Here is a 55,498-nt window from a genome sequence, read left to right on the forward strand (position 1 = left end):
CTTTGGCTTCCTGCGCATCGACCCAGGACCGCAACCCTCCAAGACCCCTCAAAACCCCCAGCGTCTGCTCAACATCCAGGCCAGCCACCGCCGTCAAAACCACCCGACCCGCCAACCCCGCCAACCCACCACCAGAGCCCACCCGGGCACCAAAACCAGTTGGGCTCTCAGACGGAGCACCTACCGGATCGTCTACCGGGGCCGTCCATACCGCGTCAACACCCAACGGACCCCCCGGACCATACCCGCCGGAACCGTCCGTAGCAGTCCCCGTAGCAGTCCCAGCGGCAGTGTCCGCGGGCCCGTTCGTGGGGGCGGGATTCGCGCCAGAATCGGGAAAGAATCCCGTCCCGGTAGAAGAAGCTCTACTGCTTTTCATACCCCCATTCCATCACCCGCCACCGACATTATTAGGCGTCAACCAAGGTCCCCAGAAAAACCTTTTCAAAGTTTTTCCGGACCACAAAACCGGGCCCAGAAAGCCCGGCAACCACTCCTACCCAAGCCGGAGATCTGGTCGGCCGAAGGGGTGCAGATCGACCCATCTCACCTCACCGCCCCGCGCAGGGATAAGGAGAGGACCTGAGTCGAAGGAATCCGCTAGGCCAGTACCGTGTGCGACACGTTGTCCGGGTTGCCGAACCGGTGAGCCGTGATGCTCACCGCCTGCTCGTGCAGAAACGGCAGCATTTCCAGGCGGCCTGACTCGGTGACCGGCCCGGCGTAGATGGCGACATCCGGATCCCCGTCAGTGGCCGCGCACAGTTCCGAGTAGCCGCCACCGATCAGCCGAACCCGGCCAAGGGAAGCCGCGGGAGCGTGCTTCAGCCACGCGGCGTCGTCGTCCACTCCATGGTCCACATTGTGGGCCGACAGGACCGCAGTCAGCGCTGGCGGGAGGGGGTGAGCCGAAGAAACCCGCAGAGTTGCCCCAGTACGCAGCCCCGCGGCGAGTACGCGAACCAGCGGGGCCAGGGTTCCGGCCTCGTTGAGCCGGATGGTGACAGCACCGGGAACGTAACGGAACTCATTGCGTTCCACCCCGAGGCCCGACACATCACGATTGGCGCCGAAGGACTTCACCCAATGACGCTGATCGTCCGCGGTCGCCCTGGCCAGGAACCCCTGGTCGACGGCGGGGATATCGGCTGCGTGCAGCAGATCCCGCACCGACTCACTCAGCGGAGCATGAACGTTCCCGGGGTGCAACTCGACCGGCTTCCAGCTGCCGAGATGCACCAGGTAATTGGGGCCACCAGCCTTCGCGCCCGGACCAACGGCCGACCGCTTCCAGCCGCCAAACGGCTGACGCTGAACAATGGCACCGGTGATGCCGCGGTTGACATACAGATTCCCTGCCTGCACTGCGTCCAGCCACAACGCCAGCTCATCGCTATCCATGGTGTGGATACCCGCCGTCAGGCCGTAGGCGCTGGCGTTTTGCCATTCGATCGCCTGCTCCAGGGAATCCGCATGCATCACGCCCAGCACCGGACCGAAAAACTCGGTGAGATGGAAGTAGCTGCCTGGCTTCACACCCGCCCGCACGCCGGGGCTCCAGAGCCGACCGGTGTCGTCGAGCTGCTTGGGCTTGACCAGCCAGGTCTCGCCGTCGGCCAGGGTTGTCAGAGCGTCACGCAGTTTCCCTTCGGCAGGCTCGATCACAGGACCCATCTCGGTGGCTGCATCGTCCGGGTAACCGACCTTCAGCGACGCCACCGCGTCGACCAACTGGTTGCGGAACCGTGCCGACTTCCCGGTCGACCCCACCAGGATGACCAAGGATGCGGCCGAACACTTCTGGCCGGCATGACCGAATGCTGACTTCACGACGTCAGCGGCGGCCAGATCGAGGTCCGAACTGGGCGTCACGATCAAGGCGTTTTTGCCGCTGGTCTCGGCGAGCAGGGGCAGGTCATGCCGCCAGCTGCGGAACAGCTTCGCAGTGTCGTGTGCTCCAGTGAGAATCACCCGATCCACCGAAGGATGCGAAATGAGGTGCTGGCCCACGGGGCCTTCCTCGACGTCAGCAAAGTGCAGTACCTCGCGGGGGACGCCAGCGTCCCACAGCGCCTGGACCAGCACTGCCGCGCATCGTTTGGCCTGCGGTGCAGGCTTCACGACGACGGCGCTTCCGGCCGCGAGCGGGGCGAGAGCCGATCCGGCCGCGATGGCCACCGGGAAGTTCCACGGCGGCGTGACGACCGTCAGGCGTGCAGGCACGAACTCGGCGCCCTCCACCTGGTCCAGTTCCTCGGCGAGCAGTGCGTAATAGTTGGCGAAGTCGATCGCCTCGGAAATCTCCGGATCGGACTCGGCAACCGTCTTGCCGGTCTCACTGGCAGCAACTTCCACCAGGTCACCACGGATCGCTGCGAGCCGGGCCGCTGCGTTCCGCAGCACCTCGGCCCGTTCGGCTCCGGTCCGGGACGCCCATTCCTGCTGGCCGGCAAGGGCCGCAGCGATGGTGCGCTCGACGTCGTCGTTGGTGTCCAGCCACGAAGCTTCCACCAACTCGACCCCCAGGGTTGACTCCGCAACCCGCTGAAGAATCTCGGTGGCCCAGTCCCTGATGACGGGCAGCGACGGGTCGGAGTCGGACTGGTTAGCGAACTCGCCGGGTGCAGTTTCCACGAACCGGTCAACGCTCTGCGCCCGGTTGGGACCCGGCACCACGGCATCCACGGCCGCCAGCGAATCGAGGAAACGCTGCTTCTCCCGCTCGAACAATTGAGGGTTCTTGTTCAGCTCGAAAACGGCCGACATGAAGTTTTCCTGGCTGGCGTTCTCCTCCAGCCGGCGGATCAGGTAGCTGATGGCGACGTCGAACTGCGCCGGGTGCACCACCGGGGTGTACAGCAACAGCGAGCCTACGTCCTTCTTGATTTCCTCCGCCTGCTCCTCAGCCATGCCGAGAAGCATTTCGAATTCGATCCGGTCCTCCACGCCGCGGGCGAGGGCAAGCAGCCGCGCGAAAGCGATGTCGAACAGGTTGTGGCCAGCGACGCCGATCCTGACAGCTTCGGCATTCTCAGGCCGCAGCGCCCAGTCGAGGCAGCGCTTGTAGTTGGTATCGGTCGCCTCCTTCGACGGTAGGGTGGCGGGCTCCCAGCCGTGTACCTTCGCATCGACCAGTTCCATGGCCAGGTTGGCGCCCTTGACCAGCCGGACCTTGACTGCCGAGCCACCTTCGGCCCGGCGCTCGGTGGCCCAGGCGGTGATGTCCTGCAACGCCCCGAGCGCGTCGGGCAGGTAGGCCTGCAGCACGATTCCAGCCTCAAGCTGCTTGAGGTCCTCGGTGCCCAGGATGCGTTTGAACACCGCCACGGTCAGATCGAGGTCGTGGTACTCCTCCATGTCCAGGTTGATGAACTTCGGTGCGGGCGAGGAGGCGGCCAGTCGGTACAGGGGGAGGAGCCGCTCGGCGACCCGTTCCACCGTCTCGTGGAAGTCCCACAGGTTCATGGTGCTCACTACCGAGGACACCTTGATCGAGACGTAGTCGACGTCGTCGCGTGAGAGCAGGGCGGTGGTTCCGGCGAGGCGGGCGTCGGCTTCCTCGTTGCCGAGCACAGCTTCACCCAGCAGGTTAATGTTCAGCCGGACCGATTCGCCCCTGAGCCCGGCGATGGCCTTGCCCAGTTTGTGGGGCCGGGCGTCGACGATGAGGTGTCCCACCATCTCGCGGAGCACCCGCTGCGCCACCGGCACCACAATGCCCGGCAGAGTGGGGGCAAGCGCCCCACCAAGCTTCACGGCGCCGCGCATGTACCAGGGCAGGAACGACGGCGTCTGCCGCGCCAGCTTCGACAGATTGCGTGCAGCGACCGCGTTGTCTTCGGGTCGGATGACCCGGTCAACGAAGCCGAGAGTGAACTGCAGCCCGGCGTCGTCCTTCAGGACCTCGGCGAGCAGCTGCGCCGACCGCGACCCGCGGGTGACTGTCGGTTCGGGGCGCCGGACGTCGTCCAGATGCAGCCAGCGGCGAACCAGTGCGACGGCGTCGTCACCCAGGTCTGCGGGAGCGGGATCGGCGGCGGGAAAGAGCTGTGTCATGCGATCGTGCCTCACAATGCGACGGGCCACTGCAATCGGATCCTGGTATCAGGTGGTATTCCCCTTGCGGGGCCGGTGGCCGATCAGCCGGGGGCGCACTCCGCCTCGGCATGGCAGTGCGCGACCTGCGTGCGCGCACACCGGAATCATCGTAACCCGCGCCACAGGTCGCCGTCGCCAATCTGCGCTAGAGTGGTCCCATGTCTGTAGTACAACTCCTTAGCTAGCCGCACAGTCAACTGTGCGGCATGCCCCTCCCTGGCTGAGGGGCTTTTGTGTGTCTAGGGGCAATTGATCAAGAGGGCAGGGCAACAACAGTGAGCACGCAACCCGACGCCGGGCAACCGGACGAGAACACCTACAGTTTCGCTGACATCGAAGCCCGATGGCCCGCGGAGTGGGACCGGCTCCAGCCGTTCAAGCCTGCCGACGACGGCTCACGGGAGCGCCGGTATGTGCTGGACATGTTCCCGTACCCCTCAGGTGACCTGCACATGGGGCACGCCGAGGCGTTCGCGATGGGCGACGTCGTCGCCCGCTATTACCGGCAGCAGGGGTTCGACGTCCTGCACCCCATCGGCTGGGACTCGTTCGGGCTGCCCGCCGAAAACGCGGCCATCCAGCGCAACGCGCACCCGTCCGAGTGGACCTACACGAACATCGAGACGCAGGCGAATTCGTTCCGCCGCTACGCGATCAGCGTTGACTGGTCCCGTCGGCTGCACACGTCCGACCCCGGGTACTACCAGTGGACGCAGTGGCTGTTCCTGCGCTTCTTCGAAAAGGGTCTGGCGTACCGGAAAAACTCTCCGGTCAACTGGTGCCCCAAGGACCAGACGGTGCTGGCCAATGAGCAGGTAGTCAACGGCGCCTGCGAGCGCTGCGGCACCCCAGTCACCAAGAAGAGCCTCAACCAGTGGTACTTCAAGATCACCGACTATGCGGATCGTCTGCTGGACGATATGGACCAGCTGCGGGGTCACTGGCCCGAGCGGGTCCTGGCCATGCAGCGCAATTGGATTGGTCGCTCCGAGGGTGCCCGCGTCGACTTCGTCATCGAAGAGGCCGGCGGGCAGCCCGCCCGGAGCGTTCCCGTGTTCACCACCCGGCCGGACACGCTGCACGGCGCCACGTTCTTCGTGGTGGCAGCAGACGCCCCGTTGGCCCTGGACCTGGTCACCGAATCCCACCGGGCCGAGCTGGAAGAATACCGGGAGGGCATCAAGTCCCTGTCGGAGATCGAGCGCCAGTCCACTGAACGTGAAAAGACCGGCGTGTTTACCGGCCGCTGGGCCATTAACCCGTTGAACGGTGAAAAGCTGCCGGTCTGGGCCGCCGACTATGTGCTGGCCGACTACGGGACCGGTGCCATCATGGCCGTGCCCGCCCACGACCAGCGCGACCTGGACTTCGCCCGCGCCTTCGATCTGCCGGTCCGAATGGTCGTGGACACCGGCACCGAGAATCCGGCGGTGTCGGGGATCGCCACCACCGGCGACGGCACCCTGGTGAACTCCGGTGAGCTGGACGGGCTGGGAAAGGACGAAGCCATTGCCCGCGCCATCGACCTAGTCGCCGCGCAGGGCACCGGTGAGCACACCGTCAATTACCGGCTGCGCGACTGGCTGCTGTCCCGGCAGCGGTTCTGGGGCACCCCCATCCCGATCATCCACTGCGCCACCTGCGGCGAGGTACCGGTCCCCGACGACCAACTGCCCGTCACCCTGCCTGAGGACCTGCGCGGCGGCGATCTTTCCCCGAAGGGCACCTCACCGCTCGCCGCTGTCGAGGACTGGGTGAATGTGTCCTGCCCCCAGTGCGGGGGGCCTGCCAAGCGGGACACCGACACGATGGACACCTTCGTCGATTCCTCCTGGTACTTCCTGCGGTTCGCATCCCCGGACACCACAGACGGGCCGTTCGATACCGACGCCGTGAACCGCTGGCTGCCGGTCGGCCAGTACGTGGGCGGCGTGGAGCATGCCATTCTGCACCTGCTGTACAGCCGTTTCTTCACCAAGGTGCTGTTCGACCTGGGACTGATCGGGTTCACCGAACCGTTCTCGGCCCTCCTGAACCAGGGGCAGGTGCTCAACGGTGGCAAAGCTATGAGCAAATCCCTCGGCAACGGCGTCGATCTGAGCCAGCAGCTGGACAAGTTCGGCGTTGACGCCATCCGGCTGACCATGGTGTTCGCCTCCCCACCCGAGGACGACGTCGACTGGGCGGATGTCTCGCCGTCGGGTTCGTCGAAGTTCCTGGCCCGCGCCTGGCGGCTCGGTCTGGACGTGACCAGTGCGCCCGGCGTCGACGTCTCAGGTGGAGACCGCGCCCTGCGGTCGATCACCCACCGGACCGTAGCCGATAGTGCCGCGCTGCTGCAGGGCAACAAATTCAATGTGGTCATTGCCCGTGTGATGGAGCTAGTCAATGCCACCCGCAAGGCGATCGACTCGGGGGTCGGGGGCGCCGACCTGGCTGTCCGCGAAGCCACGGAGGCGGTGGCGATCATCCTTAGCCTGTTCGCTCCCTACACGGCCGAGGACCTGTGGAGCCGGCTGGGACATCCGGCGTCGGTGGCGACGGCGGGCTGGCCCACGGTCGACGAGTCGCTGCTGGTGCAGGATACCGTGGTCGCCGTGGTGCAAGTGCAGGGCAAGGTCCGGGACCGCTTTGAGGTCTCCCCGGACATCACCGGGGACGCACTGCGGGAACTGGCGCTGGCCAGTGCCTCCATCCAGAAGACCCTCGATGGCAGGGGAATCCGGACCATCATTGTGCGGGCTCCGAAGCTGGTCAATATCGTTCCGGAGTAACCATGCGGGCCGACAAAGCAGTCCAGTCTCACCCAGGGCAGCCTCACGCAGCGCAGCCTGGACCGGTTCACGTCGAACTGGCCCAGGGCCCTTCTGTGGCGCCAAGAACCGGCGCTGCAGCGTGGCACTCGATGCGGTGGCTGGAGCGCCTGTGGGTTCGACCCGCTGGTTCTCGAACCACTCCGGAAGCCGCTGCCCCGCCACGGATTGCCGTGGTCACCGATTCCGCTGCGGCGCTCCCACCCGACTGGTTAGCCGAAGGCGGAGCGGCCCACGGCGTCGTTGTGGTGCCGATGCCCGTGATGATTGCCGGGCGGATCTTCGGCGAAGGAAGCGACGACCTCACCGGACCGCTGTCCGTCGCGTTGGCCGAGGGGGCGGAGGTACGCACTTCGCGGCCCTCGCCCGGGCAGTTCGAGGGAGTCTACCGACGGCTGGAAGCCGAGGGCGCGACGGGGATTCTCTCGGTGCACCTCTCGGGTGACTTATCGGGTACCGCCGACGCAGCGCGGTTGGCGTCGGCTGCGGTGTCCATTCCGGTAAAGGTTGTCGATTGCCGGACGGTCGGTATGGCGATGGGGTTTGGTGTGGCTGCCGCCCAGGCCGGCGGGCGCGACGGTCTTGACCTGGCCAGCGCGGCCGCAGTGACCCAGGCCGTGTGCGATTCGTCGACGCTGCGGTTCCTCGTGCCGAGCCTTGAACAGCTGCGCAAGGGTGGGCGGATCGGCGCGGTCGCAAGCGTGTTGGGCACCCTCCTGGCGGTGAAACCCATCCTCAGTGTGCAGGAGGGCCGCATCCTTCCGCTCGAAAGGGTGAGGTCCACCGCCAAGGCGACGGCACGCTTGGTTGATCTGGTGGAGGCGGACATTGCCGGACGGCCCGGAGCGGTGGTGGCTTTCCACTACTTCGGCAATCATGCCCAGGTGGCGGAGCTCGCGGCGACTCTGCAGCACCGCCACCCCGAGGTTCGCACCGTCCTTGCCCAATTACCAGCAGTGCTGGCGGCCCATACCGGTCTCGGCGTCATCGCGATCGCCGTAGCAGGGCGGATTGGCGACGCCGACCAACCCTCCACAGCGCCCTGATCCCACTGGACTTGCCCACATAGTCTGACGCCGCACCCCCCGATCTGCCGGGGAATCCTAGGCTCAGGAGCATGGCACAACATCGCTGGGCGACCAGCCCTCCGTCCCGCGGCGGGTTCAGCACATGGCGGGATTCGCGCGATACCGTAAGGGAAAATGACGGCCCGCACGACCTTGAGCCCCTGGACGGCCCGGAGACCGTACAGGACCATGAGACCCTCGGAGACCATGAGACCCTGGCAGATCGTCAGTCGCCCGCTCGGGGAGGCCGCCGCTGGGCGGTCGGACGTGGCGCCTCCCTCGTGGTGCTTGGCCTGACGTTGTCTATTGCCTTCGGCCTGTTCGTCCTGCGCGGTGCCCCATCGTCGGAGGTGACCTCGGTGGCTCTCGGGGCGCCGGTCAGCAGCCAACCCAACACGGGTGGCGCCCCAGGATCTTCTAGGGCGACCCCGTCCGGTGTCCCGCCGCCGGGGGAGCGGGTCGGAAGCGTCTCAACTGCTGGACCGTCGCCGCCCGCACCGGTTCAGGGGACTTCCGATCCGGCCGGGGTCGAAGCCCCGCAACTCCTCCTGGTTCACGTTGCCGGGGCGGTAGCTCGCTCGGGTGTGGTGGAGCTCGTTTCGGGTTCTCGGGTGTTTGAAGCGTTGGAGCTGGCGGGCGGGGCGTTGCCCGAGGCCGACCTCGCCGCAATCAACCTCGCAGCACCCGTGCAGGATGGCCAGCAGATCAGGGTGCCGCTGCAGGGAGAGGCCCCGCCCGGTGGGTCGGTTCCCCTGGTCTCTGGCGGTTCCGGAAACGACGCTGCTGGTGCTGAAGCCCCAGCCCTCAAGGGCTCGACGGCTACATCGGGGATAGTGAACCTCAACACGGCCGATCTTGATGAGCTCGACACCCTTCCGCGGATTGGCCCAGTCCTCGCAGAGCGCATCGTCCAATGGCGGACGGACCACGGGGGCTTCACCAGGCCCGAAGACCTCGACGCCGTACCGGGTATCGGCGAGGCGATGCTCGCTGCCCTGATTCCCCTGGTGACCGTGTGACGGTCCCTGCCAGAGGGGGCAAGAGATGAGATCCCGACGGGCCTGGACGCGGTTTGTCCAGGCAGCGACCCAGCCGTCCGGATCCCGGCCTACCGCGGAGGATCGGATCTCTGGACATCGTTCAGGCCGGTTCCCGCGGCCCGGCCGCACGACCGCGCTCCGACGGTGGACAAAGTGGGCGAAGTGGAAGGAACGGGCCACACGGAGTGCCACGACGCCCGGCACCGAACCCGGAAACCGAGACCTTCGGCTCCTGCCAGCTACGGCAGCCGCCTGGGTTACCGCGGCGGGGGTGACCCGGCTCGACGCCGCCACAGCACTCCTTTGTGCTGGGGTCCTGGCGGTGCTGGCCACCTGTGCCGGCATCGGCTGTTTCCTTCCTGACGGATTGAGGCCGATCAGGCGGCTGGTGCTACCGTGCGTGGTGCCTTTGGCGGTTGCTGCCATGGTCGCTGTGCCGGCCGCAGCCGCGATCGAAGCCCGCACGGCGGGTCCTGTGCTCTCAGCGGTACAGGACCGGGCATCCATCACTGCAGTCCTCAAGGCAACCTCGGATGCAGTCCTGATCAGTGCTGACCGGTTTAAGGGCGCCGATCGGTTCCTCGTCGAGGCTGTCTTGACGGCCGGCACGGTCAATGGAACCCGGTTCGCAGCACATACTCCGGTGGTGGTGATCGGACCGGCATCCTGGCGCCAGGTCGCCTCCTCAGATTCGATTCGAGCCGCGGGGCGTCTCCTGCCGACCGAACCGGGAGACCGCGCAGGCGCCCTGCTCATGGCTGAGACCGGCCCGTTGGTGAGCAGGTCAGCAGATTGGACCACCTACCCAGCGCAGGTACGAAAGGATTTTGTGGAGCTGACGTCGCGGGTGGCGGGGGAGGGCAGCCTCTTGCCCGGAATGGTCATCGGTGACAGGAGCACCCTTGACGAGTCAGTTGAACAAAACATGCAGACCACCGGCATGACCCATCTCACTGCCGTGAGCGGCGCCAACTGCACCTATATGCTCGCGTTTGTCTTTCTCGGTGCCCGCGCACTTCGACTGCCCCGCCTGCTCGCGGCCGTCCTGGGGATCCTCGCCCTGATCGGCTTCGTGATCCTGGTCCAGCCCGAGCCAAGCGTGCTGCGCGCTGCAGTGATGGGTGGGCTCGGCGTGGCGGCGGTGCTCACTGGCCGTGGCAGGGTGCCCCTGGCGCTGCTGCTGCTGACCGTCGTCGTCCTACTCGTTGCCGATCCCTGGCTGACCGCCTCGTACGCGTTCATGCTTTCGGTGGCAGCAGCCTCCGGGCTGATGTTGTTTGGCCCGATACTGGCGACCAGGCTGTGCCGATTCATGCCGGCGCCGGCCGCCCAACTCCTCGCCGTTCCGATTGCTGCGCAGCTGTTCTGCACCCCCATCCTGATCCTCCTGCAGCCCGCGCTGCCCCTCTACTCAGTTCCCGCCAATCTGGTCGCCACCCCGGTAGTGCCAATGGTCACCATCGTGGGGATGGCAGCCGTGGCGTTGCTCGTTATTGCCGAGCCCCTTGCCATGCCGCTGGTCCTGGTGGCGGGCTGGGGAGCCGACTGGGTGGAAGTCGTCGCGGAATTTTTCGGTTCCGCGCCCGGGGCGGCCCTGCCGTGGATGGGTGGTCCGCTGGGAGCAGCAGTCACCGGTGCTCTGTCGTTGGCGATTGTCCTCGCTGTGGTGTTCGGCCCACGGCTGCGGGCGGTTTCCCGGAAACCGCAGCAGACAACCCGCCGCCGCGGACATCGACCGGCTGGCGGTCGGATCAGGGCCCCCGCTCTGCTGTGGCTGGCGGGCAGCTTTGCATTGGGTCTTGGCGCGGTGATTGCGTGGCCGGTAGGTCCTGACACCGACGGTGCCTGGCGGGTGGCCGCCTGCGATGTGGGCCAAGGCGACGCATTCGTGTTGCGCACCGGCGAGCGTGAGGTGATTCTGGTGGACACCGGGCCGGAACCGGATGACGTCGACGCCTGCCTGGACCGTCTCGCCGTCACCACGGTGCAACTTCTGGTCCTGACGCACTTACACGCCGACCACTATGCAGGAATTGAAGGAGTTTTCAGGGACAGGACGGTGCAGCGGATCCTGTACTCATCCTCCGAGCCGGCACTCCCCACGGTGGTCACTGAGGCCTCCCAGCAACGGGTTATGCCTGAGCGGCTGGTGGAGGGCATGCAAGGAGAGCACGGCGACGGCGGCAGCTATGGTCGCGTCAACTGGACGGTGCTCTGGCCAGGCGACAGTGCGCAGGCGGACTCGGAGAACAATTCAAGCGCCGTGCTGGAAATCATCATCGACTCGCCGGACGCCGCCGATGTCACAATCCTCATGACCGGTGATCTCGAGGAAGACGCTGCCCAGACGATGCTGCGTGCCAACCCGGCTTTGGTGGAGCGGGGAGTGCACATTCTGAAAGTCGCACACCATGGTGCACTCAATGGCGGACTGGAACTTGCCCACGCGGTCCGGCCCCAGCTCGCACTCATTTCCGCCGGACGGGACAACGACTATGGTCACCCTCATCCATCGATCATCACCGGACTGTCAGCAGCGGGGATTACGGTGGCCAGAACCGACGAGCTCGGAACGTTTCTCGTTTCAGTACAGGACAACCTGCTGCGCATACGCCGGTGATCACCTGGTCCGCTTTGCCGTGGGTCCTGCACATGGCACAGTTGACGCGTAGACCACCGATCCGCCCACCACCGAGCAGGAGCAACCTCGTGACGTCCAGGCCAGGTGCATCCCGTCGGGAATCGGCAGGCGGCTCGGAGATGCCGTGGCGGATCGTGGTACCTGCACCGGTGGTTTTGCTCAGCGGCCCAGAGGAATACGCAGCGGGTCAAGCGGTCGAACGCATTCGGCGCAGCCTGCGGGACGCCCGTCCCGATCTTGAGGATGTAAAGCTCGACGCCGGCAAATATGAGGCTGGCGATTTGACGATCCATGGCAGCCCCTCCCTCTTCGGCGAAGCCAAATTAATCCAGGTGAGTGGCCTCGCCCAGATGAATGACGACTTCCTGCAGGACGCTCTCGCCTACCTTTCGGATCCGGCGCCCGACGTCGTGCTGGTGATGCACCACAGCGGCGGAAACCGTGGCAAGAGGCTCCTGGACGCCGTCAAAGCGTCGGGGGCTACTGTTGTTGACTGCCAGCCGCTAAAGAAGGACTCGGACAAAACCGATTTCGTGGTCGAGGAATTTCGGGCGGCTGGGCGACGGATCGGGGGCGGAGCACTGCGCGCGCTGGTGGCGGCCGTCGGATCCCAGCTCGCCGAGCTAGCCGCCGCCTGCCAGCAGCTGATCTCCGACACCGCCGGCGAGATCACCGAGGAGACGGTTGAAAAATACTATGGCGGCCGGGTCGAGGTCACCGGGTTCAAAGTCGCAGACGCCGCGTTGGCTGGCAGGGGAGGGCAGGCCCTCTCAATGCTTCGGCATGCTTTGGCCACCGGAGCCGATCCGGTCCTCCTGACCGCGGCGTTGGCGATGAAGGTCAGGGCCGTGGCGAAGGTCCATCAGGTGCGGGGGAGCTCAGCCCAGTTGGCTAAAGAACTCGGCATGGCGCCCTGGCAGGTAGACCAGGCGCGGCGTGACGCCCAACGGTGGACCCCCGAGGCCTTGGTGCTGTGCATCCAGGTCCTCGCGGAAGCCGATGCCCAGGTGAAGGGCGCGTCACGAGATCCGGTCTACGCCGTCGAGCACGCGGTCACCACGATCGCTCTGGCTGGCCGAAGCCAGAACTAAGTCCACATCGGATCGCCGCTGCAGCTAGGCGGCGTTCAGTCAGCGACCGTCTTAAACGGCAGATGGCCGGCCCGAAGGCCAGCCATCTGGAAAACGTCGAACAGCCAGGCTCTGGTTAGAGAGCGTTGACCTTCTTGGAGATCGCGGACTTGTGGTTCGCCGCGTTGTTCTTGTGCACGACACCCTTGCTGACAGCCTTGTCCAGCTTGCGGCTTGCCGACTGGAGGGCGCTGGTAGCAGCTTCCTTATCGGCTGAGCCGATCGCGGTGTTGACGGCGCGGATGGCCGTCTTCAGCTCGGACTTAACCGAGTTGTTGCGCTGGCGCGCCTTCTCGTTGGTGAGAATGCGCTTTTTCTGGGACTTGATATTTGCCACGTATTTAGAACTCTCTTTGTATTGCGGACTGGTCGTGAGGGTAATTCAGTTCAACCAATGACTGAGCGGCGTGGGGATACCGTAGGCGATTGGACTAAAGTGCCCGTCGACCTGCGCGGACACACAGCTGTCTAGATTACCAGAGATGCCGGGATTAGTCCCGGCAGCGGGTCTGTCTGAGCGCGGCGCCTCCATCCAAGGATGAGGTAACCACAATAATGATGAGGTAACCACGATAATGCAGTCACGGTTTCAGCCGAGCCGGGCCGCAACACGATTAAACTGCGCCCGCGGGAGCACGGCGCCGATCCGTCGGACATCGCCTGGTGCCAGCTGGATGATCCGATCGGTCCTGACCTCGCTGGGGCGTCCCTGCACATCCCAGGCCCCGGATCCAATGTCGACGTAGGCCGGATCCGACGTCGTCGAATCGTTCCGGTTGCGGCTGGTCAGCATCAGGCCCAGCAACCTCCCGCGATGCCTCCCGATCAGGAGGACGGGGCGGTCCTTGCCCTGTCGGTAATCCTCTTCATAGGGCACCCACGCCCAGACGATCTCACCGGCATCCGGGACATCGTCGGCACGCGGGGCGTAACTCACGCGAGGGATGCCGGTGAAATCACCAATATAGGAGGTCGGTCTGTGGTTGGGGCCTGACTGCCGCGGCGGGGGCTGTAAGACGCGGATGGCAGAACGGGCTAGCCGCAACATGGAACGGGCGTCGAATGGCATGCGGTCAAGAATACAGTTACGGCGCCCACGCAATTCCAGACCATTCGCCAGCTCATGGGAGACTGTTAACCGTGCTGGTTTTACGAAACCTGCTGAAGAGGTAAGTTCACCTCGCCCCGAACCCGGCAGTTGTTGCTGAGACGGCCGCTGCGCAGCCGCCCTTTCGCAACAGTAAGGAATGTCCAGTGTCCCCGAAGGCCCGCACCTCACCGGTGCCCGCCGCCACTGATCCGGCGATCATCCGAAATTTTTGCATCATTGCCCATATTGATCATGGGAAGTCCACTCTGGCGGACCGGATGCTGCAGCTTACCGGCGTCGTCGAGCAGCGTGACATGAAGGCCCAGTACCTGGACCGCATGGACATTGAGCGCGAACGCGGTATCACCATCAAGTCCCAGGCGGTCCGGTTGCCGTGGGAGCTCGATGGCGTGAGCCACGCACTGAACATGATCGACACCCCGGGCCACGTTGACTTCACCTACGAGGTCTCGCGGTCCCTAGCGGCCTGCGAAGGAGCGATCCTGCTGGTCGATGCCGCCCAGGGGATTGAGGCCCAGACCCTGGCCAACCTCTACCTGGCGATGGAAAACAACCTCACCATCATTCCGGTCCTGAACAAGATCGACCTCCCCGCCGCCCAGCCCGAGAAATACGCCGCGGAGCTGGCTAACCTGATTGGGGGCGATCCCGACGACGTCCTCCGGGTCTCCGGGAAGACCGGTATGGGCGTCGAGGCACTCCTGGACAAGATTGTCAGGGATCTTCCCCCTCCCGTCGGCGACCCCGACGCTCCCGCGCGGGCCATGATCTTCGACTCCGTGTATGACACCTACCGTGGCGTGGTTACCTATGTGCGGGTGGTCGACGGCATGCTGCACCCCCGTGAGCGGATCCAGATGATGTCCACCCGCGCCAGCCACGAACTCCTGGAGATTGGGGTCAGCTCCCCGGAGCCCACTCCGTCCAGGGGACTCGGCGTTGGCGAGGTGGGCTACCTCATCACCGGGGTGAAGGATGTCCGGCTCTCCAAGGTCGGTGACACGGTCACCAACCTGGCCAAGCCCGCGCAGGCATCCCTCCCCGGGTACGCCGATGCCAAACCGATGGTCTTCTCCGGTCTGTACCCGCTGGATGGCACCGATTACCCGGTGCTCCGGGATGCGCTGGAGAAACTGATGCTCAACGATGCTGCGCTCGTTTACGAGCCGGAGACCTCCGCGGCCCTCGGCTTCGGGTTTCGGGTCGGTTTTCTCGGCCTCCTGCACCTGGAGATCACCCGTGAGCGGCTCGAGCGTGAGCACAACCTGAATCTGATCTCCACCGCCCCCAACGTCGAGTACCAGGTGACGCTTGAGGACAAAAAGCTGATCCACGTCACCAACCCCAGCGAATACCCCACGGGCAAGATCGCCGAGGTCCGCGAGCCGATGGTCGCCGCAACGATTCTCGCCCCCACCGAGTTCGTCGGAGCCATCATGGAGCTGTGCCAGAGTCGGCGCGGCGTCATGGGCGGGATGGACTATCTCTCCGAGGACCGGGTGGAAATCCGCTACCGCCTGCCGCTCGCCGAAATCGTCTTCGACTTCTTTGACATCCTCAAGTCCCGGACCCGGGGTTACGGCTCCCTGGACTGGAAGGCCGACGGCGACCAGGTCGCCGATCTGGTCAAGGTCGACATCATGCTGCAGGGGGAGCAAGTCGACGCGTTCTCCGCCATCACCCACCGTGACAAGGCCTACGCCTATGGCGTGATGATGACCGGGAAACTCCGCGAACTCATCCCGCGCCAGCAGTTCGAGGTGCCCATCCAGGCAGCGATCGGCTCACGAATCATCGCCAGGGAAAGTATCAGAGCGATCCGTAAGGACGTGCTCGCCAAGTGCTACGGCGGCGATATCACCCGGAAGCGCAAACTGCTGGAGAAGCAGAAGGAAGGCAAGAAGCGGATGAAGATGGTGGGACGCGTCGAGGTTCCCCAGGAAGCCTTCATCGCCGCCTTGACCACCGACGAGTCCAAGGACAAGGTCAAGAAATAGCAATGCCGAGTACCCTGCCTCTCGGCCTGCCTGCGCCGGAGAACGGTCTGCTCCCGGAGCAGGCCGCCGCTGGCAGCGCCCACCGCAAACTGGGGCTCTACGTTCACATCCCCTTTTGCGCTGTACGCTGCGGCTACTGCGATTTCAACACCTACACGGCCACCGAGCTGGGCGGCGGAGCGTCCCAGGACCGGTACGCCGCAACCGTCAGTGCCGAACTGGACCTGGCTGCCGGCGTTCTCACCGCCACGGGGGCCTCCCCGCGACCGCTGTCCACGGTCTTCTTCGGGGGTGGTACTCCCACGCTCCTCCCAGCCGATGACCTCGCCGCTGTGCTGCGCACGGCAGTCGGGCATTGGGGTCTCGCTCATGGCGCGGAGGTTACCACCGAAGCCAACCCGGATTCGGTGACGCCCGAGTCCCTCGAAGTTCTGGCCAGGTCGGGATTCACCAGGGTGTCGTTCGGCATGCAGTCGGCGGTGCCCCACGTGCTGCAGGTTCTGGACCGCACCCATGCGCCTGAGCGGGTTCCGCTGGCAGTGCAGTGGGCCCGTGACGCTGGCCTGCGCGTCAGCCTCGACCTGATCTATGGCACTCCGGGGGAGTCCGCGGGCGATTGGCAGCACTCACTCGACGCGGCCCTGTCCTACCGGCCGGACCACGTATCCGCCTATGCGCTGATTATTGAGGATGGCACCAGGCTGGCCGCGCGGATCCGGCGCGGCGAGGTGCCCGACATCGACGACGACGATCACGCCGAGAAGTACGTGCTGGCGGAGCAGTCGATGGAATCCGCCGGGCTGGGCTGGTACGAGGTCAGCAACTGGGCTCGCACCCCCGATGACGCCTGCCAACATAACCTCGCCTATTGGCGCGGCGACGACTGGTGGGGTGCCGGCCCCGGCGCCCACTCCCACGTGGGCGGTGTGCGGTGGTGGAACGTGAAGCACCCAACGGCCTACGCGCAGCGCCTCGCCTCGGGCGTCTCGCCGGCCGCTGGCCGGGAAATTCTCGACGACGACACTCGCTATGTGGAGGATGTCATGCTCCGTGCCAGGCTTCGCGAAGGGCTGCCGACCAGTAGCCTGCGCCCCGCTGGGCGGCTCGCCGTCGCCGGCCTGATTGCTGATGAACTCATTGTTCCGGCTGACGCCTTTGCAGGAACCATCACTCTTACCGGCAGCGGCAGGTTGCTCGCCGATGCGGTAGTCCGCCGGTTGCTACCTGATTAAAGGAGCTGGGGGAGGGGCTACTTGAACAGACGCAGATTGAAGGCATACTGGTACGGGCGGCCGCGGTTGACCTGAATCCCGGCAATCACCGAGGACGCGGCAATAGCCACCCAGATCAGCGCATTGACGACGGCGAATAGCCCGCCGATAGTCGGCAGCAGCGACAGTAGCCACGCAGTAAACGCCAGCAACGTGGGTGGAAAGGTGAAGTTGAACGCTTCCCGTGATTCCTGGGCCGTAAAGGGGCCGCGGTCCTTGAAGATCAGCAGGATGATCAGGGAAGGGATGAACCCGAGGATTCCACCGAAGTGCGAAAGGGTTGCCCACTGCCTGTCCTCGGACGCCGTCAACGGCAGGGCATTCGCCGGGGCACCCTCAAAAGCGGATGGGGACTGGGCGTGGCCGTCCCTGGATCCGTGCTGTTTGTGCTGGTCAGCGGGGTTAGACACCTGAATATCCTCTATTGCATGGGGGCACCTGGGCAGGTGCCGTCCCCTCTAGAATACGTCTTTGACCGGGAAACGCGTATCGCGGATCAGTTGCCCTCGCCGGAATTCCCAGGATTGGTCAGGAAATCGATAACCTCCTCAACCTTGCCTAGAAGGGACGGTTCAAGGTCCGCGTAGCTGGTGACGCAACCCAACAGACGCTTCCAGCCGTGCGCAACAGCCGCCTTGTCCGCGTGTGGCCAGCCCATGCCTGCAAGGATGCCCGTCTTCCAGTCCTGCCCGCGGGGGACTACCGGCCACGCGGAGAGCCCCACGGCGGCCGGCTTGATTGCCTGCCACACGTCAACATAAGGATGCCCAACCACCAGGACGTTCGACGTCGCGCCCGGAACCCTCATCGCCTCCTGCGCAATGCGTTGTTCCTTCGACCCCGACACCAGGTGATCAACCAGAATACCGAGTCGCCGGTCCGGGCCCGGGCCGAAGGCACGGATCATTCCGGCGAGATCGTCGACGCCGTGGAGCGGTTCGACGACAATCCCTTCGAGCCGTAGGTCGTCGCCCCACACCTTCTCGACCAGCTCGGCGTCGTGCTGGCCCTCCACCCAGATCCTGCTGGCGCGGGCGGTCCTCGCCCGCGCGCCGTCTACCCTCACCGAACCTGACGCCGTCAGCCGCCTGGTCGGTGCTGCCGGCGGGCCGGTGGGAGCCACCACCTCGACAGGGCTCCCATCGATGTGGAAGCCAAACCCCAAAGGGAAGGTCTTGAGTCTTCCCCGTCGGTCCTCCAGCACCATCACCTGCATGCCCCCGGACTTTTCGACCCGAACCACAGCGCCCACGTAGCCGCTCTGCACGTCTTCCAGCACCAACCCGGTGCTGGCAGGAACCTTCGGGAGGGCAACCTGCCTGGGGGCGGAGATGTCCTGGGCGCCCCATTCGTATGTTGACAAAATTGTTGCTCGCTTCCAGCTCGCCGCTGGACGGTCCGGCCAGGGGTTTTCAATGCTAACAATCCGTTGGAACGTACTAGACTTGGCACTTGGGCGTGTCGAGTGCCAAGTCTGCTGGAAGTGTCAGGGAACCGTGTGCGGAGGTGAAATGTGAGCGAACCACGCCGACTTGAGGTGTTGCGTGCCATCGTCGAGGACTATGTGCATTCCCGGGAGCCGGTGGGGTCGAAGGCCCTGGTGGAGCGCCACCAGTTGGGAGTCTCATCGGCCACCATCCGCAACGATATGGCGGTCCTTGAGGAAGAGGGCCTGATCACGGCCCCCCACACCAGTTCGGGCCGCATCCCGACCGATAAGGGCTACCGGCTATTCGTCGACCAGATTTCCGAGGTCAAGCCGCTGTCGGCGCCTGAGAAGCGAGCCATCCAGACCCTCTTGGAGGGCGCTGAGGACCTCGACGACGTCATGGACCGCACCGTCCGGCTCCTCTCGCACCTGACCAACCAGGTGGCGGTCGTGCAATACCCCCACCTCGGCAGCGCCGCGGTTCGTCACCTTGAGTTCGTGCTGTTGGCTCCAAACCAGGTGCTGGTGGTGCTGATCGCCACCAACGGAACGGTCCAACAGCGAGTGGTACCGCTCCCTGAAGCCGTGCCGGAGAGCAGCCTCGCCGAACTTCGGCAGCATTTCCTCGGCTCAGTGGCTGGCACCAAGCTCACGTTCCTCCCGCAGGAACTGGCGCTCGCCGTCGCTACCCTGCCGTTTCAGCAACGCAGGGCAGGGACTGTGCTCGCTCGAACACTTGAACAACTCGCTGGTATTAACCGCGATGACAGGATTGTGATGGCTGGCACAGCCAATCTGGCACGATCCACAGTAGACTTTCCGTTGAGTATCGGACCTGTGCTGGAAGCCCTGGAGGAGCAGGTGGTGATGCTACGCCTGCTCTCCGAAATGAAGCACGACGCCTTTGGCGTCTCGGTGCGGATTGGTCGGGAGAACCCGCATGGCGGACTTGCCGAAGCCTCGGTGGTTGCCACCGGGTACGGCCCCGATTCGTTGGCCAAGGTGGGAGTCCTAGGGCCGACCCGGATGGATTACCCCACCTCGATGGCGGCGGTACGCGCAGTAGCCCGCTACCTGTCGAGAATCCTGACGGACTAAGCCGCAGCAACGGCAGCAATGAACGTGTTCCAGTAGCAGTCGAACCATACCGGGTAGGACACGAACCCCCTACCCGGCCAGTGACATAGGAAGTGAAGTGCAGGAGTGAGTAATCACTATGAAGTCCTCGGTGTGAACCGCGATGCCAGCGGCGAGGAGATCAAGAAGGCGTACCGTAAGCTTGCGCGAAAGCTGCACCCGGACGTCAACTCGGGGCCGGATGCATCCGAAGGGTTCAAGCTGGTTACCCGAGCCTACGAGGTGCTCTCGGACCCTCAAAAACGCCGCGTGTATGACACGACCGGCAACGAGAACGGGACAGACAACGGTTTCGGCGGCGGACACGCTGGCCCCGGCTTTGCTTTTCAGGACATCTTCGAAACGTTCTTCGGCGGGGGCGGTCCAAGCGGCCCGCCGTCGCGAACGCGCCGCGGCCAGGACGCGCTCATCGCTGTCAGAATCGACCTGGTCGATGCCGTCTTCGGGATCAACAAGAAGATCGACGTCGACACGGCGGCCGTCTGCCCCACCTGCGACGGGTCCTGCTGCCAGGCGGGCACCTCACCCCGGACCTGCGACATCTGCGGTGGCTCGGGCCAGGTGCAGCGCGCCGTCCGGTCGATCCTCGGTCAGGTCATGACCAGTGCAGCCTGCGGCACCTGCCAGGGCTTCGGCACTGTCATCCCGAACCCCTGCAACGAATGTAACGGCGACGGCCGCGTGCGCAGCCGCCGCAGCCTCACCATCAAGGTGCCGGCCGGTGTTTCGACCGGCACCCGGATTCAGTTGGGCGGCCAGGGTGAGGCTGGCCTGGCTGGCGGACCTCAGGGTGACTTGTACGTGGAGATCCGGGTCAACCCGGACCCCTCCTTCCTGCGCGAAGGCGACGACCTCCACGTCACCCTCAGCGTGCCCATGACCGCCGCCGCGCTTGGAACCACCCTGAACCTCGCCTCGTTTGACGGCGACCAGGAACTCGGGATCAAAGCGGGCACCCAATCGGGTGAGATAGTCACTCTCCGGGGCCTGGGCGTTACCCACCTGCGCGGCTACGGCCGCGGCGACCTCAAAGTCCACCTCAATGTCGAAACACCACGGAACGTTGACCAGGCGCAGGAAGAACTGTTGCGCCGCCTCGCCGAGCTCCGCGGCGAAGAATTCGTTGAGGGCCAACTGGCCAGCAACGGTTCAGGCGTCTTCGCAAAACTGCGGGAACGGTTGGGTAACCTCTAGGCGTGAGCAACGCACTCTATTTCGGTGACCCTGCCGCCGTCGCCGCGGCGCGTCCCGGCGCGGACTTCATCCTCACCGGCCCCGAGGCGCGCCACGCCGCCACAGTCAAACGGGTAGCGGCCGGCGAGACCATTGACGTCGCCGACGGTCGTGGGCGCAGGATCGTTGGGACGGTGAAAAGCACCGGGCAGGACGTCACGCTCGACGTCATGTCGGTGACCGACGAACCGGTCTCCACCTGCCGATTGGTCCTCGTTCAGGCCCTGGCGAAAGGGGACCGCGATGAGCTGGCGGTGGAGGCGGCCACCGAGCTGGGCGTGGATGCGGTAATCCCGTGGCAGGCGGACCGCAGCATAGTGCGGTGGCGTGCTGAAAAGGCGATCAAGGGGCAGCGGAAGTGGGAAACCACTGTGTGGGGCGCTGCCAAGCAGTCCCGGCGCGCGTGGCTGCCCGACGTCCACCCGCTGCTCGATAGTGGATCCCTTGCCCGCTGGTTGGCTGGAGTGGATCTGGCCCTGATTCTCCACGAGGACGCAGCCGCGGGGATCGGGTCGCTCCTGCCAGCACTATCGGCGGGTCTGCCCAGCACTATTGCGGTGGTGGTGGGACCCGAGGGCGGTATCAGCGGGCAGGAGTTGGACCTCTTCACGGGCCAGGGGGCGCACCCGGTCAGACTGGGCAGCCACGTGCTCCGCTCGTCCACCGCTGGCCCTGCGGCCCTCGCCGTCCTGAGTCAACTGACTGGCCGCTGGTAGCGCACGAGCCACCGCCGGCGGGACAGCCGACGCTGGCCAAACAATCGGCTGATCAGGTAGCGCTACCAACAGCGGGCGCTACCTGACAGTGATGCGTTTGGTATCCGTGTTCAGTTCCTGCCCGGATGGGTCATCGGCAGGGCGGTCAAAGACACTGATCTCATACTCCCCGGGCAGCAGGGCGATGGTGAACTCGAAGAGGCCGGGAGAGCTGGGGCCATTGTCGAGGCCGACAGTGCCGGTGCGATAGGGTTCCAGCACTGCGCCGTTCACCTTGGATATCCGCCAGTGCAGCATGGCGTCTTCCGAAACCCCGCTGCCCGCCACGGTAATCGTCGGCTGGTCGCGCACCTCACCGTGCTGCGGCTCGATAATCCAGATCGGGGCCATCAGCGCCGCATCACGTTGCATCCGCCCGCCAAGTTCGAGCTGTCCGAACGCGTTGAATCCGGCCATTCCATCAACCAGAACGACGACGCTGCTCGGGTCGCTGCCCGACACCAGACCCGCGTTGGCGGCTGCTGCGGTTGCCGTGTACACGAGTTGCTGGACGGCCCGGACGGCGGAACCCTCATCGATCCCCGCGCCAAAGGCGTCCGACGATATGTCGACCGTAATGATGTTGTCGGGGGAGATTGAAGCACTCACTGTGCTGGCCGGCGACCATGCCCCGAAGTAGTCAGGATCCAGGGGGCTGCTGGCGGTCATCGCCTGGACCGCGGCTGCGATCGGGTCACCACCCTTCTCGCCCGCGATGAACTCCCGGTACAGCAGGATGCTGCCGTCGGTGTCGCCCATCCAGTAGACCGGGAGCAGATTGCCTGCCGTGGTCGTGCCGGGCGGGAGAGCCGAATTGGCCACTGACGAGGGTTCGGCCGGGGTGCTCGCCTGCTGAGGCAGGGAGGTGGTGGCGTCGTCCGTGCCAACCGAGGTGCACCCGACCACTCCAGTAGTGGCCAGCGAGATCAGCATTGCCGCCGCGAGGGCGCGAGTCCCGCGCCGCCGCAGAGCGCCGCCCTGAAAGGACGAGTCCATCAGCGTCCTGCCCTTTCGATCTTCAGCCTGGAGGTCATTGGTCGTCGCCGCGGTGGTGCACTCGAGCAACGTCTCCCAGCTTTACATACGGCGCGTGGGTTAAACGGGGGTTTAGCCAAGTCGTCGCCGGACTGAGACAGTATTGAAACCCTGCCGTTGCATGGAAGAGATCAACTGCTTCCTGGTGGCACCGAAGCGGTACCGATCCGGCGGCTCCGCCGAGGGTGGAAACGCCCGGGTGGGGGTGTGCATAACGTAAGATTGTCCACGGGGCGGTTTGCCGTCACTAACCGATTCAAGGAGAGATGGAAGGCCGCAAGGGCCGATTATATGACCGATTCTTCAGTTGGCACTAGCGCGGTTGGCATCAGCGCAGTGGGCATGGACACCAAAGTGGTCCACTTCGATTCGACCGAACAGATGGTTCAAGCGCTGGGGACCAATGATGAGGCTCTGAGGCTGATCGAAAGTACCTTCGTTGGGGTGAACCTCCACGTTCGCGGTAACGAGCTATCCATTACGGGCCCGGCAGTCGACGTCTCACGTACCGAGCGTCTCATCGCCGAGGTACGCACCCTCGCCGCGAACAACACCACGGTGAATCCCCAAGTGCTCAGGCAGCTGGTAGCGATGCTGAAGGACCAGGCGATCAGCAGTCCGTCCGATGTGCTGACCATGAACATCCTGTCCTCACGCGGCAGGACGATCAGGCCCAAGACGCTGAACCAGCGCGACTACGTCGAAGCGATCGACCGGCACACCATCGTGTTCGGCATCGGGCCAGCCGGCACCGGTAAGACGTATTTGGCCATGGCAAAGGCTGTGCAGGCGCTGCAGCACAAGGAGGTCAACCGGATTATCCTCACCCGTCCGGCGGTCGAAGCCGGCGAGCGGCTTGGTTTCCTACCCGGAACCCTCAGCGACAAGATCGACCCATATCTGCGGCCGCTCTACGACGCATTGCACGACATGATGGACCCCGACACCATCCCGCGTCTGATGGCTGCCGGCACCATCGAGGTGGCGCCTCTGGCCTACATGCGTGGTCGCACCCTCAACGACGCGTTCATCATCCTCGATGAAGCGCAGAACACCACACCCGAGCAGATGAAGATGTTCCTGACCCGGCTGGGCTTCGGCTCCAAAATGGTGGTCACCGGCGACGTCACCCAGGTGGACCTTCCCGGTGGCACCAACTCGGGTCTGCGGGTAGTCAGCGAAATCCTTGAAGGGGTGCAGGATGTCAGCTTCCGCACCCTCGATGCGTCCGATGTCGTCAGGCACCGGTTGGTCGGTGACATTGTGACCGCCTATAGCGTGTGGGACGAAAACCAGCGGGCCTCGGCCGCCCGGGATCACCGCGGTCCCCGCGGGCACAGCGGGGCCAAGCCGGCCGGCGGCAAAGCATGAGCATCGAAGTCAACAACGAGTCGGGGATCCCAGCCGATGAAGAGAGCCTGATCCGACTGGGCCGTTTCCTCCTCGACGGGCTGTTTGTGCACCCCGAGGCGGAGCTGTCCATTATTCTGGTGGACTCTACCGCGATGGAGAAACTGCACATCGAGTGGATGGACGAGCCTGGACCCACCGATGTCCTGTCCTTTCCGATGGACGAACTTCGGCCGGGCACCGCTGGCCGGCTCACGCCCGCGGGGGTGCTGGGCGACGTCGTGCTGTGTCCCGTGGTGGCGGAGGCGCAGGCACAGAAGGCCGGGCACTCCACCCAGGCGGAACTGCTGCTCCTGACAACCCACGGTGTCCTGCATCTTCTCGGGTATGACCACGCTGAGCCTGACGAGGAAGCTGTTATGTTCGGCCTGCAGCGCCGCCTGCTGGCCGAGTTCCTGGGCGGAAAAGCGCCCGAGGAGACTGTTAATTGATCATTTGGGTCCTTGCGATGATGGCGCTGGCCTTTGTGCTGGTCGCAGCCTTAGTGACCGCGGCTGAGGCCGCCTTCAGCTATCTGCCCCGTCAGGAGGGCGAGGAGCTGATTCAGGGCTCATCGGGCAAGGCGCTGGAGGCCATCCTCGCGTCCCCGATCGCCCACATGCACGCGCTCCGGTTCTGGCGCGTCTGGTTTGAGATGGCAGCCGCCGCGGCCGTGGCGATCCTCTTCCACGACGTCCTCGACAATGTGTGGATTGCGGGTCTCCTTGCTACCGCCACCATGGCCGCCGTCGGGTTTGTGCTGGTGGGCGTGTCACCCCGTCAGCTGGGCCGGACCCACGCCAGCAGGGTGGTGCCAGCGACGGCCGGGCTGGTCAGGTTCCTCTGCGGGATCCTCGGTCCGGTGCCGCGGTGGCTGGTGGCCCTGGGAAGCGCGATCACCCCGGGTGCGGCCCGCGCAGAGGCAGCGTTCTTCACTGAGGAAGAGTTCCGCGAACTGTTATCACGCGCCAACGACGCCGAAATGATCGAGGACAGCGAGGCCGAACTGATCCACTCGGTGTTCGAACTCGGCGACACGAAGGTGCGGGCCGTGATGGTGCCCCGCACCGACATGGTCTCCATCGACTCCGGCTCCACACTCAAACAGGCGATGTCGTTGTTCCTCCGTTCGGGGTATTCACGGATCCCGGTGATCGGCGACAGCGCCGACGAAATTGTCGGCATCCTCTACCTCAAGGATGTGGTGGCCCAACTGCACGGCCCCGACGGCCGCGATGCGGACCCGGTCGACGGCGTCTGCCGGGTAGTGCGCTACGTTCCCGAATCGAAACCGGTCAGCGAATTTTTGCAGGAGCTTCAGAGGGAGTCAACCCACGTTGCGATTGTCATTGACGAATATGGTGGAACTGCCGGGCTAGTGACCCTGGAGGACCTGATCGAGGAGATCGTGGGCGAGATCGTGGACGAATACGACTCCGAGGTACCCGAACTGGAACAGTTGGGCAACGGGGAATACCGGATCAGTTCGCGGATGGGTATCGACGACCTGGGCGAAGTGTTCCACGTCGACCTGGAGGACGACGAGGTGGACACCGTCGGTGGGCTGCTCGCCAAGACTCTGGGCCGGGTGCCCATCGTGGGTAGCGAAGTAACAGTCGGCAGCATCGGCCTCCGCGCCGAACGTGTCGAGGGTCGCCGTAACCGGGTTTCGCACATTATTGTGTGGAAACGGGAGCCAGCGCCTGACGACGACGGCCGGGACCGGAATCCCGCACAACTTCAAGGACACGGCGGAACATCATGAGCGAACACCATCACCGGGCCGGCTTTGTTTCGCTGGTCGGACGTCCCAACGCCGGGAAGTCGACGCTAACCAATGCCCTGGTGGGTCAAAAGGTGGCTATCACCTCTTCCAAACCCCAGACCACCCGCCACACCATCCGTGGCATTGTGCACAGGGAGGACGCCCAGCTGATCCTCGTTGACACTCCGGGTCTGCACCGCCCGCGCACCCTGCTGGGCCAGCGCCTGAACGACCTCGTCGCTGACACCCTTGCCGAGGTTGACGCGATTGGTTTCTGTATCCCCGCCAATGAACCGATTGGCCCGGGCGACAGGTTCATCTCCCAGCAGCTTTCCCGGTTGCAGCGGAAACCCCTGATCGCGGTCGTGACCAAAACCGACCTCGTTGACCGCGCTGCACTGACGCGCCAACTGATGGCCGTCGTCGCCCTTGGCGAGGAAGTGCTGGGCGCCGAAGGGTGGGCCGACGTCGTTCCCGTGTCGGCGGCTGACGGATTCCAGGTGGAAACGGTGGGCGACGTGTTCATTTCCCATATGCCCGAGTCCCCGCCTTTGTACCCGGGCGGGGCTCTGACCGACGAGCCGGCAGCCGTGATGGTGGCGGAACTGGTGCGGGAGGCAGCCCTTGAGGGGGTTCGCGATGAGATGCCGCACTCGCTGGCGGTGGTGGTCGACGAGATCGTTCCGCGCGAGGGCCGGAGCGCTGACAATCAGCTCCTCGACGTCCGGGTCAACCTGTTCGTTGAACGCTCCTCCCAGAAGGCCATCATTATCGGCAAGGGCGGTGCCCGGCTGCGGGAGGTAGGCACCAACGCCCGCAAAAGCATTGAAGCGCTGCTCGGCACCAGGATCTATCTCGACCTGCACGTCAAGATTGCCAAGGACTGGCAGCGCGATCCGAAGCAGTTGGTGCGCCTCGGGTTCTGATCGGGCACTCCCCGGTCGCAGCAGACGTTGTCTGTAGTGGCTGGGATCAGTCTGCTCTACTGGCTCCCATGCCAGGTACCACCGACCGAATATTTCGAAAGGGCTGCAACGCATGAGTCATCGACCCGCTGACGCCGGCCACAACGCCGGGGGGCAGGTGGCATCCCCGGGCGGAAGACATCTGGGCCGTCAGGCTTCGCAGCGGGCACTGAAGATCATCGCCGCGGCTTTGGCAACCGTCCTGGTGGCGGGCATCGGGTTCGCGTCAGTGCAGCTGCTTCGGCTCCAAGGCAACGTGGCGACTCAGCCGCTGAACCTTTCAACGGATCGGGGTGACGACGCCGCAGCCAACATTGACAGAGACCCGGTACAGATTCTGATCCTGGGTACCGACACCCGGACCGGTGCCGATAACGCCGCGTATGGCGGCGCGGAGTTCACTACCGAGACCGGCAATTCTGACGTGATGATGCTCATGCACCTGTCTGCCGATCGAGAGAACGTGACCATGGTCAGTTTTCCCCGTGACCTTTTGGTGCCGCTCCCGGCGTGCCTCGATCCTGAGACTGGGACGCTCAGCCCATCGCAAAACCTCGCCATGCTTAACGGGGCACTCGGCAACGGCGGGCCGGGCTGCACCGTGGCGGCCATCAACAAACTCACCGGCCTGAAAATCGATCACTTCATGATGGCCGACTTCAACGCGGTCAAGGAACTCTCAGCGACGCTCGGGGGCGTCGAAGTGTGCGTCAATGAGGCAATCGAGGACAGCTACTCGGGTCTGAGCCTCCCGGCCGGTACCTCAGAGGTGGAGGGCGAGCAGGCACTGGCGTTTCTCAGGACCAGGCATGCGTTCGGCGACGGCGGGGACGAAGGCCGGATCCGCGCCCAGCAGTCCTTCATGGCGTCGATGGCGCGAAAAATACAGGGGGAGGGCACACTCACGAATCTCCCCCGCATGTACGCCATCGCCGAGACGGTTACCAAAAACCTCACGGTCGATGATGGTCTGAGCCAGATTCCCGATCTGCTCCGGCTGGCAGACCGGCTCAAGGACGTCGACCTCGCCAAGGTTGCTTTTGTGACAGTGCCTGTCCTGCCGTACGAGCCGGACCCTAACCGGCTGATCCCAGACGAGGAACGTGCTGAGGAACTTTTCGCGACCCTCGTCGAGGACCGGAGTGTCGTCGACGAACCGACCCCGGAGCCGTCCACGTCCAGTGACGCGTCAGGCTCACCGGACGCGTCGGAGGGCCCGGACGCGGAGCCATCCGATGCCGCACTGGACTTCGATCCTGCGGGCGTCCCGTTCACCGTGATCGATTCGTCGGGTGAACCGGACCGCGGTGAGGAAATCCAGGAAATCCTTCTGGACGAGGGGTACACGCAGGCAGTCGTCTCCGAGGACGCGGAAATCCCGGCGACCCAGCTGTTCGTGGGCTCGGGTTATGAAGCGATCGGAGCAGTGGTAGCCGAGCTGTTTGGCCTGTCCGAAGTGCAGGTGCTGGCCAGCCCGGCCACAGTCGGTCTGGCGTTGAGCGTCGGCGGGGACTTTACCTCGGGTAGCACTATTTCGACCGAGGGGCTGCCCCCCGAGCTGTCCGGCCAGACGGCAGACCAGGTGACCTGCCAGTCGTCCTTCGGATCCTAGCGGCTACCAGATCCTGACCCGCTGGGCTGATTCCAACCACAGGGCGTCGCCGTCGGTGACGGAGAAGGCGTCGTGGAACTGGTCGAGATTCCGCACCACCTGATTGCAGCGGAACTCGTTGGGGGAGTGCGGGTCGACCGTGAGGCGGCGAAGTGCTTCCTCAGCGCGGATTTTCTGGCGCCAGCACCGGGCCCACGAAGAGAAGAAGCGCTGGGCGCCGGTCAGACCTCCAATCACCGGCGGCTCCTTGCCTTCGAGGCTCAGGAGGTACGCCCGGTAACTGATAGTCAGACCACCCAGGTCACCAATGTTCTCGCCCAGGGTCAGCCGACCGTTCACCGCATGTCCCTGCGCTTCGGCTGGCGACAGCCGGTCATACTGGTCCACCAGCTGTTGGGTCAACGCATCGAACGCGGCGCGGTCCTCGTCGGTCCACCAATTGGCCAGCCGTCCGCTGCCATCGAACTGGGAGCCCTTGTCATCGAAACCATGACCGATTTCATGACCGATTACCGCTCCGATCGCCCCATAGTTCACTGCCGGGTCCGCGTCGACGTCGAAGAACGGCGGCTGCAGGATGGCAGCGGGGAACACGATTTCATTCATGGTGGGCAGATAATACGCGTTGACTGTCTGGGGGGTCATCAGCCAGTTGCCGCGGTCGATCGGACCTCCGAGCTTCGCGAGTTGGCGGTCAAGTTCGAACGCTGTGGCCCGCTGCACGTTGCCGTAGGTGTCGCCGTCGACAATGTCCAGCGTCGAATAGTCAATCCACGAGGCGGGAAATCCGATTTTGGTGTGGAACCGGTCGAGCTTCGCGAGCGCCCGCGATTTGGTCTCGTCGGTCATCCAGTCAAGGGAGCCGATGCTGCTCCGATAGGCGGCCAGCAGATTCTCGACGAGGTCGAGCATGACCGCCTTGTGGGTCGGCGGAAAATGGCGGGCCACGTACTCGCGCCCAACGGCTTCACCGACCGCCCCTTCCACCAGTGCCACCGACCGCTTCCAGCGGTCCCTGATCTGAGGCGTCCCGCTCAGATGGGTGCCGTAGAACCCAAAGGCAGCGTCGACGAACGGCTTGCTGAGGTAACCGGCGGCGTGCAGCAGCACCCGTGTGGCCAGCCAGCTCTTCCACACACCCAGGTCTTCGGTAACCAGCAGGCGGTCCACGGCTGCCAGGTACTCCGGTTGGCTGACCACCAGCTCCTCAATCTTTGGGTTGCTCCGGGTCAACCGCTCCAGCCAGTCCCGGCTAAACGGCGCGAGCTCGGTCAGCGTGCTGAGGGACAGCAAATTGTAGGTGGCCTGCGGGTCCCGCCGGGTCACCGCATCCATGTGTGACGAGGCAAGCTGCGTCTCGAGGCCAAGGACTGCCTGGGCCCGCTGTTCGGCGTCCGATTCTCCCGCCTCCGTGAGTAGGGCAACGAGGAGTTTGAGGTATTCATCCCGGGACTGCGCGAACTTGTCCTCCCGGTAATACGACTCATCGGGCATGCCCAGTCCCGATTGGTAAAGGTGCATCAGGTACCGGTCCGGGTTGCCGGCATCGTTGGTGACATAGGGTAGCGCCAGGCCGGCGCTTCCAGTCCGGGACAGGTCGGCGTCCAGCGCGACCAGCTCGGTAGACGACCGTACCGCAGCGATCCGGCGGAGGAGGGGGAGCACGGGTTCGGCGGCAAGCCGCTCGATACGTTCTTCATCCATGAACGAGGTAAAGAGTGCCTTGATGCGGGAGGTGTCGCCGGAGGCGTCCGGCGTGGCCACGGCGTCCTCGATGATGTGGCGGACGGCCAGCTCGGCGGCGTCACGCAGTTCGGTGAACGCCCCTTCTAGCGGTCGATCGGATCGAATGTCCGTGGCATTCAACCAGCTTCCATTGATGTGGCGGAACAGGTCGTCCTGCACGCGTGGACTGGTGGTGGTCGCGTTGGTCGTGCCTGCCGAAGCCATGTGTGGTCCTAACCGCTAGGAATGAAGTCGTTCCGAAGCCCATCCTATGCTCCATGCTAGGGTGGATCTGTGCGCGCAGAACTGCTCCTTCTTAGCTGCCGCGGCGGGGCCAGAACGACTTCCTAGTCAAGGCCGACTCCCCGCTGCGGAGTCAGTAATGCCCCGGCCCAGTCGTGAAGAATCTGCCCCAAGAACTTCCAAAGAACAGGCCAAACCCTCATGCGCAACGCACAAAAAACCTCCGGAATGCCATTCCACAAATACAGCCCCTTCCAGGACCAGATCACCGTCCAGCTGCCGGACCGAACCTGGCCGGACAAGGTCATCACGAAGGCTCCGCGCTGGTGTGCAGTCGACCTCAGGGACGGCAACCAGGCGCTGATCGACCCCATGAGTCCCGAGCGTAAGCACAAAATGTTTGATCTGCTGGTGCAGATGGGCTACAAGGAAATCGAGGTGGGGTTTCCCTCCGCGTCGCAGACCGACTTTGACTTTGTCCGCCAGCTGATCGAGACGGACCGGATTCCCGACGACGTCACCATCCAGGTGCTTACCCAGGCCAGGGAACACCTGATCGAGCGGACCTACCAGTCCATCGAGGGCGCCGACCGGGCCATCGTGCACCTTTACAACTCGACGTCAGTCCTCCAGCGCCGGGTGGTCTTCAACCAGGACATGGACGGCATCGTCGACATTGCGCTGACGGGCGCGCGGCTCTGCCGCAAGTTCGAGGAGACCCTCCGCAACACCGACATCACCTACGAATACTCACCCGAGTCGTTCACCGGCACCGAACTGGAGTTCGCCGCCCGGATCAGCAACGACGTCGCCGCCGTGCTGGAGGCCGGCCCCGACCGCCAGATGATCCTGAACCTGCCCGCGACTGTGGAGATGGCCACCCCCAATGTCTACGCCGACTCCATCGAATGGATGTGCCGGAACCTGGACAACCGCGAAAACATCATCCTGTCCCTTCACCCGCACAACGACAGGGGTACCGGCGTGGCGGCGGCGGAACTCGGCTACCTGGCCGGCGCCGACCGAATCGAAGGGTGCCTTTTCGGCAACGGTGAGCGCACCGGCAACGTCGACCTGGTCACTCTGGGCATGAACCTGTACGGACAGGGCATCGATCCGGAGATCGACTTCTCCGATATTGACCACATTCGACGGACCGCCGAGTACTGCAACCAGCTCCCCGTCCCGGAGCGCTCACCCTACGGTGGCGACCTGGTGTTCACGGCCTTCTCCGGCTCCCACCAGGACGCCATCAAAAAGGGCTTCGAACGGATGGAGTCCGACGCCGCCGATGCCGGCAAGACCGTCGAGGAGATCCCTTGGGCAGTGCCCTACCTGCCCATCGACCCTAAGGACATTGGGCGCAGCTATGAGGCAGTGATTCGGGTGAACTCGCAGTCCGGCAAGGGCGGGGTGGCATACCTGCTCAAGAATGAGCACAGCCTCGACCTACCCCGGCGGGCGCAGATCGAATTCTCGGGGGTCATCCAGCGTCGGACCGACACTGTCGGCGGCGAGATCAGCGGCGCCGAACTGTGGAAGGTGTTCCAGGACGAGTACCTCCCCAGCCGGTCCGGTGGGGCGGGAACCTGGGGTCACTACGCGCTCACGAGCGTCAACACTGCGACAGCTGAGGACGATTCCTTCAAGCTGACAGCCTCCCTGCTGGTCGACGGCGTGCAGCAGCGCCGCTCTTCCCAGGCCAACGGCCCGATCGCCGCCCTGCTGGCCATCCTCGGTGAGGACGGCGTGGACGTCAGGGTGCTCGACTACACCGAGCATGCGCTGTCGGCTGGCGGTAATGCCCGGGCGGCGGCCTACGTTGAATGCACCATCGGCGAGCGCGTCCTGTGGGGAGTAGGGATTGACTCGAACACCACGATGGCCGCACTGAAGGCAGTGATTTCGGCAGTCAACCGGGCCATCAGGGACCAGCAGCAGTCCAGCTAGCAGCCGGGGGACGGCGTGTTGCTGGGGCGTCCGGCGGGTGGGCGGCACCGCCGGATGCGCCCACCCGGCGGAAGTGGTGCGAAAATAGGAGAGTGTCTTCGTCTTTTGCTTCCCGCACCTACCGCGCCGAGGGCGTAGTGCTGCGCACCCATAAGCTGGGCGAAGCTGACCGGATTATCGTCTTCCTCACCCGGGACCACGGGCAGATTAGAGCCGTTGCCAAGGGCGTGCGGCGCACCAGCAGCAAGTTCGGCTCGCGGCTGGAACCGTATATGACCGTCGACCTGCAGCTGGTGGCTGGGCGAAGCCTTGACGTGGTCACCCAGGCCCAGACCAGGGGTGCCTACGGCCACGGGATAGCCGCCGACTACGGCCGCTATACGGCTGCCGCAGCGATCGCCGAGACTGCCGAACGGCTGACTGATGCTGACGGCGAGTCCTCCGGGGCGCAGTACAATCTGATCGTCGGGGCCCTGTCCGCCCTCAGTAGGGGGCTGCACGCCCCGGAGCTGATCCTCGATTCCTACCTGCTGCGTGCCCTGGCCACCGCCGGGTGGGCGCCGAGTTTCACCGACTGCGCCCGCTGCGGCAAACCTGGGCCGCATACCGCGTTTTCCGCTCCCCTGGGCGGCGGCGTCTGCTCGGTCTGCCGTCCCCCCGGGGCGGCGTCGCCGTCGGCCGAATCGATGGCGCTACTGGCCGCCCTGTTGTCGGGTAACTGGGAGACGGCTGACGCGTCAGGTCCGCAGTCCCGCAGGGAAGCGGCAGGCCTGGTGGCAAGCTACCTGCAGTGGCATCTTGAGCGTGTCGTGAAGTCCCTCAAATTAGTGGAGCGTCAGTGAACCAGGATCGACCGGCTACCCCCACGAAGCCGTGGCCGCACCCCAGCGGTGACACGGCACCCGCCATTCCGGCGCAGTTCGTGCCCAGACATGTGGCGATTGTGATGGACGGCAACGGGCGGTGGGCCAACCAGCGAGGGCTGCCACGGACGGAAGGTCATCGGGCAGGCGAAGCGGCGCTGCTCGACGTGATGGCTGGCGCCATCGAGATCGGGGTCACCCACGTCTCCGTCTACGCCTTCTCCACTGAGAACTGGAAACGGTCACCCGACGAGGTACGTTTCCTGATGGGGTTCAGCAGGGACGTCCTGCGCCGGCAACGGGACCAGTTGGACGCCTGGGGGGTCAGGATCCGCTGGTCGGGCCGCCGGCCACGCCTGTGGGGATCGGTGATCAAGGAACTCGAGGTGGCCGAGCAGCAAACCCTGGGTAACACCAGGTGCACCCTCACCATGTGCGTGAACTATGGGGGTCGCGCTGAAATCGCCGACGCAGCACGGGCCATCGCCGAGCAGGTGGAAGCGGGTAGGCTGCGGGCCTCGGCCGTGTCAGAGAAAACCGTGCAAAAGTATCTCGACGAGCCCGATCTTCCCGACGTTGACCTGTTCCTAAGAACGTCGGGCGAACAGCGGCTGTCCAACTTCATGCTGTGGCAGTCCGCCTACGCCGAAATGGTGTTCATGGATGTCCTGTGGCCCGACGTCGACCGGCGGGTCCTGTGGCGAGCCATCGGTGAATACGCCGGGCGGGACCGCCGATACGGCGGTGCAGTGGACCAGTCGGCGTCGGCCCCGGGCTGAAGCCCCGGGCTGAATCAACCGGGCTGTCTAGTCGGGCCAGCTCAGGCGAGCCAGTTCAAGCCGGCTGGCTCAGGCGGGCAGGCTGAGGACAGCTCAGCCACGCATCAAGTGCCCGATACACGGCGCGACGAACCGGCTCCCGGGACAGCAGGACGTCGTGCAGGGCGTCCTCGAACCGGCAGACGGTGACCGTTGACCCCAACTGCAGGGCACGTTGGGTCATCAGGGTGACATCAAGGACGCTGTCCGAGGTCAGCATCGCGTCATTCCAGACAGGGCTCACCGACGACCGCGCCGAGGCCAGCACCAGCACCGGAACCGCGATGTCCAGCCCCTTCCGTACTTGGGCGTGACCCGCCAAGACTGCCGCCACCCACCCGGCCCTGATAGGAAACCCGAATTCGGGCCGCCACTGGGGATGCAGGTTCCATTCCCCGTCGGCGGCGTTGCTGATGCTCCGCCAGTAGAAGCCAAATTCAGGCAGCTTTAACCGCGACTTCGGCCTGAAGCGGGTGATGGGGTCCAGAAGGCCCTGGGTGGCACCGCGGAGGATGGCGCTGCCCTGCACATCCAGCCACGGACTGTTAAGGATCAGGCTGGAGACCCGGCCAGGATTTCGGTTCACCCAGAGGGAACCGACCAGCGCGCCGGTGGAGTGCGCCATCAGATGGACGCTCGCCCGGACTGGGGTTCCCTGCTGCTCAGCCAGATGGGCGGTGATTGCCGACAGCGCGCGGTCAATATCGTCGTCGTACTCGGTCAGGCCCGCAACGTACCCGGGGGTCTGCCAACTGCGCAGGCTCCGCCCGTACTTTCTCAGGTCAAGGGCGTAGAACGCGACACCGCGCTCGGCGCAGAATTTGGCCAGCCCACGGTGCATGAAGTAGTCGCTCCAGCCATGCAGATACAGGACCGCGGTGACGCTCTGTGGGCTGGTGGAAGGCTCAACGGCGGGCTTGGCACCGTCGGCGGGGTCCGGCGTCGGGCGTCTCCGGAGCGACGACCACCAGCTGGTCAGGCGCGCGGAGATCGGGAGACGAAGTGTGGGATGCGGCGGCGTGGGGTGCGGGGGAGCGGTCGGCGCTGGTGGGGCGTACGACACCAGGGTGGCGACGCACGGGCCCTCATCATCGGAGCCGAGATCGAGCTCGGCGCACGTGAACCCGTCGCCGAGGTAGTCCGGTTTCCAGATCAAGCCCATCCGAAAACTGTAACCGCTATCGCAGCGGACCAGCCCGCACGATAACCGGCCGCTGCGTCCACAAGTTGTTGTTGACTGCTCCCGCGTGGGAGTTTTAGACCATGCGAATCTACCCTGCCATTTTCCGACTGGTCTTTGCCCGCCTGGATGCCGAAAAGGCTCATCGGGTGGGGTTCCGGCTGATTCGCGTCGCGGAGCGCACGCCGGTGGGGTTGGTCCTGCGGCTCCTCACCAAACCGCACCCGGGGTTGCAGACCAGCGCGCTGGGGATGACCTTCCCATCGCCATTTGGCCTTGCCGCCGGTTTCGACAAGGAAGGGCACGGGATCACCGCCCTGACCAGCCTTGGTTTCGGCCACGTCGAGGTGGGCACCATCACGGGTCAGGCGCAGCCCGGCAACCCGACACCGCGCCTGTTCCGGTTGATCGCCGACCGCGCGGTGATCAACCGGATGGGCTTCAACAACGATGGTGCTGCAGCAGTTGCGCCGCGCCTACGGGCGGCCCGTACCAGGCTGGAACGGCGGTACGTCGCTAACCGACCCATCATCGGCGTCAACATCGGCAAGACGAAGTCAGTCAACTTGCGCGACGCCATCGAGGACTACTTGGTCAGTACCCGGGAGCTCGCCCCCGCCGCCGATTACCTGGTGGTCAACGTCAGCTCGCCCAACACACCGGGGCTTCGGCTCCTCCAGAACGTCGAATCGCTGCGGCCGCTCCTCACGGCCGTCCGCCGGACAGCTGATGAACGCGCTGGCCGGCCCGTGCCGCTCCTGGTCAAAATTGCGCCCGACCTTGAGGACCAGGACCTTGACGACGTCGCTGCCCTGGCCGTCGACCTTGGCCTGGACGGGGTCATCGCCACGAACACTACTATCACGCGCTCCAATCTGGTCACCGACAACGCAACGGTGATGAAGTGCGGTGTCGGTGGGCTCAGTGGAGCCCCGCTGAAGCAGCGTTCACTCGAAGTGCTCCGCCGCCTGCGCGCGGCCGCTGGCGACGGGTTGGCCATCGTGTCGGTGGGCGGCGTTGAAACCGCCGAGGACGTGTTGGAACGTCTTGACGCCGGTGCCACCCTGGTCCAGGGATACACCGCGTTCCTCTACGAGGGACCGTTCTGGGCCCGCCAGATCAACCGCCGCCTCGAAGAGCTGCTCGCCGCCCGACAGTGACGCCGGGCGCCAGCACCCCCCGGGACGCCGGACGCCAGGGACGCCGAAGACAACAAAACGCCCCCGACTGTAGCAGTCGGGGGCGTTTCTTGAAAAGCATTTAGGCGGGGTACTGGCCGCGTTTGACGAGCGCTTTAGGCAGCCGCAAACGGCGGAGCTGTAGTCCGCGGGTGATCCCATACCAAAGATCGCCGCGGCCCGGGTCGCCGAACTTGGCGGTCAACCGTTTCCTAAGGCTCCTGCGGAGCAGGAAGCAGTCGACGACGACGGCAATGATGCCGATCCAGAAGGCGTTCAGCGCGATGGCCTGCACCTGCATGCTGGGCACAAAGCTCAGCAGGACAAAAATCAGCGCCGCAACCATCAGAAACTCGCCGAGGTTCCAGCGGGCGTCAACAAAGTCCCTGACATAGCGACGGTTCGGGCCCTTGTCGCGCAGGGGCAGGTACCGTTCGTCACCGGTGTCGAGGGCCTGACGTGTCTTGAGCCGCTCAACCCGCTGCGCGTCCCGGCCGGCTGCCTTGGCCGCCTTCCGGTCATCGGGGACCAACGGGCGCTTCCTGGCAGCCACCTGCGAGCTACGGCGCGGCGTCGGGGCTCCCTTACCTACTGAGCGCTCTACGGGTAACTGGTCCATGGGGGCCTCTGGGGCCTCTTTTTTACGTCCAAACACCCTTCAAGGATACCCGCCGCACCGGGCCCGTATTCCCGGCCACCAGGTCCAGGTCACTGGGTCGGGTCACTGGGTCGGGTCACTGGGTCGGGGTCACTGGGTCGGGGTCACTGGGTCGGGGTCACTGTGTAAGGTCGACTGCATGACTCAGCAACGACTTTCGTCCAGTACAGACTTCTCGGCACAGGACCTTCGCGCCGCTGTCGCGGCCGGCTTCGAGCAAACAGTCGCGCAGCTCGTGGACCTGGTGGCAATTCCCGGTATTGCCTGGGCGGCCTTCGATCCGGCCGAGTTGGATCGTAGTGCCGCAGCTGTCGCCGAACTCATCCGTGCTGCGGACATCAGCGATGTCCAGGTGCTGCGGGTCAGCACCGACGGTGTACCGGGAGGCCCGGCCGTCGTCGCGCGCCGCCCCGCTGCGCCCGGCAAGCCGACGGTGCTGCTTTATGCCCACCACGATGTCCAGCCGCCGGGAGATCCCGCCCTGTGGGAAAGCGAGCCCTTCACCGCCGTCGAACGCCACGGCCGGTTGTACGGCAGGGGAGCGGCCGATGACAAAGCCGGGATTCTGGCCCACCTTGGTGCCCTTCGCGCGCTGGACCAGGTGTTGGGGGAGGACTTCGGCGTCGGCGTGACCTTGTTCATCGAAGGGGAGGAGGAGGCGGGGTCACCAACGTTCAGGACCTTCCTCGACACGCACCGCGACCTGTTGCAGGCGGACGTCATTGTGGTGGCAGATTCCAGTAACTGGAAGGTCGGCGTCCCAGCTTTGACCACAAGTCTGCGTGGGCTGGTCGATGGGACCGTCGAGGTGCAGGTTCTTGAGCATGCGGTGCATTCAGGCATGTTCGGGGGACCGGTACTTGACGCGCCTACCCTGCTGTCCCGGCTCATCGCGACCTTTCACGACGACGCCGGCGACGTCGCCATTGCTGGGCTGGCCGGCGGTGACGACGCGACCGTCGACTATCCGGAAGCTGACTACCGTGCCGACGCGTCAGTGCTCGCCAGCGTGCGGCTCGCCGGTACCGGTTCGGTCGCGTCGCGGCTCTGGACCAAACCGGCCCTGTCCATCATCGGGCTGGACGCACCCACCGTCGCGCTGTCATCAAATACCCTGCTGCCGCGGGCACGCGCTAAATTCAGCCTGCGCCTTGCGCCGGGCCAGGATCCGGCGTCGGCCATGGCTGCGGTGAAGGATCATGTCGAACGAAACGCACCTTTCGGCGCCACAGTGAGCTTCACCGCAGGGGAAACCGGCAGTGCCTTTGCAGCCGACACCGCGGCGTCGGCTGCCCAAACCGCACTGTGGGCACTCGAGGAAGCCTGGGGAGTCCCGGCGGTGGAAGCCGGGATGGGAGGTTCAATTCCGTTCATCGCCGACCTCACCGAGGTGTACCCGGCGGCGCAGATCCTGATCACCGGCGTCGAAGATCCCGACTCACGTGCACACAGCGCCAACGAATCACTCCATCTGGCCGAATTTCAGAAGGCTGTCCTCGCCGAGGCACTGATGCTCTCCCGGATCAACGCCGAGGGCCTCTGAGGTTCCGCCACCGGCCGGAAGCGACCGTCCGCAGGACGAGGGATCAGTAGGGTTGGTCCCGACGGGGACTGCCGACGTACCATTGAGCAGGACACAACTCCGCGACACGTGTCCACAGCGAGGAGAAACTAGTCATGAGTACTTCCACCAGTGAAACCACCAGCGACACGACCGAGGCCGCTTTGGCCGCGCACGAGGTGCAGCTCTCCGATGTTGCCGCCGACAAGGTGCGCAGCCTATTGGAACAGGAAGGCCGGACCGACCTTCGGCTCCGCGTTGCTGTGCAGCCCGGCGGCTGCTCCGGCCTGATCTACCAGCTGTATTTCGACGAGCGAACCCTCGACGGCGACGCCGTCCGGGACTTCGACGGCGTCGAGGTCATCGTGGACCGCATGAGCGTTCCATACCTTGCGGGCGCATCCATCGACTTCGAAGACACCATTTCGAAGCAGGGGTTCACCATCGACAACCCCAATGCTGGCGGCTCCTGCGCGTGTGGCGACTCGTTCCACTAACACGGGCGTGCTGCCTAACCATCCACCGGAAATAACCTGCGAAAAGTCCGGCGGCAGGCCGCCACGGCGTCATTCAATGGTGACTGTTACAGGTAAGCTCTACAGTAAGTAGTAAAACTAAATGTGTGCTTTTTGCGCACACGGGGTTATGCCGCCAGCGGTGGTAGACACGTAAGAAAAGGAAGGGCCGTCTGTGAGTTCGCAGGACCGAACCGGCACCCGGCGCGCAAGGATCGCTAAGATCTCCAGCCTCATGCTGGTGGGCGCGCTGTTTTTGTCGGGCTGTTCATCTGAAGTCCAAAGGGGTTGGTTGCCCGCTGAGCGCGACAACACCAGCAACACCGGTCGGATCATCGATCTGTGGGTGAACTCCTGGATCGCTGCACTGATAGTGGGCGTCATCACCTGGGGGCTCATCATCTGGTGCATCGTTGCCTACCGCCGTCGTCGGCATGAAACTGGGTTCCCCCGCCAGGTCAGCTACAACCTTCCTCTTGAAGTGTTCTACTTGACCATCCCCTTGTTCATGGTGCTGGTGTTTTTCTACTTCACCGACCGGGACCAGCAGGCAATCGACGCCCGCGTCGACGACCCCGACGTGGTGGTCGATGTCCGCGGCAAACAGTGGTCGTGGGACTTCAACTACGTGAATGAAGACAAATACTTCAGTGGGGTGCAGGCCAATCTGACCGGCGAGGAGGGCGTTCCGGAAACCCTTCCCACGCTCTACCTGCCGGTCAACCAGACGGTTGAGCTGCAGCTCAACGCCCGCGACGTAATTCATTCCTTCTGGGTGCCGGCGTTCCTGCAGAAGCGCGACATGGTTCCTGGCCGCACCAACTACATCACCCTCACTCCCACGCGCGAAGGCACCTTCGACGGTAAATGCGCTGAACTGTGCGGGGAGTACCACTCGGAGATGCTGTTCAACGTGGCTGTCGTTTCGCAGGAGGAGTTTGATGCGCACATGGCCACCCTTGAAGATGGCCAACTCGGGGAAGAATACGATCGCAATCCTGCCCCGGACGAAGAACTAGAACCAGCGGGGAGTAACGGCTGATGTCCACTTACGAATATACGGCTGAGGATACCGGCACCCTTGTCGCCCCTCGGGTAGTGCCGCGGTCGAAAGGCCGGGTGGTGGTCAGTTGGATCACCTCCACCGATCACAAGACGATCGGGTACATGTACCTGATCGCCTCCTTCGTCTTCTTCTGCTTCGCAGGTGTAATGGCGCTGGTCATCCGAGCGGAATTGTTCGAACCGGGCATGCAAATCCTGCAGACCAAGGAACAATACAATCAGCTCTTCACCATGCATGGCACAGTGATGCTGCTGATGTTCGCCACGCCGCTTTTCGCGGGTTTCGCCAACGTGATCATGCCCCTCCAGATCGGTGCCCCCGACGTCGCCTTCCCGCGGCTGAACGCGCTGGCCTTCTGGTTTTTCCTCTTCGGCAGCACCATCGCCGTGTCAGGCTTCATCACCCCCCAAGGAGCGGCGTCGTTCGGCTGGTTCGCCTATGCCCCGCTCTCGAACACCACCTTCTCTCCGGGACTCGGTGGTGATCTCTGGGTCTTTGGCCTGGCGTTGTCCGGTTTCGGAACGATCCTGGGGGCGGTCAACTTCATCACCACGATCATCTGCATGCGCGCTCCGGGCATGACCATGTGGCGGATGCCCATCTTCACCTGGAACACCCTCGTCACCGCGATCCTCGTGCTGATGGCCTTCCCACCGCTGGCCGCAGCGCTCTTCGCACTGGGCGCCGACAGACGGTTTGGGGCCCACATCTTTGACCCGGAGAACGGTGGAGCGATCCTCTGGCAGCACCTGTTCTGGTTCTTCGGTCACCCCGAGGTCTACATCATTGCGCTGCCGTTCTTTGGCATCGTCTCGGAGATCTTCCCGGTCTTCAGTCGCAAACCGATCTTCGGCTACAAGGGTCTGGTCTACGCAACCATCTCTATTGCTGCGCTTTCCGTGACGGTTTGGGCCCACCACATGTACGTTACCGGCGCCGTCCTCCTGCCGTTCTTTGCCTTCATGACCATGCTCATCGCGGTACCGACGGGCGTGAAGTTCTTCAACTGGATAGGGACCATGTGGCGTGGCTCACTCACGTTCGAGACGCCAATGCTTTGGAGCCTCGGCTTCCTTGTAACCTTCCTCTTCGGTGGACTCACCGGAATCATTCTGGCCTCGCCGCCCCTGGACTTCCACGTCTCCGATACCTACTTCGTGGTCGCGCACTTCCACTACGTTGTCTTCGGGACTGTGGTCTTCGCCATGTTCGCCGGGTTCTACTTCTGGTGGCCGAAGTTCACCGGCAAGATGCTCAATGAACGGCTGGGGAAAATCCACTTCTGGATGCTTTTCGTCGGCTTCCACGGTACCTTCCTGATCCAGCACTGGCTCGGTGTCATCGGCATGCCCCGCCGGTACGCGGACTATCTGCCGGAGGATGGGTTCACAGCGATGAACCAGTTCTCCACGATCGCCTCCTTCATTCTTGGCGCCTCGTTGATCCCGTTCTTCTGGAACGTCTACATCACCTGGCGCAGCGGCAAGAAGGTCGAAGTCGATGACCCTTGGGGGTTCGGAGCATCGCTGGAATGGGCCACGTCGTGCCCACCACCGCGCCACAACTTCACCTCCCTGCCCAGGATCCGGTCAGAGCGTCCCGCCCTGGATCTCCACCACCCCGAGCTGCAGCAGCAGCACACACCAAGCTCGGCCGTTGGCCAGGCCCTTGGTGCGGCCGACCGGAAGGACGCCTAGCACATGAAGGTTGAAACCGGACTTTTCTTATGGGGAGTACCTTTCTTCGTCGTCGTGGCCGTGGTTTACGGCTACCTCACCGGCTGGAACGAATATGTCGGATTCCTCGGCATCCTACTCGTCGGTGGACTTGCAGCGATGATCGCGTTCTACCTGGGGTTCACCGGCCGTAGGGTCGGAATGCGTCCCGAGGATAGGCTGGACGCCGAGATCCACGAGGGTTCAGGCGAGCAGGGCCACTTCAGTCCCTGGAGTTGGTGGCCCTTGTTGCTCGGTCTGTCGGCCGCGACCGGGTTCCTCGGCCTGGCTGCAGGCTTTTGGATCCTCTACATCAGTCTCGGCATGGTCGTGATAGCACTCGTCGGTTGGGTGTTCGAGTACAGCCGCGGAGATCACGCCCACTAACCAGGTCTAATGGAATCAACTCAGACAGATGGGCCCCCACCACACGGTGGGGGCCCATTTTTCATTGGGTGGTACTCGCTCAGTCCGGTTCGGACCACCGGTGCTACGGGCTGCCCGTCAGAGCCCGCGTCGTCCTGCCCAGAGCCCATGCAACAGCGGAACTGATGAGATTGTCATCAGCACGGTCCCGAGCACCGTGTCGTCAGCTCGGACCACTGCGCCAGCGACGAGTAGTGCACCGAAGATCAGCGCCGACGCCGCCCGTTGCGCTGCGCGGTCGAGGCGTGCCAGACGGAGTTCGAGACGCGGGGTGGCCACCGACAGTGAGCCTTCTTCGATACGGCTAACAAGGCCATTGATGCGTTGCGGCAGGCGCAGGGCCACTCCAGCAGCTTCAAGTGCCTGCTGGGCAACGTCCTGCACTATGTTGCCTCGTTCGTCCCGAAGTAGTTGGGCGGCATAGGGCTCGACCGAATCCCAAAGATTGAAATGGGCGTCCAAGGAGCTGGCCACCCCCGAGGTTAGGGACATTGCACGGATAATGAGAAGAAAGTTTTCCGGCAACTGGAACGGCAGCGCACGAACCAGGTCGCCGAACTCAACGGCGAAATCGATGAATTCCCGTGGATCCACCTCACGGAGCTCTGCGAATCCCATGCCGCCGAATCGAGCGAACAGTTGAGTCATTGCCCGTTCGAGTTCGGCAGTATCAGCTGATGGAACTAGCACTCCCACATCACTGATTGCTGTGACCAGGCCCCTACCGTCACGCGAGGCGGCAGCGATCAGGAGCTTACGCAGACCGTTACGGGTACTGGGAGGAACCTCACCCATCATGCCGAAGTCGATGAACGTCAGCTTCCACGGATGGGGTGCGGTCTTCCCATTGGGCAAATTGGGGATCGAACCGCGGGTAGGAGTGACGAAGATATTACCTGGGTGCGGATCAGCATGAAAGAAGCCGTTGGTAAACAGCTGGTCAAACATGACCGCCGCAAACACCGGGGCAACCTGCGCCGGATCAATGCCGGCAGCCAAAAGTGCCGGGGTATCGGTAATCTTGATCGCGGTGACGTCCTGGAGCGTGAGGACGCGGCGAGTGCTTCGCTCCCAAACGACGTCGGGCACGGCAACCCTGTCATCGTGGACGAAATCGGCAGCGAACCGTTCGAGATTCGCTGCTTCATGCAAATAGTCGATTTCCTCAAGGCTGATCTGCGCGAATTCCTCGACCAGTGCCGGCATGTCAGCGCGAGAGGACACCAGGCGGACGTGGCTGAGCCAACCGCCAACTTTCCGCAGTGCTGCAAGATCGACGTCGACAATGGTGCCGATGCCGGGACGCTGCACCTTGAGCACCACGTTGTCGAGCCCGGTATCGGAGGAGTCGCCGGGACGAAGCCTCGCCCTGTGCGCCTGGCCGAAGGATGCTGCGGCAATTGGTGTCTCATCAACTGACGCGAACACCTGGTCGAGCGGCGCTCCCAGTTCGGCCTCGGCGAGGGCACGGATGTAGGGGAAGGGGACCGCGGGCACTTCATCCTGCAGCCCTTCCAGCTCGGCAGTGATTTCCGGGGGGAGCACATCCAGTCGCGATGAGAGGAACTGTCCGACTTTGATCATCAGGCCGCCAAGGTCAACAGCGAGAACCCGGAAGCGCTGCGCGAAACGCAGCATTCGCCGCGTCCGGGTTCGTTCGGCAATCCTGCCCAGCCGGATGCGCGGAAGGAACACCTCAAACCACCAGGTTGCCGCCAGATGCCAGGCGGCAAAGCGGAGGATGCGGCGGTAACGGGCTCGGGTGTCCCCGAGGCTGGGCAACGGATCTGACTGGTTCCGGCGACCCCACCTCACGCGCGTCAGTCCTGGGCGAGGATGGAGTACAACCGACGACGGGCATCGTTGAGGACCTTGATGGCCTCCTGCACCTGCTCCGGGGATCCCGTTCGGCCTACCTGAGCGGCAGCCTGTGCCAGTTCAACGCCCGCCTTGGGTAAAGCCGCAAACCCCGCCCCGGTTCCCTGCCCAGTCGCTGACCATGGTGTCGCGGCGCCCGCACCCGCCACTTCTTCGCGGCCTGACTCAGTCAGTGAATAAATCTTTCGTCCGTTGGACTCCTCGGCGCTGATGAGGCCCTCATCGGCCAGGAGTTGCAGGGTGGGGTAGACGGAGCCGGCGCTTGGTTTCCAACTGCCGCCGCTACGTTCCTCGATTTCATGAATGATCTGGTAACCGTGCATTGGCCGCTCAGCAAGAAGAGCGAGGACCGCCGACCGCACCTCGCCTCGGCCAGCCCGGGTGCCCGCCCGTTTTTCGAACCGTGACCGCAGTTCTTCAACCGCCTGCCACATACCATCGATGTTGTTGCCGCCGAATCCGCCAGCCGGGTAAGAATTGCGCATGATAGTCTCCTGAGTCGTCTCCAACGATATATAACGATAGTGAACGATACCTCGCTAAGCCTGGACAGGACCACTGACGTTTGGCCCATATCCGGCCAATGAAGCCGCATCAATCTGGCCCCTAGAATGGGAGCACCCATGTTGCCTGCTGCCCGAAGGAGGGTCTTGGCGTTGTCGAACACGTTGCTGCGCTCGTTGGAGCGCGGGTTGAACCCCGAATCGTCGACGCCGAAGCACGTGCAGCTCCGGGAAATCCTTCGCGAGCTGATCAGTGCGCACGCGGAGCCTGGCACCGCCATTCCATCCGAGCGGGAACTCGCCCAACACTTCGGGGTGGCCAGGATGACAGTGCGGCACGCGATTGACGCCCTGGTTGCTGAGGAGATCCTTGAACGGATCGTGGGGCTGGGCACCTTCGTGGCACACACGAAGCTCGACCTGCAGATGAAGCTCACCTCCTACAGCGAAGAGATGCATCGGCGCGGCATGGTTCCCGACGCCCGTGTCCTTAGCTTCGAACAGATCGGGGCTACGCCCCTGATCGCACGGGAGCTGCAACTGGAACAGGGCCAGCCGGTGGTGCGGTTCAGGCGACAGTTGCTGGCCGACGGCGAACCCATGAGTGTTGACGAAAACTTCATCCCGGCCCACCGGGTGCCGGGAATTCTTGAGCAACCGGCGCCGACCTCGCTATACAACGTCCTCAGCGAACGGTTTGGACTGGTGATGGAGTGGGGGGAGGATACCATTGAGGCGACGGCAGCGTCCGCGTCGATAGCCAGGCTGCTCAACGTGGATCTGGGGGCGCCGCTCCTGAAAATTCAGCGGCACGCCTATGTGGCGAGGTCGATGATCGACTATTCGGTGTCCTACTATCGGGCGGACCGTTACAAGCTTTGGGTTCCGCTCCAGCGCCCAGGGGTACGTTCTCCGCGCGCCTATACCGCCAACCGGCTCAACAGTCACTGACTGCCAGGGATGGCAGCCAGAAGCCCAGGAGGGTAGCCTCTGGGGACATGAAACGAAAGACCCGGTCCAGCATAGAACTGGACCGGGTCTCTCCTTCCGGGACCTATCGTGAAACCGCGGCCTTGTCGTGCTGTTCAGCGATAGCGTCGTGGTGTTCGTGGGAGTGGGCTGCTTCCAGTTCGGCCGGAGTTACCGGAGCGACCCGATCCTCGAAGAAGAAGCGTGACAACCGTCCACGCGCCTTCTCGGTCCTCGTGACATGTCCGTTGACATCAGCCGCGGCGGGCAGGACGCCATGGGACTCAAAGTTGACCAGGTTGTAGCGCTTGTACTCATCAAGCGGTTCGTGCACCTCAATGAACTCGCCGTGGGGGAGTCGCACAATCCGGCCGGTCTCCCGACCGTGCAGCGCGATTTCACGATCCTTGCGCTGCAGGGCCAAGGCGATGCGCTGGGCAACCATGAAGCCGATGACCGGGCCCACGAAGAACAACACCCGCAACCAGTAGGTGACGTCGTTCAGTGAAACGAAGAAGTGGGTGGCGATCAGGTCCGAGCTGGCTGCTGCCCACATGATGCAGTAGAACGTGACACCGGCAACCCCGACTGCGGTACGGAACGGTGCGTTGCGTGGACGGTCCAGCAGGTGGTGTTCGCGCTTGTCCTTCGTCAACCAGGACTCGATCCACGGCCAGGCGAACATCAGGGTGAAGACGATCCCGGCAGGGACGAGCGCTGGAATGAGCACGTTCAGGGAGAGCGTGTTCACGCCCCACGGCATGGCGAGTTCCCATTCCAGTGGGAAGCCCCCGACAACGCCAGGCATCAGCCGCAGCGCGCCGTCTACCCAACCGATGTACCAGTCGGGCTGGGTGCCCGCCGATACGGGGGAGGGATCGTAGGGGCCGTAGTTCCAGATCGGGTTGATCGTGAAGGCTGCCGAGATGGCTGCAATGATGCCGAACACGATGAAAAAAAATCCACCAGCTTTCGCCGCGTAAACCGGTCCCACGGGGAAACCGACCACGTTGTCGTTCGTGCGGCCCGGGCCGGGGAACTGGGTGTGCTTGTGGGTGACCACCATGAACAGGTGAATGACGATCAACAGCAAGATGATGGCCGGGATCAGGAGGATATGCAGTACATACAGCCGGGGGATGATCACCGTACCCGGGAACTCGCCACCGAAGAGGAAGAAGCTGATGTAGGTACCGACGACCGGAATGGACTTGATCACACCATCGATAATGCGCAGACCGTTACCGGAGAGCAGATCATCCGGGAGGGAGTATCCGGTGAAACCGGCAGCCATCGCCAGGATCAGCAGGACGCAACCCACCACCCAGTTGAGCTCACGTGGCCGGCGGAACGCCCCGGTGAAGAAGACACGGAGCATGTGAACCGAGACGGCCGCTACGAAGAGTAGTGCCGACCAGTGGTGGACCTGACGCATGAAGAGCCCACCACGAATATCGAACGAGATGTTCAGTGACGTGGCATAGGCTTCGGACATTTCCACGCCGCGCAGCGGTATGTAGCTGCCCTCGTAATGGGTCTCCGCCATCGAGGGATCGAAGAAGAAGGTCAGGAAAGTCCCGGAAAGGAGCAGAATGACGAATGAATACAGGGCCACCTCTCCGAACATGAAGGACCAGTGGTCCGGGAATATTTTCCGGCCGAATTCCTTGACCATGCCCGATCCGCCGACCCGTGAGTCGACGTAGTCGGTGATTTTTCCAACGCTGGTTTTCGGTTGATAGGTGCTGTGCGTTGTGGTGCTGCTCATGTCAGCCACGCTCCCAGAAACTCGGTCCTACAGGCTCTTGAAAATCGCTGGTAGCGATGAGGTAGCCCTCGTCATCAACGGCGATGGGCAGCTGCGGTAGCGGTCGTGTAGCCGGACCGAAGATGACCTTGCATTCCTGCGTCAGGTCAAACGTCGACTGGTGGCACGGGCAAAGCAGGTGGTGGGTCTGCTGTTCATACAGAGCAACAGGGCAACCCACGTGCGTGCAAATCTTGGAGTAGGCGACAATACCCTCGTAGCCCCAGTCTTCGCGTTCCGGGGAAGGGTTGAGCGACTCGGGGTTCAGGCGCATCAACAGCACAACTGCCTTGGCCTTCTCCTCGAGGTAGTGCTCGGAGTCCGAGAGTCCCTCAGGGATGACGTGGAACGCCGACCCGACGGTCACGTCGGAAGCCTTGATGGGGGTACCGCTCGGGTCCCGTGCCAGCCGCATACCCGATTCCCAGAACGTGTGCCGTAGCGAATCGCCGGGAAGGGGACCGAGGTCGCGAAAGATGAAGACTGCTGGAAGGGGAGCCAGGATCATGGCACCGAGCAGGGTGTTGCGGATGAGGGGGCGACGCTTGATGCCGGTCTCTTCAACGATGTCGTTGATGATCTTCTCGGCGTCCGCGCGGTCTGCCTCGGTGCGGATCTCGTGACGGTCCTCGGACACTTCGTGGTCGGGCATCAGGGTCTTGGCCCAGTGCACGATGCCCACGCCGATCCCCAGCATGGCGAATGCAGTGCCGAGGCCGAGGGTGAGGTTCTGCAGGCGAAGGGTCGCGATGGTCTCATCAAGGGGAATGAGGAAGTAGCCGACGAAGAACAGAACGGTGCCAAGAATCGACACCAGGAAGAGGATCGCTACCTGCCGTTCGGCACGTTTTTCGGCTCGCGGGTCCCTGTCAGCAAGGCGGGGACGGTGCGGTGGCAATCCAGGGTTCTGGAACTTCTGCACATCGCCCTGACCGGGCCTAGCTACGACGCCAGTACTCTCTGGACTGCCGTGACTATGATCGGCCATGATCCCTCGCATCCTTCTGATGAAACTCTGCTTGTGGTGTGTTATTGAGTGTGGTGTCGTTACCCGGGGAGTGCATCATGGTGGGCTAGGACGATCGAGCCGTGAGCCAGACGGTGAAGGCGATGATGACGCCCAGCCCGGCTACCCAGATGAACAGGCCTTCGGAGACCGGGCCGAGTGCGCCCAGATCGGCGCCGCCCGGGGAACCCTGCTCGTCGATCGTCTCAAGGAAGGCGATGACGTCGCGCTTGTCTTCGGGAGTGATGTTCGCATCGTTGAAGACGGGCATGTTCTGCGGACCGGTGACCATCGCCTCGTACGTGTGCTTCGCCGTCGAACCAGAGAGGGCTGGCGCGAACTTTCCACGGGTGAGGGCGCCGCCCGCTGCAGCCGCGTTGTGGCACATGGCGCAGTTCACTCGGAAGATCACGCCGCCGTTGGCGGGATCCGCGTCACTCGTGTCCAGGTCTTCCTCGCCGGGGATGCTGGGGCCCGCACCGAGGGAGGCTACGTAGGCAGCCATCTGCATGGTCTGCTCGTCGTTGAACTGGGGTGGTTTGACCTGGGCCTGCGGGCCCTGCATCTGCATTGGCATCCGGCCGGTGCCGACCTGGAAGTCAACCGATGCTGCGCCTACGCCGACCAACGACGGACCATTGTCTGTTCCGATGGCTCCGACTCCGTGACAGGTGGCGCAGTTGGCGATGAACAACTTTTCGCCCTCGGCCACCTCATCGGCGGAAAAGCTCTGTGCCTTGGCTTCGTTGGTGCTGCTCGCCAGGGCATAGACGCCGCCCGTGAAGAGTAATCCGATGAGCAACAAAGCTACCGCTGCCAGGGGATGACGTCGCCGTTGCGAAAGTGCCTTCACTTGCTGGTTCCTGCCTTCTGTCGTGCAATCACTGCCGGTACCGCTTGATGGAATTCTACACCCAGTAGAAGAAGCTTCAACTAAGGGTTACTTCAGGAAGTAAATGATGATGAACAACGCGATCCAGACGACGTCAACGAAGTGCCAGTAGTACGACACAACGATTGCGGAGGTGGCCTCAAAGTGGCCGAATCGTTTGGCGGCGAAGCCGCGTCCGATGATGAACAGGAAGGCGATCAGCCCGCCGAGAACATGGAGTCCGTGGAAGCCGGTCGTGATGTAAAACGATGAACCGTAGGCGTTGGAGGAGAGCGATACGCCCTCGGAAACCAGCACCGCGTACTCATAGCCTTGCACTGCCACAAAGATGGAGCCCATGAGGAAGGTCAACAGGAACCATTCGATCATGCCCCACTTGAGGGGGGAGAAGACGCTTCCGGCGCGGCGCGGCTGCAACCGCTCTGCGGCGAAGACACCGAATTGGCAAGTCACCGAGCTCAGCACGAGGATGATCGTGTTGATCAGGGCGAACGGCACGTTCAGCTTTTCGGTCTCCAGTGCCCACATTTCGCTCGAGGTGGATCGCAGCGTGAAGTACATGGCGAATAGTCCGGCGAAGAACATCAGTTCGCTGGAGAGCCAAACAACGGTTCCTACGGAGACCATGTTGGGGCGGTTCAGCGTCGGATGCGCCGTGGTACTGGGGGCTTGGGTCGCAGATGTCACAGAGCCATTATGTCTCTAAAAAGGACCAGTTCACCAATGCACGGGATGCTCCGGCGCGTCCTCACTGCCGAGGTGGCCTCGTCAGCCCAGTAACGGCGCGGAAGATGCCAACAGATGACTTTCTACAATTCGTAGATAACCTTGAGGGGTGACGACGATTTCCAGCCCCGCCAGCGGATCACCGACCTGGCCCGCACTGATCTCAGCCCTGATCCGGGGGGACAATCTGTCCTCGAATCAGACCCGTTGGGCGATGGACCAGATCATGGAGGGCGAGGCCTCCCATGCGCAGATTGGCGGCTTCCTGGTCGGCCTGCGGAGCAAGGGCGAGACGATTGGTGAACTGGTCGGCCTGGTGGAAGCGATGCTGGCCCGCGCGCACCACATCGTGGTGCCCGGGCCCACCCTTGACATTGTGGGCACAGGTGGGGACGGCCTGAATACGCTGAACATCTCCACCATGTCATCGCTGGTTGCGGTGGGTGCCGGCGCCAGGGTAGTCAAGCATGGCAACCGCAGCGCGTCATCGTCCGCCGGTGCCGCCGACGTGATCGAGGCGCTCGGAGTTCGGCTCGACCTGTCGATTGACGACGTCGCCCGCTCGGCCGAGGAGGCTGGAATCACGTTCTGTTTCGCTCAGGTGTTTCACCCCTCCATGCGCCATGTGGCGGTCCCGCGGCGTGAGCTTGGGATTCCCACTGCCTTCAACTTTCTGGGACCCCTGAGCAACCCGGCAGGGGTCGATGCACAGGCAGTGGGCTGCGCGAGTGAGCGGATGGCGCCACTGATGGCAGGGGTGCTGGCTGCGCGCAGCATCCGCGCACTGGTCTTCCGTGGCAGCGACGGGCGGGACAAGCTCACCACCAGTGGCTCGTCAACCATCTGGGAGGTCCGGGATGGCGCCGTCACCGAGCAGACGGTTCACCCGGACGATTTTGGGTTGCCGGTGGCGCCGGTCGACGCTCTTCGCGGTGCAGACGCGGTAAGCAATGCCCGGGTGGTGCGCGCCCTGTTGGCGGGAGAACAAGGGCCGGTGCGGGACGCCGTCGTGCTGAATGCTGCAGCCGGACTGGTAGCGTACGGCGCCGATCACGAGGAACCGCTGGTGGACAGGATCCGGGCGGGAATGCGGCGGGCCGAGCGCTCGATTGATTCCGGAGCGGCTCAGGCGTCTCTGGAGAAATGGGTGCGGGTGACCGGCGGTTCGGCCTAGCTCAGTAGGTTAGCCTCGTGGATCACCGCAGTCACCAGCAGCGGGTCGGTGGCCTGGTAGCTGTTCCCCTCGGTATCGGCGGCGCCGAGAGGCACGCCTACTCCGGAGGGGTGATGGGTTGCCTTGGCCGAGAGGTGGACTTCGGTGATGCCGGCGGCCGCGAGCCGCGGCAGGTCGTCGGGAACCACCCCACCGCCGGCCAGGATGGTCAGGCCGCTACTGGCCGCTGCCATGGCCCGCAGCGCCGTGATGCCCCGCCCCGCTGTGGGTGCGCCACCGGAGGCCAGGACCCTGGCAAATCCGGCGTCCTTGATGGGGGCCAGTGCGCCGAGCGGTGAAGGGGTGTGGTCGATTGCCCGGTGGAAAGTGTAGTCCAGTTCCGGAGCCACCTGGCGCAGGGTGCGGATGGCACCGGCGTCCACCCCGCCTGCCCCGGTCAGGACCCCCACGACAACGCCCGCCGCTCCCTCAGCGGCGGCCGTCGCAATGTCGTCGGCCATCAAATCAAGCTCGACGGGGGAGTACCTGAATCCTCCAGGCCGGGGACGGATCAGCACGTGAAGCGGCAGCGCCGGAACCGTCGTCCGGACCTGCCGGATCAATCCGATCGAGGGAGTCAGCCCGCCCAGCGGGAGGCCAATGCACAGCTCGACGCGCACCGCACCGGCGTCGTACGCAATCGCGGCACCGGCGGTATCCTGAACCGCGATTTCGACCCGCATCCTAGCCTTCGAAGCCCAGCGAAAAGGCGGCATCCAGATCATGCTTCGAGTAGGAGCGGAACGCGATCTGGGTAGTGGTGGACTCAACGCCGTCAATTTTGGAGAGCCGGTCAGCAATTACGTCGGCGAGGTCCTCGTGGCGGCTGACCCTGGCGATGGCGATGAGGTCCCATTCGCCGGTCACCGAGTACACCTCGCTGATGCCCTCGATGTCGGAGATCTCCTGGGCGCACTCGGGAATCCGTGAGGCATCGGTCTGGATCAGGACAAAGGCGGTGATCATGGCGTATCTCCTTGGCGAGGGTGGCGGAAGTGGCTGGTGGTTACGGTCCCCAACAAACCTATCCTGAAGTGGTGCGGCGTGGCATGATCAGCGCCGAGACGGCGCGGGGGAGGAGCAATAGGACGCCGAGCACACCGAGGGCGATGAGCTGGAAACTGACTGCCATTCCGCCGCCAAGAAGAGCGCGCAGGGCAAGACCGCCGAGGGCCGTGCCGAGCCAGATCAGGATGCCGGTGGGCAATAGCGCGGCGGGCGTCCGCCACGCCCGGGTCACGCCCCAGCTCAGCAAGCAGGCAGCAAGGAAAGGCCCGGCGGTGCTCAAGATACCGAGAAGAGCCAGGCCCGATTCGTGGGTGGAACGCCCGGTCGCAGCGAATACAACGATCAGTGCCAGATCGATTGCCAGCCAGGCGGCAACCAGTCGCCGGTTCAGGACGTGCTCTCCAGGATCAGGCGTGCGGTCTGTTCGGGTTGGTCCCAGTGCGGGAAGTGGCCACACTCGTCGAACCAGTGCAGCGACGCGTCGGGGAATCGCTTCTGTGCGGTAGCAGCCTGGCTGGGGACGGTGACCCGGTCCTGACGGCCCCATCCGATCACCACGGTGCCCGCGAGGGATCCTGCCGGGGTGCCCTGCTGTACCGGGCCCTCGATCAGCGAACGGCGGGCCTCGTCAAGGCTGGGAGAGGTCGAGAAGCCTTCCAGCTCGGTCAGCACCAGGCTCGGATCGAGTTGCCAGGGCTTCGCCGAGAACTGGGCAAGTAGCGCGCTCCGGCCGGCGGCCGAGCGGGTGAGGAACGGGAGCGCCGGCCGGATGGCACGCACCAGCGCGATGGAAGCGGTGATGCTGGCGCCGAAGACCCGCCGCTGGCCGCCGTTCCAGAATCCGCCCGGGTCCAGTGAGACGACGGTGCCGGCATGACCGCGCCGTGCCAGTTCGAGAACTATCCGCGCGCCCATTGAACTCCCCACCAGATCTATTCCGGTCAGCCCCTCGGTATGGATGAAGCGCTCAACGGCGTCGGCCAGGGTGCCCACCGTCACCGTCCCGATCAGGGGACGGGTCTGCCCGAAACCGGGCAGATCGACGGCGATCACGTCACGCTCGGCCGTCAGCGCCGGCACGATCGGGTCCCAGGTGCGAAGGCTCGATCCGAGGCCGTGCACCAGGAGAAGGGGTTTGCCGCTGCCGTGTCGTTCGAAATGCATCGTGATCCTTCGCTTGAGAGTGCTCCAACTTTAGACCTGGAATGCCGGAGAGCTGCACCGAAGTGGCTATTCCCCCGCTGGTGAACTAGGCCTACGCTATGGAACATGTGCAGAAACATCCGTAGTCTGTCCAATTTTGAACCGTCCGCTACGGACGATGAAATCCACGCAGCTGCCCTGCAGTTTGTGCGCAAAATCAGTGGATCAACTCGTCCGTCAAAGGCGAACCAGGAGGTGTTCGACGCTGCAGTCGAACGCATCGCCCATGTGACAGCGCACCTGCTCGAGGACCTGGTCACCACAGCGCCACCGAAGGATCGCGAGGTTGAAGCCGAGAAGCATAAGGCACGCTCAGCCAAGCGGTTCGCCACCACCAGTTGACCCGGAGTTGGGTCAGTTGCGCCGACGGGCAGGCCACAGGGGTCTGTCAGCAATAGTTCCGTCAGAACCGAAGGAGATTGTGATGACCACTCGTCTGAACCCCTACCTGAATTTTCAAGGCAATGCGCGGGAGGCGCTGACTTTCTATCAGTCGGTCTTCGCCGGTGAGCTGACCATGAGTACCTTCGACGATTACCAGGCCGCCCGGGACCCGTCAGATGCCGAGAAGATCATGCATGGGCAGCTGGAGACCGAGGCTGGCCTGGTGCTGATGGGTGCAGACGTTCCGAGCGGCATGAAGTACACGGAGGGCAACAATTTTTCGGTGTCGCTGAGCGGTGAGAATGAGGAGGAGCTTCGCGGCTACTGGGATGAGCTCTCGGGCAGCGGCTCGGTCACCGTTCCAATGGAGCGGGCGCCGTGGGGCGACACTTTCGGCATGTGCACCGACCGGTATGGCGTCGACTGGCTGGTCAATATCAGCGGCTCCTGACCCGATCCGGAGTCTTTCCGGTACACCGGAGCTGCGTGTCCCGCGGGTGCCCTTCTGCCCCGATCCTGCCGTCGATCTCCGATCTTTCCGACTCGGTCCCCAGAATAGTGTTTCACCCGCACCTTAGCGGTTGACCCACAGCGTGTTTGCAGGTCTGGCACTTTTCTTGACGCAGAGACTTGGTGATGGCTCGCGATCGACGGCAACGAGAATCGCTGCGCCCAGATCGGTCGGACGAGTAAATTGTGGCCAGTGTCCGGTGGGCAGATCAACATACTCGACATCGATGATGTAGGACAGTTCAGCAACATTGGGATCGCCGGCCTCGATCCAGTGTCTGAGCTGCGCTGAGTTGAATTCGCAGCAGATCACGGTCGCGGGGACTCCAAAGCGGCGCTTATCGTGAAGCCGTTGCTGCTGGGTCGCCACGCTTTTGGGCTGCGGGATCGCCCGCCGGGTGAAGGCTTCCCGCAGCTCAGTGGTAAGGTCCACAAGATCTTCGTCCTCAAAGTCATCCCAGTGGGGGAGCGGCAGGTCATCCCCATCCGACGGCAGCTCGTCGTTGATGACGCAGCCCTCACCGAGGGGACCGCTGTCCACGTAGACGCCCCGGAGTACGACGTCGGGCCGCTGATCGATGGCGCCGTAAATGATCGCCCCGCCAGCCGAGTGTCCCACTAGGACCACAGGTCCGCCGATGGAATCCACCGCGGTCACCACCGCGTCAATGTGCTGGCGGAGACCAATTCCGGCTCGTGGCGCATCTTTCGCCTCCAGCCCCGGAAGGGTAAGCGGGTGGACGTGGTGTCCAGCAGCGGTAAGCGGGGGAGTGACTTCGTCCCATGAGGATGCGTCCAGCCAGAATCCGGGTACCAGAATGATGTCCATGACGGGACCCTATGCCGCGGTGGGAGTTTGCGGCAACCATTTGCGCCAGCGTGAGTTTGGGGAGTCTCGGGCCTTAGAGCAGTGGGTTTCGGTCTCGGTGGTAGTGGTTTTGTCGGGGTTTCTGGGTTGGGTCAATATACGGGGGTGGGATGAACCAGGGAACCCGGTCCCTGACTTCGATCGT

The 55,498-nt window shown here is 64.0% G+C and carries 49 protein-coding genes; 29 read left to right on the forward strand and 20 right to left on the reverse strand.

The window, feature by feature from the left end; genetic code table 11:
• Positions 1-600: 600 nt before the first annotated feature.
• Positions 601-4,056 carry a bifunctional proline dehydrogenase/L-glutamate gamma-semialdehyde dehydrogenase gene (locus ACX80A_RS13485; RefSeq protein WP_459260266.1) on the reverse strand — a complete coding sequence of 1,152 codons (3,456 nt, stop codon included), beginning with the start codon at positions 4,054-4,056 and terminating at the stop codon, positions 601-603.
• 317 nt (positions 4,057-4,373) lie between these two features.
• Between ACX80A_RS13485 and leuS the strand changes: the two genes are divergently transcribed.
• From leuS to holA, 5 genes are all read left to right on the forward strand, one after another.
• Positions 4,374-6,872, forward strand: a complete 2,499-nt coding sequence (gene leuS / locus ACX80A_RS13490; protein WP_459260267.1) for a leucine--tRNA ligase — start codon at positions 4,374-4,376, stop codon at positions 6,870-6,872.
• A gap of 95 nt (positions 6,873-6,967) precedes the next feature.
• Positions 6,968-7,957, forward strand: coding sequence for a DegV family protein (locus tag ACX80A_RS13495; protein WP_459260268.1), 990 nt, complete (start codon positions 6,968-6,970; stop codon positions 7,955-7,957).
• 71 nt (positions 7,958-8,028) lie between these two features.
• Complete coding sequence (locus ACX80A_RS13500; RefSeq protein WP_459260269.1) at positions 8,029-8,997, forward strand: helix-hairpin-helix domain-containing protein; 969 nt, start codon at positions 8,029-8,031, stop codon at positions 8,995-8,997.
• A 25-nt stretch (positions 8,998-9,022) separates the two neighbouring features.
• Positions 9,023-11,638: a ComEC/Rec2 family competence protein gene (locus ACX80A_RS13505; protein ID WP_459260270.1), complete on the forward strand. Its 2,616-nt coding sequence runs from the start codon at positions 9,023-9,025 to the stop codon at positions 11,636-11,638.
• Between the two features lie 140 nt (positions 11,639-11,778).
• The gene (holA, locus tag ACX80A_RS13510; RefSeq protein WP_459260314.1) at positions 11,779-12,750 is read left to right on the forward strand and encodes a DNA polymerase III subunit delta; all 972 of its coding nucleotides are present in this window, start codon (positions 11,779-11,781) and stop codon (positions 12,748-12,750) included.
• A gap of 115 nt (positions 12,751-12,865) precedes the next feature.
• Here holA and rpsT read toward each other — a convergent pair whose 3' ends face one another.
• Positions 12,866-13,126, reverse strand: a complete 261-nt coding sequence (gene rpsT, locus ACX80A_RS13515) for a 30S ribosomal protein S20 (RefSeq protein WP_459260271.1) — start codon at positions 13,124-13,126, stop codon at positions 12,866-12,868.
• Positions 13,127-13,378: 252 nt separating this feature from the next.
• The gene (locus ACX80A_RS13520; RefSeq protein WP_459260272.1) at positions 13,379-13,726 is read right to left on the reverse strand and encodes a type II toxin-antitoxin system PemK/MazF family toxin; all 348 of its coding nucleotides are present in this window, start codon (positions 13,724-13,726) and stop codon (positions 13,379-13,381) included.
• 317 nt (positions 13,727-14,043) lie between these two features.
• On the opposite strand from ACX80A_RS13520, the gene lepA reads away from it, so the two are divergent.
• Together lepA and hemW are read left to right on the forward strand one after the other, a co-directional pair.
• The gene (lepA, locus tag ACX80A_RS13525; protein ID WP_459260273.1) at positions 14,044-15,897 is read left to right on the forward strand and encodes a translation elongation factor 4; all 1,854 of its coding nucleotides are present in this window, start codon (positions 14,044-14,046) and stop codon (positions 15,895-15,897) included.
• A 2-nt stretch (positions 15,898-15,899) separates the two neighbouring features.
• Entirely contained in the window at positions 15,900-17,129 is a 1,230-nt protein-coding gene (gene hemW / locus ACX80A_RS13530; protein ID WP_459260275.1) for a radical SAM family heme chaperone HemW, read from the forward strand.
• Positions 17,130-17,146: 17 nt separating this feature from the next.
• Here the strand turns inward: hemW and ACX80A_RS13535 are convergent, their stop codons facing one another.
• On the reverse strand, positions 17,147-17,578 hold the full coding sequence (locus tag ACX80A_RS13535; protein WP_459260277.1) for a DUF4870 domain-containing protein: 432 nt from the start codon (positions 17,576-17,578) through the stop codon (positions 17,147-17,149).
• 86 nt (positions 17,579-17,664) lie between these two features.
• The gene (locus ACX80A_RS13540) at positions 17,665-18,531 is read right to left on the reverse strand and encodes a DUF3097 family protein (RefSeq protein ID WP_459260278.1); all 867 of its coding nucleotides are present in this window, start codon (positions 18,529-18,531) and stop codon (positions 17,665-17,667) included.
• A 150-nt stretch (positions 18,532-18,681) separates the two neighbouring features.
• Between ACX80A_RS13540 and hrcA the strand changes: the two genes are divergently transcribed.
• The 3 genes from hrcA to ACX80A_RS13555 all read left to right on the forward strand — a co-directional run bounded on the left by hrcA (position 18,682) and on the right by ACX80A_RS13555 (position 21,683).
• Positions 18,682-19,695, forward strand: coding sequence for a heat-inducible transcriptional repressor HrcA (hrcA, locus tag ACX80A_RS13545; RefSeq protein WP_459260279.1), 1,014 nt, complete (start codon positions 18,682-18,684; stop codon positions 19,693-19,695).
• A gap of 105 nt (positions 19,696-19,800) precedes the next feature.
• Positions 19,801-20,928: a molecular chaperone DnaJ gene (dnaJ, locus tag ACX80A_RS13550; protein ID WP_459260280.1), complete on the forward strand. Its 1,128-nt coding sequence runs from the start codon at positions 19,801-19,803 to the stop codon at positions 20,926-20,928.
• A gap of 2 nt (positions 20,929-20,930) precedes the next feature.
• Positions 20,931-21,683: a 16S rRNA (uracil(1498)-N(3))-methyltransferase gene (locus ACX80A_RS13555; RefSeq protein ID WP_459260281.1), complete on the forward strand. Its 753-nt coding sequence runs from the start codon at positions 20,931-20,933 to the stop codon at positions 21,681-21,683.
• Between the two features lie 78 nt (positions 21,684-21,761).
• Here ACX80A_RS13555 and ACX80A_RS13560 read toward each other — a convergent pair whose 3' ends face one another.
• Positions 21,762-22,718, reverse strand: a complete 957-nt coding sequence (locus tag ACX80A_RS13560) for a GerMN domain-containing protein (protein WP_459260282.1) — start codon at positions 22,716-22,718, stop codon at positions 21,762-21,764.
• A 330-nt stretch (positions 22,719-23,048) separates the two neighbouring features.
• Here ACX80A_RS13560 and ACX80A_RS13565 point away from each other — a divergent pair, with 330 nt between their 5' ends.
• The 5 genes from ACX80A_RS13565 (at position 23,049) to ACX80A_RS13585 (ending at position 28,488) form a co-directional block, all read left to right on the forward strand.
• Complete coding sequence (locus tag ACX80A_RS13565; protein ID WP_459260283.1) at positions 23,049-24,128, forward strand: PhoH family protein; 1,080 nt, start codon at positions 23,049-23,051, stop codon at positions 24,126-24,128.
• The gene (gene ybeY, locus ACX80A_RS13570; protein ID WP_459260284.1) at positions 24,125-24,598 is read left to right on the forward strand and encodes an rRNA maturation RNase YbeY; all 474 of its coding nucleotides are present in this window, start codon (positions 24,125-24,127) and stop codon (positions 24,596-24,598) included. Before ACX80A_RS13565 ends, ybeY begins: the two co-directional genes overlap by 4 nt.
• Before the next feature lie 17 nt (positions 24,599-24,615).
• Complete coding sequence (locus tag ACX80A_RS13575) at positions 24,616-25,911, forward strand: hemolysin family protein (RefSeq protein ID WP_459260315.1); 1,296 nt, start codon at positions 24,616-24,618, stop codon at positions 25,909-25,911.
• Positions 25,908-26,837 carry a GTPase Era gene (gene era / locus ACX80A_RS13580; RefSeq protein WP_459260285.1) on the forward strand — a complete coding sequence of 310 codons (930 nt, stop codon included), beginning with the start codon at positions 25,908-25,910 and terminating at the stop codon, positions 26,835-26,837. The genes ACX80A_RS13575 and era overlap by 4 nt, the downstream gene beginning before the upstream one ends.
• Before the next feature lie 112 nt (positions 26,838-26,949).
• Positions 26,950-28,488 (forward strand): LCP family protein, encoded by a 1,539-nt coding sequence (locus ACX80A_RS13585; RefSeq protein ID WP_459260286.1) that lies wholly within the window; start codon positions 26,950-26,952, stop codon positions 28,486-28,488.
• Positions 28,489-28,491: 3 nt separating this feature from the next.
• On the opposite strand, the gene ACX80A_RS13590 is transcribed toward ACX80A_RS13585, so the two are convergent.
• Positions 28,492-30,438 (reverse strand): M13 family metallopeptidase, encoded by a 1,947-nt coding sequence (locus ACX80A_RS13590; protein ID WP_459260287.1) that lies wholly within the window; start codon positions 30,436-30,438, stop codon positions 28,492-28,494.
• A 219-nt stretch (positions 30,439-30,657) separates the two neighbouring features.
• Here ACX80A_RS13590 and leuA point away from each other — a divergent pair, with 219 nt between their 5' ends.
• The 3 genes from leuA to ACX80A_RS13605 all read left to right on the forward strand — a co-directional run bounded on the left by leuA (position 30,658) and on the right by ACX80A_RS13605 (position 34,048).
• A complete protein-coding gene (gene leuA, locus ACX80A_RS13595; RefSeq protein ID WP_459260288.1) occupies positions 30,658-32,406 on the forward strand; it encodes a 2-isopropylmalate synthase in 1,749 nt (582 codons plus the stop codon).
• 92 nt (positions 32,407-32,498) lie between these two features.
• Positions 32,499-33,248, forward strand: coding sequence for a DNA repair protein RecO (gene recO, locus ACX80A_RS13600; RefSeq protein WP_459260289.1), 750 nt, complete (start codon positions 32,499-32,501; stop codon positions 33,246-33,248).
• Positions 33,245-34,048 (forward strand): isoprenyl transferase, encoded by an 804-nt coding sequence (locus ACX80A_RS13605; RefSeq protein WP_459260290.1) that lies wholly within the window; start codon positions 33,245-33,247, stop codon positions 34,046-34,048. Before recO ends, ACX80A_RS13605 begins: the two co-directional genes overlap by 4 nt.
• Before the next feature lie 55 nt (positions 34,049-34,103).
• Here ACX80A_RS13605 and ACX80A_RS13610 read toward each other — a convergent pair whose 3' ends face one another.
• Positions 34,104-35,249 (reverse strand): alpha/beta hydrolase, encoded by a 1,146-nt coding sequence (locus ACX80A_RS13610; protein ID WP_459260291.1) that lies wholly within the window; start codon positions 35,247-35,249, stop codon positions 34,104-34,106.
• Positions 35,250-35,350: 101 nt separating this feature from the next.
• Here ACX80A_RS13610 and ACX80A_RS13615 point away from each other — a divergent pair, with 101 nt between their 5' ends.
• Positions 35,351-36,427, forward strand: a complete 1,077-nt coding sequence (locus tag ACX80A_RS13615; RefSeq protein WP_459260292.1) for a quinone-dependent dihydroorotate dehydrogenase — start codon at positions 35,351-35,353, stop codon at positions 36,425-36,427.
• A gap of 100 nt (positions 36,428-36,527) precedes the next feature.
• Here the strand turns inward: ACX80A_RS13615 and ACX80A_RS13620 are convergent, their stop codons facing one another.
• Complete coding sequence (locus ACX80A_RS13620) at positions 36,528-37,100, reverse strand: DUF3043 domain-containing protein (protein ID WP_459260293.1); 573 nt, start codon at positions 37,098-37,100, stop codon at positions 36,528-36,530.
• A gap of 142 nt (positions 37,101-37,242) precedes the next feature.
• Between ACX80A_RS13620 and ACX80A_RS13625 the strand changes: the two genes are divergently transcribed.
• From ACX80A_RS13625 to ACX80A_RS13645, 5 genes are all read left to right on the forward strand, one after another.
• Positions 37,243-38,646: a M20/M25/M40 family metallo-hydrolase gene (locus ACX80A_RS13625; RefSeq protein ID WP_459260294.1), complete on the forward strand. Its 1,404-nt coding sequence runs from the start codon at positions 37,243-37,245 to the stop codon at positions 38,644-38,646.
• 134 nt (positions 38,647-38,780) lie between these two features.
• On the forward strand, positions 38,781-39,161 hold the full coding sequence (locus tag ACX80A_RS13630; protein WP_459260295.1) for a HesB/IscA family protein: 381 nt from the start codon (positions 38,781-38,783) through the stop codon (positions 39,159-39,161).
• A gap of 193 nt (positions 39,162-39,354) precedes the next feature.
• The gene (ctaC, locus tag ACX80A_RS13635; protein ID WP_459260296.1) at positions 39,355-40,221 is read left to right on the forward strand and encodes an aa3-type cytochrome oxidase subunit II; all 867 of its coding nucleotides are present in this window, start codon (positions 39,355-39,357) and stop codon (positions 40,219-40,221) included.
• Entirely contained in the window at positions 40,221-41,942 is a 1,722-nt protein-coding gene (ctaD, locus tag ACX80A_RS13640; protein WP_459260297.1) for an aa3-type cytochrome oxidase subunit I, read from the forward strand. The genes ctaC and ctaD overlap by 1 nt, the downstream gene beginning before the upstream one ends.
• Before the next feature lie 3 nt (positions 41,943-41,945).
• Positions 41,946-42,347 carry a cytochrome c oxidase subunit 4 gene (locus ACX80A_RS13645; protein ID WP_459260298.1) on the forward strand — a complete coding sequence of 134 codons (402 nt, stop codon included), beginning with the start codon at positions 41,946-41,948 and terminating at the stop codon, positions 42,345-42,347.
• A gap of 117 nt (positions 42,348-42,464) precedes the next feature.
• Here ACX80A_RS13645 and ACX80A_RS13650 read toward each other — a convergent pair whose 3' ends face one another.
• Positions 42,465-44,201: an ABC1 kinase family protein gene (locus ACX80A_RS13650; protein WP_459260299.1), complete on the reverse strand. Its 1,737-nt coding sequence runs from the start codon at positions 44,199-44,201 to the stop codon at positions 42,465-42,467.
• A gap of 5 nt (positions 44,202-44,206) precedes the next feature.
• Positions 44,207-44,749 carry a PadR family transcriptional regulator gene (locus ACX80A_RS13655; RefSeq protein ID WP_459260300.1) on the reverse strand — a complete coding sequence of 181 codons (543 nt, stop codon included), beginning with the start codon at positions 44,747-44,749 and terminating at the stop codon, positions 44,207-44,209.
• A gap of 183 nt (positions 44,750-44,932) precedes the next feature.
• Here ACX80A_RS13655 and ACX80A_RS13660 point away from each other — a divergent pair, with 183 nt between their 5' ends.
• Positions 44,933-45,718 carry a GntR family transcriptional regulator gene (locus tag ACX80A_RS13660; RefSeq protein ID WP_459260316.1) on the forward strand — a complete coding sequence of 262 codons (786 nt, stop codon included), beginning with the start codon at positions 44,933-44,935 and terminating at the stop codon, positions 45,716-45,718.
• 103 nt (positions 45,719-45,821) lie between these two features.
• On the opposite strand, the gene qcrB is transcribed toward ACX80A_RS13660, so the two are convergent.
• From qcrB to ctaE, 4 genes are all read right to left on the reverse strand, one after another.
• Entirely contained in the window at positions 45,822-47,504 is a 1,683-nt protein-coding gene (gene qcrB / locus ACX80A_RS13665) for a cytochrome bc1 complex cytochrome b subunit (RefSeq protein ID WP_459260301.1), read from the reverse strand.
• A 1-nt stretch (position 47,505) separates the two neighbouring features.
• On the reverse strand, positions 47,506-48,531 hold the full coding sequence (qcrA, locus tag ACX80A_RS13670; RefSeq protein WP_459260302.1) for a cytochrome bc1 complex Rieske iron-sulfur subunit: 1,026 nt from the start codon (positions 48,529-48,531) through the stop codon (positions 47,506-47,508).
• Positions 48,532-48,616: 85 nt separating this feature from the next.
• Positions 48,617-49,402 (reverse strand): cytochrome bc1 complex diheme cytochrome c subunit, encoded by a 786-nt coding sequence (gene qcrC / locus ACX80A_RS13675; protein WP_459260303.1) that lies wholly within the window; start codon positions 49,400-49,402, stop codon positions 48,617-48,619.
• A gap of 87 nt (positions 49,403-49,489) precedes the next feature.
• Positions 49,490-50,128, reverse strand: coding sequence for an aa3-type cytochrome oxidase subunit III (gene ctaE, locus ACX80A_RS13680; protein ID WP_459260304.1), 639 nt, complete (start codon positions 50,126-50,128; stop codon positions 49,490-49,492).
• 148 nt (positions 50,129-50,276) lie between these two features.
• Between ctaE and trpD the strand changes: the two genes are divergently transcribed.
• On the forward strand, positions 50,277-51,341 hold the full coding sequence (gene trpD / locus ACX80A_RS13685; protein WP_459260305.1) for an anthranilate phosphoribosyltransferase: 1,065 nt from the start codon (positions 50,277-50,279) through the stop codon (positions 51,339-51,341).
• Here the strand turns inward: trpD and ACX80A_RS13690 are convergent.
• The 4 genes from ACX80A_RS13690 to ACX80A_RS13705 are packed head-to-tail and all read right to left on the reverse strand — an operon-like array spanning position 51,338 to position 53,552.
• Complete coding sequence (locus ACX80A_RS13690; RefSeq protein WP_459260306.1) at positions 51,338-52,063, reverse strand: copper homeostasis protein CutC; 726 nt, start codon at positions 52,061-52,063, stop codon at positions 51,338-51,340. The genes trpD and ACX80A_RS13690 overlap by 4 nt on opposite strands.
• A gap of 1 nt (position 52,064) precedes the next feature.
• Entirely contained in the window at positions 52,065-52,346 is a 282-nt protein-coding gene (locus tag ACX80A_RS13695; RefSeq protein ID WP_459260307.1) for an Lrp/AsnC family transcriptional regulator, read from the reverse strand.
• Between the two features lie 58 nt (positions 52,347-52,404).
• A complete protein-coding gene (locus ACX80A_RS13700) occupies positions 52,405-52,845 on the reverse strand; it encodes a DUF3054 domain-containing protein (RefSeq protein WP_459260308.1) in 441 nt (146 codons plus the stop codon).
• Positions 52,776-53,552 (reverse strand): alpha/beta fold hydrolase, encoded by a 777-nt coding sequence (locus ACX80A_RS13705; protein WP_459260309.1) that lies wholly within the window; start codon positions 53,550-53,552, stop codon positions 52,776-52,778. The genes ACX80A_RS13700 and ACX80A_RS13705 overlap by 70 nt, the downstream gene beginning before the upstream one ends.
• A 105-nt stretch (positions 53,553-53,657) precedes the next feature.
• On the opposite strand from ACX80A_RS13705, the gene ACX80A_RS13710 reads away from it, so the two are divergent.
• A complete protein-coding gene (locus tag ACX80A_RS13710) occupies positions 53,658-53,933 on the forward strand; it encodes a DUF2277 domain-containing protein (RefSeq protein WP_459260310.1) in 276 nt (91 codons plus the stop codon).
• 82 nt (positions 53,934-54,015) lie between these two features.
• On the forward strand, positions 54,016-54,426 hold the full coding sequence (locus tag ACX80A_RS13715; protein ID WP_459260311.1) for a VOC family protein: 411 nt from the start codon (positions 54,016-54,018) through the stop codon (positions 54,424-54,426).
• Positions 54,427-54,549: 123 nt separating this feature from the next.
• Here the strand turns inward: ACX80A_RS13715 and ACX80A_RS13720 are convergent, their stop codons facing one another.
• Positions 54,550-55,314, reverse strand: coding sequence for an alpha/beta fold hydrolase (locus ACX80A_RS13720; RefSeq protein ID WP_459260312.1), 765 nt, complete (start codon positions 55,312-55,314; stop codon positions 54,550-54,552).
• On the opposite strand from ACX80A_RS13720, the gene ACX80A_RS13725 reads away from it, so the two are divergent.
• Positions 55,313-55,498 (forward strand): hypothetical protein (locus ACX80A_RS13725; protein WP_459260313.1); only part of this gene is annotated, 186 nt, incomplete at its 3' end. The genes ACX80A_RS13720 and ACX80A_RS13725 overlap by 2 nt on opposite strands.

This window comes from Arthrobacter sp. TMN-50, from assembly GCF_054511125.1.

Bases quoted from the DNA above. Each gene is read 5' to 3' on its own strand.
- ACX80A_RS13715 (WP_459260311.1), top strand. From the start codon at position 54,016: ATGACCACTCGTCTGAACCCCTACCTGAATTTTCAAGGCAATGCGCGG.
- ACX80A_RS13575 (WP_459260315.1), top strand. From the start codon at position 24,616: ATGATGGCGCTGGCCTTTGTGCTGGTCGCAGCCTTAGTGACCGCGGCT.
- ACX80A_RS13705 (WP_459260309.1), bottom strand. From the start codon at position 53,552: ATGCATTTCGAACGACACGGCAGCGGCAAACCCCTTCTCCTGGTGCAC.
- ACX80A_RS13590 (WP_459260287.1), bottom strand. From the start codon at position 30,438: ATGGCTTCGGCAGGCACGACCAACGCGACCACCACCAGTCCACGCGTG.
- holA (WP_459260314.1), top strand. From the start codon at position 11,779: ATGCCGTGGCGGATCGTGGTACCTGCACCGGTGGTTTTGCTCAGCGGC.
- ACX80A_RS13565 (WP_459260283.1), top strand. From the start codon at position 23,049: ATGACCGATTCTTCAGTTGGCACTAGCGCGGTTGGCATCAGCGCAGTG.
- ACX80A_RS13720 (WP_459260312.1), bottom strand. From the start codon at position 55,314: ATGGACATCATTCTGGTACCCGGATTCTGGCTGGACGCATCCTCATGG.
- qcrB (WP_459260301.1), bottom strand. From the start codon at position 47,504: ATGAGCAGCACCACAACGCACAGCACCTATCAACCGAAAACCAGCGTT.
- ACX80A_RS13630 (WP_459260295.1), top strand. From the start codon at position 38,781: ATGAGTACTTCCACCAGTGAAACCACCAGCGACACGACCGAGGCCGCT.
- era (WP_459260285.1), top strand. From the start codon at position 25,908: ATGAGCGAACACCATCACCGGGCCGGCTTTGTTTCGCTGGTCGGACGT.
- ACX80A_RS13500 (WP_459260269.1), top strand. From the start codon at position 8,029: ATGGCACAACATCGCTGGGCGACCAGCCCTCCGTCCCGCGGCGGGTTC.
- qcrA (WP_459260302.1), bottom strand. From the start codon at position 48,531: ATGGCCGATCATAGTCACGGCAGTCCAGAGAGTACTGGCGTCGTAGCT.
- leuA (WP_459260288.1), top strand. From the start codon at position 30,658: ATGCGCAACGCACAAAAAACCTCCGGAATGCCATTCCACAAATACAGC.
- ACX80A_RS13485 (WP_459260266.1), bottom strand. From the start codon at position 4,056: ATGACACAGCTCTTTCCCGCCGCCGATCCCGCTCCCGCAGACCTGGGT.
- ACX80A_RS13710 (WP_459260310.1), top strand. From the start codon at position 53,658: ATGTGCAGAAACATCCGTAGTCTGTCCAATTTTGAACCGTCCGCTACG.
- ACX80A_RS13615 (WP_459260292.1), top strand. From the start codon at position 35,351: ATGCGAATCTACCCTGCCATTTTCCGACTGGTCTTTGCCCGCCTGGAT.
- ACX80A_RS13610 (WP_459260291.1), bottom strand. From the start codon at position 35,249: ATGGGCTTGATCTGGAAACCGGACTACCTCGGCGACGGGTTCACGTGC.
- ACX80A_RS13655 (WP_459260300.1), bottom strand. From the start codon at position 44,749: ATGCGCAATTCTTACCCGGCTGGCGGATTCGGCGGCAACAACATCGAT.
- ACX80A_RS13695 (WP_459260307.1), bottom strand. From the start codon at position 52,346: ATGATCACCGCCTTTGTCCTGATCCAGACCGATGCCTCACGGATTCCC.
- ACX80A_RS13560 (WP_459260282.1), bottom strand. From the start codon at position 22,718: ATGGACTCGTCCTTTCAGGGCGGCGCTCTGCGGCGGCGCGGGACTCGC.
- ACX80A_RS13645 (WP_459260298.1), top strand. From the start codon at position 41,946: ATGAAGGTTGAAACCGGACTTTTCTTATGGGGAGTACCTTTCTTCGTC.
- ACX80A_RS13505 (WP_459260270.1), top strand. From the start codon at position 9,023: ATGAGATCCCGACGGGCCTGGACGCGGTTTGTCCAGGCAGCGACCCAG.
- ACX80A_RS13585 (WP_459260286.1), top strand. From the start codon at position 26,950: ATGAGTCATCGACCCGCTGACGCCGGCCACAACGCCGGGGGGCAGGTG.
- ACX80A_RS13690 (WP_459260306.1), bottom strand. From the start codon at position 52,063: ATGCGGGTCGAAATCGCGGTTCAGGATACCGCCGGTGCCGCGATTGCG.
- hemW (WP_459260275.1), top strand. From the start codon at position 15,900: ATGCCGAGTACCCTGCCTCTCGGCCTGCCTGCGCCGGAGAACGGTCTG.
- ACX80A_RS13625 (WP_459260294.1), top strand. From the start codon at position 37,243: ATGACTCAGCAACGACTTTCGTCCAGTACAGACTTCTCGGCACAGGAC.
- ctaD (WP_459260297.1), top strand. From the start codon at position 40,221: ATGTCCACTTACGAATATACGGCTGAGGATACCGGCACCCTTGTCGCC.
- ybeY (WP_459260284.1), top strand. From the start codon at position 24,125: ATGAGCATCGAAGTCAACAACGAGTCGGGGATCCCAGCCGATGAAGAG.